This is a genomic window from Streptomyces sp. WG5 (assembly GCF_049974565.1).
Taxonomy (GTDB): Bacteria; Actinomycetota; Actinomycetes; order Streptomycetales; family Streptomycetaceae; genus Streptomyces.
This window is the reverse complement of the sequence record NZ_JBNGGC010000020.1, coordinates 1-57,671: the sequence shown is the minus strand read 5'-3', so window position 1 is coordinate 57,671 and position 57,671 is coordinate 1. Positions and strand designations below refer to the sequence as shown.

Sequence of the window (57,671 nt, the reverse complement as noted above, 5' to 3'; positions counted from 1 at the left end):
CCCGGCACGGCGGGCGGCGGCGATCAGCGTGTTGCCGGCGTTGCTGGTGTAGCCGTTCTTGATGCCGACCAGCCCCGGGTACGGCTTCACGCCGTCTTCCCCGGTGAGCAGCCGGTTGGTGTTCACGATCCCGTACGAGTCCCCGCTCCGGCCGGGGAACATCGCGTCGACCTTGGCGCAGTACCGCGCGAAGTCCGGGTTGCGCAGCCCCGCCCGGCCGAAGACCGCCAGGTCGTACGCCGACGACACCTGCCCCGGCGCGTCGTAGCCGTCGGGTGAGCGGACGTAAGTGTCGTGGGCGCCGAGGGCACGGGCCTCGGCCTGCATCCTGGCCGCCGTGGCGCTCCAGCCGCCGGTGAGCGAGGCCAGGACGTGGACGGCGTCGTTGCCGGAGTTGAGGAAGACCCCGTTCCACAGGTCGGAGACACGGTACGTGCGGCCCTCGACGACACCGACCAGGCTGCTGCCGGGGCCGATGCCGGACAGCTCGTCCGCGCTCACCTCGTGGCGGATGCCGCCCGGCAGGACCGGCAGAACCGTGAGGGCGAACAGCGTCTTGAGGGTGCTGGCCGGCGGCAGCCTGCGATGCGCGTCGTGCGCCGCCAGCACGTCGCCGCTGCCCGCGTCGGCCACCACCCAGGACAGCGCGGAGACATCGGGGACCTCGGGAGCCCCGCGCCGGGGCCGGACCTGCGTGCCGGAGCGGTACAGCAGTGACGGCTGCGGCGCCGCAGCCGCCCGTGGCCCCCCGGGCGGACCGGGGGCCGGCAACTCGGCTCGGGCCGCCGCGGCGGGCATGAGCGTGAGCAGTCCCGCGGCACAGAGCACGCAGGTGGATCGAGCCGCCCGGGACGGGAATCCGATAGTCATACCGCAAACGTAGGAACGGACCCCCGGACCGCCACGCTGCCCGGGCCGAGTCGCGTGGGCAAGCACCCGGATGCCGCAGGGGAGGCCGGCCCGGGGCGCCGTCGCCCGACGGGGCCGTCAGTCCGCGGGCAGCGTCGGCTGGACGCGCCGCAGGAACGTGGCGTTGTCCGGGGTCTGGCGCATCCGCTCCAGCAGCGTCTCCAGGCCGGACTGCCCGTCGCGGGTCCCCAGGGCACGCCGCAGCCCGCGTACGGCTGTCGACTCGGCGGCGGACAGCAGGAGTTCCTCGCGTCGCGTGCCGGAGCCGGTCATGTCCACGGCCGGGAAGACCCGGCGGGAGGCGAGCTCTCGGCTCAGCCGGAGTTCCATGTTGCCGGTGCTCTTGAGTTCCTCGAAGTAGAAGTCGTCGGCACGCGAGCCGGTCTCCACCAGGGCGGTGGCGAGGATGGTGAGGGAGCCGCCCTCCTCCGCCTTCCTGGCGGCACCGAAGAACCGCTTGGGGCCGAGCAGCGCCCCGGCGTCGACGCCGCCGCTGAGGGTACGGCCGCCGGAGGAGGCGGCGGTGTTGTGCGCCCTGCACAGCCGAGTGAGGGAGTCGAGGAGGATGACGACGTCCTCACCGGCCTCGACCAGCCGTTTGGCCCGCTCGATCACGAGCTCGGCGAGCGCGATGTGCTGCTTGGCGCTCTGGTCGAAGGTCGAGGAGTACACCTCGCCCCGCACGGACCGGCGCATGTCGGTGACCTCCTCGGGCCGCTCGTCGAGCAGCACCACCATCAGGCGGGAGTCGGGGTGGTTGCCGGCGACCGCGGCGGCGAGCTGCTGGAGGAGGACGGTCTTGCCGGTCTTCGGCGGGGCCACGATCAGGCCGCGCTGGCCCTTGCCGACCGGGGCGATCAGATCGGCGACCCGCCCGGTCAGGCCGGCCGCCGGGTGCTCCAGGCGCAGCCGCTCGTGCGGGTGCAGTGGTGTCAGGTCACGGAAGTGCCGTCGGGCGCCCTGCCCGTCGGGTGCGCGGCCGTTGACGCGGACGACGTCGGTCGGGGTGCGCCGGTCGCCGAGTACGGCCTCGACCAGGTCGCCCTTGCGCAGGGCGTGGCGGCGGATCAGCGCGGGGGAGAGGGCGAGGTCGGACGATTCGGGCCGGAGGCTCCGGCCCCGCAGGTGCCCCTTCCCGCTCGCGTCGATGTCGAGGACACCGTGCGCGATCGCGGCCGGGGCCTGCTGTACAGGGGGGTGTTCGAGTGTGGTGGTCATGGGGTGCGGTCCTTTCGAGGACACGGGGCATGGGGCATGCGGAAGGAAGGGGGAGAAGCCGTGCGAGGGGTCGGACGACGCGCCTGCGGACGGCGGGAACAGCACCTCGACGCAACGGGAGAAGAACCCTGCTCGAGCGGTTGTGCTGAGAAGCGGACGCGCCGGTCGCAACTGGACGGGCGGGTCGGCGGACCGAAGGGGAACTGGCACCGGCGCCCCGAAAGGGCGTACACAGGTACTGAGCGCACCGTACCACGGCGAGTGGTGGAACGGCTACGGCGGCGGGACGGTCGTGCGTCCACCTTGCTCGACACGTCCGGCGCGGCGGCTGTTCCCTGCTCCGTCCTCCGGATGCGCCCGGCCGGACTCGTCGAGGTGCGGGACGTCGCCCCCGTGGACCTGGCGACCGCCCCACCCGCGCCGCGAAGACCGGCGCGTGGTCGCTGACGTCCGCCTCGCGACCGATGGCGCGGGCGCGTGCTCACGGCGCGGGGAGAGCGGCGCGCCCCCGCCGGGCCCACCGGACAGCCTCTAGGCTGACCGGATGTTCAGCCCCGAAGGCCCCACCCTGCGCGAACTCGCCGTCCAGGCCCTGTCGTCGGTCGAGCGCGGCTACGACCTGCTCGCCCCGAAGTTCGACCACACCCCGTACCGCACGCCGGACCGGGTGCTCGACGCCGTGGCCTCGGCGCTGGCGCCGGCGGGGCCGTTCGACGCCGGGCTCGACCTGTGCTGCGGCACCGGCGCGGGCGTGGACGTGCTGACCCGGGTGTGCCGGGGGAGCGTGACCGGGGTCGACTTCAGCGCGGGCATGCTGGAGGTCGCCCGGGGGCGCACCGTGCCGGAGGACCCGGCGGTCTCCTGGGTGCGCGCGGACGCCCGCGCGCTGCCGTTCGGTCCCGCGTTCGACCTCGTGGTCAGCTTCGGGGCGTTCGGGCACTTCCTCCCTCGTGAGCTGCCGGGCCTGTTCACCCAGGTGCGTTCCGTGCTGCGGCCGGGCGGCTGTTTCGCCTTCCCCGTCGCCGCGCCGGCCCGCCCCGGCTCCCGGGGGTACTGGGCGCTGCTCGGCTTCGACGCGGCGATGCGGGTGCGCAACGCGCTGTGGCGGCCGCCGTTCGTCATGTACTACCGGACCTTCCGGCTCGGGGACGTGGGCCGGGAACTGGCCCGTGCCGGTTTCCGGACGGACCTGCGCGCCCTGCCCGAGTTCGGGCGCCGGCCCGACGGCAGCCCGCGCGCCCGGCTGGTCCTGGCCCGTCGGCTGCCGTGAGGGTGTGCGCGGGCCGGGTCAGCCGGCCGCCGGCAGCGTGAACTCGTAGACCAGCGCGTCCTGTCGGGCGTCCACGAGGAGGTCCGTGATCTCCAGCGGCCGCGCGTACTGGTCGTGCACCCGCCGGACGACCCGCACCGACGGTGTGTCCGCGAGCCGGGTGATCGTGTCACGGTGGTGGAGGGTCAGGCCCGCTCTGCGCATCCAGTCGTAGGTCCGCCGCAGTTGCGCCGAGGCGGCGCCGTCGGCGCGGTCGCGGTACCGGGCCAGCTCCTCGACCTCGGCGAGCGCCACGGTGGAGAACGAGGTCACGGCCGTCCGCCGGGCGCTTCCGTCGGCGGTCGCGGAAGTGTAGCGGTGCACCAGGGTCGGCCGGTCCGGCGCCAGCCCGAGCGCCGCGGCGTGCTCCGGCGGCGGAGGCTCCCAGGCGACGGTGGCCCGGTCGCCGGTGCACCCTTCCGCGGCCCGGGCGCCGACCGGGAAGGTGAGGGACGCCGGGCTCTGGGCCGCCGGCCTGGGCAGGGTCGTGTGGCTGCCCCGACGGTCGGTGGTGAGCAGGCCGTCCCGGCGCAGCATCTCCAGGGCCTGCCGTACTGTCTCCCGGCTCACCCCGAAACGCGCGGCCAGCCGGCGTTCGCCCGGCAGCCGTTCGCCGGGTGGGACGGCCCCGTCGCGCAGCTCCCCGAGCAGCTGCGCGGCCACCCGCCAGTACAGGGGCTGTCCGTCGGTGAGGGGGTGGTCGTGCGGGGTGGTGCGGACCATGCCGCGCCCTCCTGTTGGTGACGTGTGGTAGCCGCGCGGGCTCGGTGCGCCACCAGAACTACCATTGGTCTAAACCAGCAGGGAAGGGCGGTCCGCCGGTTCGGCCGAAACCTCACGCGCCCGTCGACTGCCCGTCACCGCGCCACAAGGCGCCGTACAGGGCGTCGACGGCATCGCGAGAAGGGGGAGCGGGACCGCGAGAAGGGCGCGGGACCGCCGGAGGGCCGACCCCGTCCGGCTCAGACGTACGAGCTCAGCCAGCGCAGCTTGGCGGCCTGCTGGAAGGGTCCGCCGCCCTCGTGGTCGTTGAAGTCGTACACCTCGATCGCCTTGTCGTCGTGCGCCCAGGCGTTGAACGCCGCGAAGACGGTCGACGGCGGGCAGGTCTGGTCCTCCAGGGCTGCCGAGAACAGGGCGGGCGCCCGGCCGCGCGCCGCGAAGTGCACGCCGTCGAAGTAGGACAGCGTGCGCAGCGCGTCCTCGGTGCGGCCGCGGTGCGTCTTGAGGTAGAGGCCGATCTCCCGGTAGGGCTGCCGGTCGGTGAGCCTGGTCGCGCGCGGGAAGTCGCAGAGGAACGGCACGTCCGGCGCGACGGCCGCCAGGTCGGGCACCAGGCCGCCGACGGCGATCGCGATGCCGCCGCCCTGGCTCCCGCCGAGGGCGACGGTGCGCGCGGGGTCGGTCAGCGGGTGCGAGCGGGCCGCCTCGACCGCGCGCACGGCATCGGTGAAGACGCGGCGGTAGTAGTAGTTCTCGGGGGCGTCCAGGCCGCGGGTCATGAAGCCCGGGTACGCGGGCGTGCCGCCCACGGGGTCCGCGGTTCCGCCACCGCCGCCCCAGGCGCTGCCCTGGCCGCGGGTGTCCATCACGAAGTGCGCCCGGCCGGCGGATGCCCACAGCAGGTGCTCGTGCGGCAGTCCGCGCCCGCCGCCGTACCCGACGAACTCCACGACCAGCGGCAACGGTTCCTCCGCCGCGGCCGGCAGGATCAGCCACCCCTTCACCGGATGGCCGCCGAACCCGGCGAACGTCACGTCGTGCACCCGCACCGTGGACAGTCCCGTGTCGACCGGTTCGAAGCGGGCGTCCAGATCGTGTCCGCGGGCCTCCTCCAGCGTCTTGTTCCAGAACGTGTCGAAGTCCTCGGGCTCGGCCGACGCGCTGCGGTACGCGCGGAGTTCGTCGAGCGGAAGGTCGAACAGGGCCATCGAGAACCGCCTTTGCGGGGGTCAGTGCCGGACCGTACGGATGATCACACCGTACGTGAGTGATCGGAGGTCTCGCCAGATCCCCACGGGGAACACTGGAGGCCGGCACGGTCGATGTCGGTGTTCGATCCGTCGAACCGCCAGGTCAAAGGAGCGGTCCGCCGTCGGTGGGTGGGCGGGGGAGCGGCGGTCCTGCGGAAGACCGGGCCAGTGGTCGGGTCACCGGTGCCGCCGTCGGGCCCGCCGCTGCGTCCACTGCGGCTCGGTGGGGGACCGGTCCCGGTCCCCTCGGTCATCCGCCGCCGCAGCGGATCGCTCCGCAGCCGCGCACCGGGGTTCGTATGCCGACCTCTTCGCGGTCATCGCGACCGGAGGGCCCGGACGGCCGTGCGGCGGCGGGGACCGCCGTGTCCCCGTGTCGCGCCTCGCGTGCGGGTGTTCGCCCGGGTCCGCTACCCGGTGCGGCGGTCCTCGCTCGCCGAGTCGCCCCTCCCGGAAACGCCGGACGAGTGTTCCGCGCCGCGGACGGGCGCCCGGTGACGCCTCGGGGAGACGGGTCAGGGGATGGCGTGTCGGCGCGGCCGCGGGCGCGCCGACGCCGGTCGCGCCGCCCACGCGGGCCGAGCCGCGGGACGGCGCGGCCCGGCGTGTCTCGGGGCGCGGGTCAGCCGAAGCGTTCGATGCGGATCCGGTGCACCGGCTGGCCGGCCGCCACCAGCAGTCGCGAGGCGTGCTCCGCGAAGGAGTTGGAGCCGCACACGTAGGCCTCCCAGCCGTCGGCGGGTGGCTCGGACAGGAGCGGTGCCAGGTGTCCGGCCGTCATCCGGCCCACGGGCGTACCGGCCGGCGCGTCGCGGGTGAACACGGGCGTCGTCTCCGCACCGAACTCGCGGGCGTAGATCAGCTCCTCGGGGCTGCGGGCCGACACCAGCAGTCGCAGCGGCACCGTCAGTCCCCGCGCCCGGTGGTGCCGCACCATGGACATCAGCGGGACGACACCGGAGCCGGCACCCAGCAGCAGGGCGGGCCGGTCGCCGGGCCAGGCGAAGAAGCCGCTCAGCGGGCCGCGCACCTCGACCCGGTCGCCGGGCCGGGCCACCGTGTGGAACCAGCCGGACACCTCTCCGTCCGCGACGTGGTCGAGGGTCAGCTCGATGTGCCCGGAGTCGTCCGGCGCGGACGCCAGCGAGTAGTGGCGCTGGGCCGCGTAGCCGTCCTCGGCGGACAGCCGCAGCATCAGGTGCTGGCCGGGCAGATGGCCCGCCCACCCGGGCACCGCGAGCCGGAAGGTGGACGCGCGGGGCGTCTCGCGGCGGATCTCCGTGAGCGTGGCCGTCTGCCACGTCCCGGCCACCCGGCCGTTCACCTCGATGCGCCCGGGCACGGCGAACCCTGTCGGGGGAGTGAAGGCACCTGCCGTGTGCGTCGCTGTCTCAGTCACCGGAGTACCGCTGCTCCTCCCAGGGGTTGCCGCGCGCGTGGTAGCCGTTCTGCTCCCAGAAGCCCGGCTCGTCGTGGTCGAGGAGCTCCAGGCCCGCGATCCACTTCACGCTCTTCCAGAAATAGAGGTGCGGCACCACCAGCCGCGCCGGGCCGCCGTGCTCGGCGGCGAGCGGCTGCCCGTCGTACTCCCACACGATCCAGGCGCGTCCGCCGGTCAGGTCGGCGAGCGGCAGGTTGGCGGTGTAGCCGGTGTGCGCGTAGGCGACGGCGTGGGTGGCGGACGGCAGCGGGCGGGCCGCGTCCAGGAAGGCGTCCAGGGACACGCCCCCGAACCGCACCCCGAACTTCGACCAGCCGGTCACGCAGTGGATGTCGCCCGCGTACGCCGATGCGGGCAGCCGGTGTGCTCCGGTCCAGTCCCAGGTACGGGGCTCGCTCACCAGCCCGCCCACGCGGAAGGTCCAGTCGGCGGGCGACAGGTCGGGCGTGACCTCGGCGGACAGCACGGGCCAGTCGTCGCCGGCGTCGTACTGGCCGGGCGGCAGCCCCGGCCGCGCGGCGCGCGGGCGTCCGGTGAAGCCTCGGGTGATGTTCATGCGGTGGGGCCTTTCGGGCCGTCGCGGGAAAAGCCCGCGGCCGGCGTGGTCAGTGCGTACGCGGTCAACCGTACGTGCCCCGGGAGCGGTCCTCAGCCCCGGTCCTCGTCGGGTGCGGCTCCCCGCCACGCGTTGTACCGCTCCAGATACGCGGCGAAGCGGAGCAGGTCGTCCTCGGGCCAGTCGGCGAGCCGCTCCCGGAAGGCCGTCCGGCGGCTCTCGGTGACCTGGGCCAGGATGCGCCGCCCGGCCTCCGTCAGGTGCAGGACCTGGACGCGGTGGTCGTCCGGGGCGACGCGCCGCTCGACGAGGTCGGTGCGCTCCAGGGCGGACACCTGGCGGCTGACGGTGGACTTGTCCAGGGCGTAGTGGGCGGCCAGGTCGGTGGCCCGGCAGCCGTCCCGCTCCTCCAGGTGGCCGAGCAGCGTGTACGACACCAGGGACAGCTCCGGGTGCATGCGGCCCGCCGAGGCGCGGGCGCGGCGGGCGAAGGCCGTCATCTCCCGCTGGATGGTCTCCACGGCCGCGTCCGCCGGGCGGTCGCCGGGCGTGACGGTCGTCTCATCGGGTGTCTCCGCTGTCGTCACAGCTCCTCCTCCACTTCGCTAGTTGTACAGTACAACTTGAAGAGGGAGTTGTATAAGCCAACTATTCGCTCCCGTCGAACCGGACAATTGGAGGATGTGAGCGATGAGGTCGCCCGCCCTGCGCCACGTGCTCACGCACCTGATCACCCCGCTGCTGATGTGCGTCGGCATGGGGCTCGCCTACATGGGGGCCTTCGTCACCCCCGAGCCGAACCATCTGCCGGTAGCCGTCGTCGGCTCCGGGCCCGACGCCAAGGTGCTCGCCCAGTCCGTCAAGGACAAGGCCGGCGACGACCTCGACGTGCGGACCGTCGCGACCCGCGCCGACGCCGTCGACCTGCTGAAGGCGCGCGACATCACCGGCGCCTACGTACCGGGTGGCACGGCACCCGAGGTCGTGGTGGCCACGGCCGCCTCCGACATGGGCGCCATGGCCGCGGAGAAGGTCTTCACACCCCTCGCCGAGCAGCGGGGCGTTCCGTTGAAGGTGACCGACGTGGCCACCCCGGTCGACGACGACCCCACCGGCCAGGGCCTGTTCTTCCTGCTGATCGCGGTCAGTATCGGTTCCTACGCCTCCGTGGCCGCCCTCGGTGCCGCCGGTGCCGCCCTGCCGATGCGTGTCCGGGCCCTGCTCACCCTCGGCGTCTCCGTCGTCGTCAGCGGTGTCGGCGCCCTGCTCGCCGGGCCGGTGTTCCACCTCGCCCACCACGACCTCGCCGGTGTGTGGGGGATGGCCTGGCTCTACGCCGCGGGCATCCTGTTCATCGGGGTCGGACTGCACACCTTCCTCAAGCGCTGGACCACGCTCGCCATGATGGTGCTGTTCGTGATGCTCAACTTCACCAGCTCCGGCGGGCTGTTCCGGCCCGAGCTGCAGAACGGCTTCTTCGGCACCCTGCACGCCTTCTGGAACGGCGCCGGGTTCGTCGAGGGCGCCCGCAGCCTGCTGTACTTCGACGGCGACGGACTGGGCCGCAGCGTCTGGACGCTGGCCGCCTGGCTGCTGCTCGGCCTCCTGGTGACGGCCCTCGCCGCCCTCCGGGAGCGGGGCACCACGGCACCCGCGCCGGCCACCGCCCCGAAGCACGCGAGGCCGGACGGACGGAAGACCGTGTCCGCGGCCGAGGAGGAAGCGGAGGAAGAGGCCGCGGAGCGAGCGGAGGAAGAGGCCGAGGAGGCCGTCGGCGTCTGATCGTTGGGGTAGTGTGACCGTCGGCCGCGGACAGTCCCGGCCGACGGACGCCTGGGAGGTGAGACCCATTACCGCTGTGTCGGCCCGGGTGCTCTCACCTCACGGCAGTGCGGTCCCCGCCAACGGGTGACCGTGAGAGCGCCCTTCGGTTCTCGAAAGGCTCTCGGCTTCCATGCCCTCCCTGTTCTCCGCGTCCCCCTTTCCTGTCCCCTTCTCCGCCTCGTTCCCGGCCCGTGACTCCGTCGTGGCAGCGCTCCGCGCCGCCGGCTGCGTCTTCGCGGAGGACGAGGCGGAGTTGCTTCTCGCCGCGGCCCGCACCACCGAGGAGCTGACCGCCCTGGTGGACCGCCGCGTCGCCGGCCTGCCCCTCGAACTCGTCCTCGGCTGGGCCGAGTTCCGCGGCCTGCGCGTCGCCGTCGAACCCGGCGTCTTCGTCCCCCGCCGCCGTACCGAGTTCCTGGTGACCGAGGCCCTCGCCCACGCGCCGGACGCGGCCGTCGTCGTGGACCTGTGCTGCGGCTCCGGCGCCGTCGCCGCCGCACTGGCCGCCGCTCTGGACGGGCCCGAGGTGCACGCCGCCGACGTCGATCCGGCCGCGGTGCGCTGCGCCCGGGGGAACCTCGCCGCCGCCGGCGGCAGGGTGTACGCGGGTGACCTGTTCGACGCGCTGCCCGACACGGTGCGCGGCCGGGTGGACATACTCGCCGCCAACGTGCCGTACGTCCCCACCGGCGAGGTCTGCCTGCTGCCCGCCGAGGCCCGTGACCACGAGCCGCTGGTCGCCCTCGACGGCGGCGCCGACGGCCTCGACGTGCTGCGCAGGGTCGCCGCCGAGGCGCCCCGCTGGCTGGCACCCGGCGGCTGCCTGCTGGTCGAGACGAGCGAGCGGCAGGCACCGGTGGCCGTCGACACCTTCACCCGCGCAGGTCTGACCACCCGCCTGGCGGTCTCCGAGGAGCTGTACGCCCATGTGGTGATCGGCGTCAGGGAATGACGGTGCCTTCCCGCCCGAATGTGTCCGGCGTCAGGGAGTGACGGTGCCTTCCCGCCCGAATGTGTCCGGCGTCAGGGAGTGACGGTGCCTTCCCGCCCGAACGTGTCCGGTGTCAGGGAGTGACGGCTCCCTCCCGCCCGAACGTGTCCGGCGGCGTGGCCCGGGCGATCAGCAGGGCCACGTCGTCGGAGTTCCCCGGCTCGTGCAGGGTGCGCAGGAGCAGGTCGCAGACCTCCTCGAGAGGGCGGTCCGGGCCCTCCAGCGTGGCGAGGAGCGCGTCCAGCCTCTCGTCCAGCGGATGCCGGCGCGTCTCGACGAGACCGTCCGTGTAGAACACCAGCCGGTCACCCGGCTCCAGGTCGACGGCGGTGGTCGCGAAGGCGACGCCGCCCACCCCGAGCGGCACCCCGGTGGGCAGGTCCAGCAGTTCCGGCGGGCGGCCGGCGCGCAGACGGACCGGCGGCAGGTGCCCGGCGTTGGCGATCAGGCACTGCCGCCGGTGCGGGTCGTGGACCGCGTAGAGGCACGTGGCGATGGCCTGGTCCAGGCCGGCCGTGGTCCGGTCGAGGTGTCCGAGCAGGAACGCCGGATCGAGGTCGAGGGCGGCCAGGGTGTTCGTCGCGGTGCGCAGCCGTCCCATGGAGGCCGCCGCCGCGATGCCGCTGCCCATCACGTCGCCCACCACGAGCGCGGTCTTGCAGCCCGCCAGCTCGATCACGTCGAACCAGTCGCCGCCGACCTCGCTGGTCGCCTCGGCCGGCTGGTAGCGGGAGGCGACCTCCAGCCCGCCCGTCACCGACGGATGGCTCGGCAGCAGGCTGCGCTGGAGGGTGAGGGCGGCGTCGCGGGCGTTCTGGTACCAGCGGGCGTTGTCGATCTGTACTGCCGCGCGGACGGCCAGCTCCCGGGCCAGCAGCAGATCGTCCTCGTCGAACGGCAGCGGGTTGCCGACCCGTTTGAGGTCCAGGGCGCCGAGCACCTCGCCCCGCGCGATCAGCGGCACGGCCAGACAGGAGTGCGCGCCCGCCCGGCGCAGCAACTCGGCCGCCTCCGGTGAACGGGCGATCCGCGGCAGGTCCTCCTCCGTCACCCGCTCCACCGTCACCGGCCGGCCGGTGCGCACGCATTCGGTGACCAGCCGGTCCGGCCCGTACCGGGCGACCTCGCCGGGTGGATCGGCCGCCCGCAGTGCCTGAGCGCAGTCCTCCGCCTGGACGGCCAGGGTCCGGAGCATCGCCGGCTCGGTGGGGCCCAGGCTGCTGCGCCGGCCCTTCACCACGGCCTCCAGCAGATCCACCGCCGCGATGTCGGCGAGGTCCGGCACGGCCACGTCGGCCAGCTCGTGCGCGGTACGGTCCAGCTCCAGGGTGGTGCCGATCCGTGCGGAGGCGTCCGCCACAGCGGCCAGCCGGCGCCGGGCGGCCTCCGCCTCGACGCCCGCCCGGTACTGCTCGGTGACGTCCACGACCGAGACGGCGACGCCCAGCACGGCGCCGACGGCGTCCTCCAGCCGGTACAGCGAGACCGACCACGCGTGGTCCTCGTCCGGGTCGGCGGGGGTGCGTCCGGTCGCGGACCGGTCGATGACCGGCTTCCCGGTCTCCAGTACCCGGCGCGCCGCCGCTTCCAGATGCTCGGCGTCCACCTCCGGCAGTACCTCGCGGACCGTCCGGCCGAGGTGGTCCTCGGCGGGGATGCCGTTGATCCGTTCCAGGGACGGGTTGACCGAGACGTAGCGCAGTTCGGTGTCGAGGACGGCCAGCCCGATCGGGGACTGCCGGATCACCCGGGTGGACAGCGCCACGTCGCGCTCCAGCCGGCGCACGGTCGACCGGTCGACCGCGAGTCCCAGCGCGTAGACGTCCCCCCGGTCGTCCAGGAGACGCATGTTGCGGAACTCCACCAGCAGGGTGCCGCCGTCCTTGCGGCGGATGGGGAACGCCCCGGCCCAGCTCCGGCCGGTCTTCATGACGTCGGCGAACAGCTTGACCACCAGGTCGAGATGCCGTTCGTGGACCATGATGCGGGCGGCGTACTGTCCCAGCGCCTCCTGCGCGGAGTATCCGAACAGCTCCTCGGCCTGCGGGCTCCACAGGACGATCCGGCCCTCGGTGTCCAGGACGACCGAGGCCACGTTCAGCACGTCGAGCAGCCCGCTGGGGCGCACCGGACCGCGCGGCGACGCGTCGCCCCCGAACCCGGCAGACCCGGCTGCACTCATCCCACGCCCCGCCTTCGCCGTTCCACGCGGCACGCCCTTGGGACGCCGATTCCCCTGTCCTGCCGCGTTCCACCGTGCACAGGGCCGTTCGTCCGAGGCCTCTGCCGTCTCCTTCCAGCATCACCCGGTACGGCGGTGACCGCCGCACGGACACGGCGGGGCTGGTCTGTACATGACTGTCTCGTCGCGTCAGACCGTGCGCCGGAATGCTCACCGCCTCCCACCTGGGAGCCCGCCCATGCCCTCGCGCGCCTGGCAACGTGGCCACGGCCACGGCCGGACCGTGCCGGTAGTGCTCCGCCGCAGGTGGTGCTTTTCTGGTGGTACGGGCCACGAGAGGAGCGATCACGATGGACGCTGAGCGACTGCATCCGGAATCCGTCTCGGTGGAGCTGAGCGGGTGCAGCAAGGAGGACGCCCGCACCGTGTTCGACGCCCTGTGCCAGTGTTTCTCGTCCGACCGGCGCCCGGACGAGGTCCCCCGCGACTACGACGAGGTACGCCCCACGGTGTGGCTCGGCACCTTCGACGTGGCCGAAGCCAGGGGGGAGTGCTCCCCCACCCGGCTCGCGGCGTCCGTGGAGGCCGACGTGCAGGGTGGCTACTGGGCGATCGAGCGGTTCCGCACCACGCTGGACTCCCTGTTCACCGTGCACGACCTGAGCACGGCCTCCGGGGACCAGGAGCGGGAGCTGCACGTACGGCTGGAGAGCCGCTGACCTGGGCCCGACGGTGTGGTGGTGTGGTGTGCGCCGCCTTCTTGTGCAACTAGTTGCATAAGGGGGCGGCGGTCCTCTACAACAGAGGCATCACACCGCGCACGGAGGGCCCGATGAGCCGCTACCCCCACCTGCTGAGCCCGCTCGACCTGGGCTTCACCACGCTCCCCAACCGGGTCCTGATGGGCTCCATGCACGTCGGCCTGGAAGAGGCCGAGCGCGGCTTCGAGCGCATGGCTGCCTTCTACGCCGCCCGGGCCCGCGGGGGAGTGGGCCTCATCGTCACCGGCGGCATCGCCCCGAACGACGAGGGCCGGCCGTACGAGGGCGGGGCCAGGCTCACCACCGCGGCGGAGGCGGACCAGCACCGGGTCGTCACGGAGGCCGTGCACCGCGAAGGCGGCCGGATCGCCCTGCAGATCCTGCACTTCGGCCGCTACGCCTACCACGCGGACCTGGTCGCCCCGAGCCCCCTCCAGGCCCCGATCAGCCCCCACGTGCCCCGCGAGCTGACCGACGCGGACGTCGAGCGCACCATCGACGACTACGTCCGCACCGCCCGACTCGCCCGCGAGGCCGGGTACGACGGCGTCGAGATCATGGGCTCCGAGGGCTACCTCATCAACGAGTTCATCGCCGCCCGCACCAACCACCGCACCGACCGCTGGGGCGGCTCGTACGAGAACCGCATGCGCCTGCCCGTCGAGATCGTCCGCCGGGTGCGCGAGGCGGTCGGCGAGGGCTTCATCGTCGTCTACCGCCTGTCCATGCTCGACCTGGTCCCCGGCGGCTCCACCCTCGACGAGGTGATCACCCTCGCCAAGGCCGTCGAGGCCGCCGGAGCCACCATCATCAACGCCGGCATCGGCTGGCACGAGGCCCGCATCCCCACCATCGCCACCTCCGTACCGCGCGGCGCCTACACCTGGGTGACCAAGCGCCTGATGGGCGAGGTGACGGTGCCGCTGGTCACCACCAACCGCATCAACACCCCCGAGGTGGCCGAGCGGTTGCTCGCCCAGGGCACGGCCGACATGGTGTCGATGGCCCGCCCGATGCTCGCCGACCCCGACTTCGTCGCCAAGGCCGCGGCCGGCCGCCCCGAGGCGATCAACACCTGCATCGGCTGCAACCAGGCCTGCCTCGACCACACCTTCAGCGGGAAGATCACCTCCTGCCTGGTCAACCCGCGCGCCTGCCACGAGACCGAGCTGGTCCTCACCCCGACCCGGCGGCGCAAGCGCGTCGCGGTCGTCGGCGCCGGACCCGCGGGGCTGGCCTGCGCGGTGAGCGCCGCCGAGCGCGGCCACGAGGTCACCCTGTACGACGCCGCGAGCGAGACCGGCGGCCAGCTCAACGTCGCCCGCAAGGTCCCCGGCAAACAGGAGTTCGACGAGACGCTGCGCTACTTCCGTACCCAACTGGCGGCGCACGGCGTCGACGTACGCCTGAACACCCGCGTCGCAGCCGACGACCTCACCGGCCACGACGAGGTCGTCGTCGCCACCGGCGTCACCCCGCGCACCCCGGACATCCCCGGTGTCGACCACCCGAGCGTCGTCGGCTACCTCGACGTGCTCCGCGACGGCGCCCCCGTCGGAGACCGCGTCGCGATCCTCGGCGCCGGCGGCATCGGCTTCGACGTCGCCGAGTACCTCACCGACGGCGGCGACAAGGCACACGAGGACCCGGAGACGTATTTCCGTCTCTGGGGCGTCGACATGGACTACCGCGCCCCCGGAGGTCTCGCCGCGCCCGAGCGGCCCGCGCCGCCGCGCACCGTCCACCTGCTCCAGCGCAAGACCACCAAGGTCGGCGCCGGCCTCGGCAGGACCACCGGCTGGATCCACCGCACCGAGCTCAAGCACCGCGGCGTCACCATGCTCCCGGGAGCGCGTTACGACCGGATCGACGACGCCGGTCTCCACGTCACCATCGGCGACGAGTCCACGGTTCTGGAGGTCGACACGGTCGTCCTGTGCACGGGCCAGGAACCGAGCCGCGGTCTGTACGACGACCTGGTCGCCGCCGGGCGCAGCGCGCACCTCATCGGCGGCGCCGACGTGGCCGCCGAGCTGGACGCCAAGCGCGCCATCAAGCAGGGCACCGAGCTGGCGGCGGCGCTCTAGAGGGTGCGGCGGCGCTGCAGGTGCAGGGGACGCGCGGGCCGGGAGGCTCGGGGGCTGTCCCTAGGATGAGCGCATGTCACTGCCGCACGCGATCCTCACCGCCCTGGTCGAAAAGCCGTCGTCCGGGCTGGAGCTGACCCGCCGGTTCGACAGGTCGATCGGCTACTTCTGGTCGGCGACACACCAGCAGATCTATCGTGAACTGGGAAAACTGGAGGCGGCGGGCCTGATCCGCGCGCTTCCCGGAGAGCAGCCGGCCCGCGGGCAGAAGAAGTCCTACGAGGTTCTGCCGGCGGGTCGGGACGAACTGGCCCGCTGGGCCGCCGCAGCACAGGATCCCAAGCCCTTGCGGGACACGATGCTGCTCAGGCTGCGTGCCGCCGCGGTGGTCGGCACCACCGGTATCGAGGCGGACCTGCGACGCCATCTGGAGCTCCACGAGCGGCAGTTGAGCGAGTACGTGGAGATCGAGAAGCGGGACTTCCCGCCCGGGAGGGACAGCGCCGAGGACCGGCTCCGGCACCTGGTGCTGCGCGCCGGCATCGACCTGGAGACCTTCTGGACCCAGTGGCTCAGGCACGCCCTGGCGGAGTTCGCCGAGCTGCCGGGTGACGAGCCGTGACTGAGTGGGGAAGTGCCGTGACTGAGTGCCGGCTCCCGCACCCGCCTCCTTGGCCGCCGCCTCCGGCGAGGCGTCGGACTCGGCGGACAGTGCCGACGGAGCACTCAAACACCCGAGCCGGCCTGACGGCGCCGGAGCGGTCCGGTCAGAACCGGTACGGCTTGCGGCGGCGGCGCAGGAACCACGCCGCGGCGATGACGCCCGTGCCGGCCAGCGCGCCGCCCGCCACGAGGGTGGTCGTGCCGTAGTCCTCGACGGCTCCGCCGAGGCCGCCCGTGACACCGCGTGGTGACGCGGAGGGAGAGGGGGACGGGGAGCGGCTGGGCGAAGGCGAGGGCGCCGCGGAGACGATGACGGTCTGGGTGCCGGCGGTGCTGTTGTTGGAGCACATGACGATGACCGTGTAGGTGCCCGGGCCGATGCCGGACCAGCTGGCGGACTGCCCCGAGCTCGTTCCGGACAGCGCCACCTGGCGCCCCTGGGCGAAGTCCCCCTGGCTGCCGGTGATCAGCGACGCGGTGCCCCAGCTGCCGCCCAGCTGGGCGCACGCGGTGGTCGTGACCGACACCGTGGTCCCGGTGGTGCTCACGGAGATTCCCGGGCCCGCGTGCGCCGGCCCGGAAGCCAGGACGACGGGCAGCGCGGCAGCCGCTGCCACGGTCAGGCCGGAGCGGAGAAGTGGCGATGAGATGCGCATGTGGACTGCCCTCCGGCAGCACGGTCGGCGGTACATCCCTTGCGCCGCCGAGATCGGGAACGGCCCGTGCTGTCCCAGGGGCAGCCAACAGGGCGGCGGCCGCGCCCGCATGCCGAGCGCGACCGCCCAGGTGACACGCCGACCGGCCCCGCGCGCCACTGCCGGGACGTCACCCGCCGTCGCCCGTGGTCACCTTCCGCTCGTCCGAGAGGCCGCCCCAGGTGCCGTCGGACAGCCGGGCCCGGACCCGCACCCGGTGCGTGACACCGGCCTGGCTCCCCGCGTAGAAGCTGTACTCGGCCCTCTCGCGCGGCGCGTCGCCGCCGTAGACGAGTGAGGTCGCCGGACGGCCGTCCAGGTGGATCTGGTACTCGGTGATCACGCCGTCCGTGCGCGGCGGGACCCAGGTGAGGTCGATGTAGTACGCCCCGTCGGCGTGGTGGGAGGCCGCGCGCAGGGCGGTGGGCGCGGTGGCGCCCCCGTCGTCGGTGCCCGGGGTGGTGAGCCGGACGGTGGTGCTCGCGGGGGACACGTTGCCCGCGGCGTCCCGCGCCCGGACCGTGAAGGAGTAGCGGGTACCCGCGCGCAGCCCGGTGAGGACGGCCGCCGTCTGCCCGCCGCCGACACTGTGGACCTTGGTGCCGCCCTGGTGGACGTCGTACGACACCACACCGCGGTCGTCGGTCGCGGCGGACCAGGTGAGCCGGACCGACCGGCTGCCCGTCGCCCGGCCGTGGGCGCCCCGCGGGCGGGTCGGGGCCGCGTCGTCGGAGACTGCCGCGGGGGTCGTCGCCCGCACCTCCCGGCTGCGGGGGCCGAGCCGCCCGTCCGCGTCGCGTGCCCGCACGGTGAAGGCGTAGGCCTTCGAGGGGTGCAGCCGGGTGACGTCCACCATGCGCTCGGAAGCCGGCACCCGCTTCACCAACGTGCCGTCGCGATAGACCTCGTACGTCTTGACACCGCCGGCCGCGTTCCACATCACGTGCACGGTCGTGGCGCTGCCCGCCTCCGCGGTCACACCCGTCGGCGCCCCGGGCAGCCCGCCCCCGTCGCTGCCGTCGTCCCCCACGCCCCAGCCGCAGGACGTGATCAGGGCGAGTGCTCCGCAGGCCAGGACGCAGCGGCGCACGACGGAGGCGAAGGAGGGAACGGCGGGGGCGGGAACGTGTCGCACGGCGCTGCCTCCGGGTGGCTCGGATGTGACGGCAATGGTCCGGACCAATATGACGCTCGTGACGCGACCACATCAAGGGGGCGGTCGTTGGTGACCACCCGGGAGCGTTACGTATGCTGACTCTGCTCGCGGCCGAATCCCCGGAGGCGCCGGGGAGTTCGGGCCGGTGGCGCGGACCGCTGTCGTCGCTGAAGCCGCGCCGGCGTGGGCGGCCGGGCGGGCCGGAGCCGGTACAGGCCCGGCCTGCCCGCCCCCGGTCGCGTGACCGGACGCGCACCGCACACCGCGCCCGACGCCATCCGGGCGTGCATCGTCTGGCCCACAAACTGGTGGCCGCGGGAGCGATTCGGGGACAGATGAGGCCGAGTGACCGCCCATGTCCCCCAGGAGAGGCCACAACGTGCGTGTCCAGTCGCTGACACTGGTCGCGGCCAGCGCCGCCCTGCTCGCCCCCACGACCTTCCCCGGCGCCTCGCCCCAGCCCCGCTCCGGCTCCCAGGCCCAGCTGCGGCCCGACCCCCAGCCCCAGCCCGACCCGGTCCGGGCGGGCAGGTCCGGTCACCGGACGGGACCGGTTCCGCGGCCCCAGGCCGGGCCCGTACCGCCGTCCCGGACCGGGCCCGGCACCGAGGCCGGGGCCCCGCGGCGGGAGAGCGGGCGTGAGCGGCCCGTCCGCGCCGAAGAGCTGCTGGCCAAGGTGCGGGGCTGCGACCCCGTCTCGCACGGGCGCTACCGCACCGACGCCGGAGCGTCGGCGGACATCCCGGTCTGCGGTACGGACGACGCCGTGTACTGGAAGGCCGACCTGGACGTCGACTGCGACGGCCGGCCCGGCGACCGCTGCAACAGCGGCACCGACCCGCACTTCACCCCCGCCACCGCCTACACCGGATCGGACGGCCGCCCACTGGACGCCGAACGCCTGCCCTATGTGGTCGTGCCCCAGCCCAGCGGCATCTGGGACCACCGCGAGCACGACGTCCACGGCGGATCGGTCGCGGCCGTCGTCCACGGGGACCGGGTGCGGTACGCGGTCGTCGGTGACATCGGCCCTCGCGACCTCATCGGCGAGGCCTCCTACGCCGCCGCGCAGTCGCTCGGCATCCCGGCCGACCCGCACGGCGGCGGTGTCGCATCCGGCGTGACGTACATCGTCTTCAAGGACAGTGAGGTGGAGCCCATCGAGGACGGGGCCGCCGCCGAGGAGACGGGGGAGCGGCTGGCGCGGGAGTTCGTGGGCGACTGAACCACCGCCGCGCGGTGCGCGGCGAGTGCCCCCGGGCAGCCGCTGCTGACAGTGGAACACAAGGCCGCGCCCGGCGCCGAGGTGGTCGCCGGAGCGGCCGGCGGGCGCGAGGTGCTCGAACCGGCACGCGGACACCCAGTGGAGGACGCCACAGGTACGTCGCCGGCCGCTGCGGGAGGAGACGGCCGGCGGCTCCGCCCCACCGCGCGGATGAGGTAAGGTTGACCTGCGCGATCGCACGGAACGTGGGACGCGCACCGGGACGTGGCGCAGCTTGGTAGCGCACTTGACTGGGGGTCAAGGGGTCGCAGGTTCAAATCCTGTCGTCCCGACTGGAGACAGTCGCGGGTCAGGGACGGTTTCGGAGGCATCCGAAACCGTCCCTTGGTCATTCTTGGGGCCAGTCGGGGGCCGGCGTCCTCGACCGAGGTCAGCGGCTCACGACGATCGGGCTCGGCAGCGAGCGCGGTGAGCGCAGCACGCTCAGGTGGGCGGAGAGTGCCGCCCCGGGAGGCCGACCGGCGCCCCGCCGGGGCATGCTTCTTTCAGATGTCTGTACCAATGCCGTGTTCTGACGGGAGCCCGCGGGGTCAGCTGGGTCAGTTGGGCCGGCTGGGCGTCCCCCGGTCGGCACCACGCAGGACGGCCTGCGCCGAGGACAGGCGTTCCGTCTCGTCACGGTCGCCGTCGGCGCCGCTCGCGACGTCGTCCGCCCAGCCGAGCAGCTGGTGGAGGTGAGGGTCGGTCGCGTCCGCGACGATGCGAGGCTCACCCACGACGACTTCGCCGCCCGTTCCGTCGACAGCGATGAGCGTGCCCTCGGGCAGGGTGCGCCCACCCGCCCGGACGCAGCCGTCGGCGGCGTCGACGGTGAGGCCCGTGGCCCCCACGACGGCGGGCTTTCCCATGGCCCGCGCCACCACGGCCGCGTGGCTGGTCGGCCCGCCGCGTGCGGTGACGACCCCGGTCGCAGCCGCCAGGCCGTGCATGTCGAGCGGGGAGGTCTCCGGGCGCAGCAGGACGACCGGTCCGCCCGCCGCCAGCCGCGCCGCGCTGTCGGCGGTGGTCGCCACCCGGCCGACGGCGACTCCCGGAGAGGCTCCGAGCCCCCGGGTGAAGACGTCCCGGGGGTCGATCGCCGTGATCCGCGGCGTCCGCACCTGGGCGAGGTGCTGCGGGGAGACGCGCAACAGCGCCTCGTCACGCCCGATCGCCCCCGCCTCGGCGAGGTCGACCGCGACCCGTACCGCGGCACGCCCGACGAATCGCCCGGGACGCACCTGGAGGATCCACAACTCGCCCGCCTCGAAGGTGAACTCGACATAGCACGCGTCGCGGTAGTGCGCCTCCAGCTGGTCCAGGGCGGACAACAGGCGGGCCCATACGGAGGGTTCCCGGTCGGCCAGCTCGTGCAGGGCTCCGGTCACCGAGCTGCCGGAGACGACGTCCTCGCCCTGGCGGCCGAACAGCACCTCACCGAACGGGACTTGCTCACCCGTATTGGGGTCACGGCTGAAGGCGACACCCGTACCGCTGTGCTCGTCGCGGTTGCCGAACACCATCGCCTGGACGGTCACGGCCGTGCCGAGGTCGCCGGGGATGTCGTGCAGGGCGCGGTAGGTCTTGGCGCGCGGAGTGTCCCAGGACGAGAACACCGCCTCGACGGCGAGCTCCAACTGCCGGGCCGCGTCCTCGGGAACGGGCTCGCCACTGTGCTCGCGGATGAGCCGCTCGACCTCGCGGATCGCCGCCTCGAAGGCGCTCGGGTCGCCGTTGCGCCCGGCGATCGCCCGGTCCACGCTCGCCAGGCTCTCCTGGCCCACGCCGACGACCTGGGAGGCGAAGCTGGTCAGGAACCGCAGCCGCGAGTCCAGCGCGAAACGCGGGTCGCCCATCTCCTCGGCCAGCGCGGCCGTCGCCCCGGAGGTGAGCCCGAGGTTGAGGACGGTGCTCATCATGCCGGGCATCGACACCTTGCCGCCGGAGCGGACCGACACCGCCAGCGGACGCTCGAAGCCGCCGAGCTCGCGGTGCGTGGCGGCCTCCAACTCGGCTACGGCGGCCGCGAGCTCAGTGACGAGGCCGTCGGGCAGCCGCCCGGTACGGAGGTAGGCACGGCAAGCCTCCGTACCGATGACGAACCCCGGTGGCACGGGCAGCCCCAGACGTCGGAGCACGACGAGCCCGTGCGCTTTGCCGCCGAGGACATCCACGGTCTCCTCGACTTCCGCCGAGAGCGGGTGAATAAAGGTCATCGCGTTGTCATCTCTGCGTCGCCTCTGCTGCTTCGGCTGCGGGGGAGAGGGGGGGTGCCACGGACGGCGGCCGGTGGGTTCAGTGGCGTGGGAGGCCGAGCGTGGCCAGCAGGTCCTCGTGCAGCTGGAACCACACGGTGTGGTAAGAGGCGGTGCTGTCCGTCACGTACTCCAGCGCGCCGGACCTCGCACGGGCGAGCGCGTCCGCGAGCCGGACCGGATAGCGCCCAAACCGGAGCAGGGCCGCGGACAGCTCCGCGCACAGGGGCTCGGCACGCTGGTGGAACTCCGTGAACCGGTCGAGGACACGGGCGTCGTAGGAGGAGTCGCTGTGGTCGTTCATCGTCATGGCGCCGTTGACGGTGCGGGTCTGCCATGCCGTGCAGAGGTCGAGGAGTTCGGGGTTGAGGACGAGGAACCGGTCGAAGGCAGCGGTCAGAGCCGGTCGTACACCGGCCGTCTCCACCTCTTCGGCGATCCGCTCGGCGTCCGCGGCACGGCCTGCGTCCGTGAGACCCCAGCCGCCGAAGTCGCCCGCGGTACGCGTGACGAGTCCGGCGACGGCGAGGTCGATCAGTTCCGACTCGACGTCGGACTCGGGCAGTCCTGTCGCCCCGGCCACTGCGGACAGGCCCGAGAAGCCGATGCAGCGAAGGGCGTGGAGCACCAGCAGATCGGTGCTGGTGGCGTGGGACGAAACGGGTTGGGTCATGGTGCGGCCCCATCGGGTGTGGTGTGGGAAACGTCTGCGGTGGTGAGGTCGTGGGTGGCCGCGGCATGCGCGGCCCCTGGTCCTTGGGCTCGGGTGACGATCGTGTCGTGCCGTACGCGGACCGCGTACTCGGTGGAGTCGTCGGCGTCCGGTACGCCGACGGCCGACGCCAGCAGGCCGCGCTCGTCGAGGACGAGGCGCAGGCGCGGCCGGCTGTCGGGGTCGAACGCGCGCCACAGGCAGCGGGCGAAGTCGCCGATCCTCAGTTGGACGAGGCGTCCGATCTCGGCGGGGTCGGACGTGGTGACGGCCACGGTCACCAGATCACCGGCCCGCGCGCTGCGGACGGCCTCTTCCGCGGCTTCGAGACGGTGGGTGCCCAGGACCGTGATCACGCCGCCCTCGGTGAAGCCGACCATGCGCCGGCTGAGCAGGTCCCGCAGCTCACGCGGCGGCTCCCAGCGGTCCCGGCAGGCCCGCGCGGGCGGGACGTAGGGCAGGTGCGGGGGGTTCCAGGTGTCGGCGAGGGCGAGCCCGCCCAGATGTGCGCAGGCCTGTGCGATGTCGAAGGGGTCACCGAATCCGAGGGCCGGATCCGCCGAGGCGCCCGGACCGTCCAGCAGCCGCAGGACCAGCTGAGCCCGCCGTACCTGTCGCGCGGGCGGCGTGCCGGTACCGGCACGAGACTCCAGTGACTCCAGCGCGAGCGCCAGCAACAGCGCCTCCAGGCGGGTCACTTGGCCGAACGCGGCACGGATCGGTTCCTCGTCGAGCACCTCGGTCAGTGAGCCCAGGTGCGCCCGGCCGGCGGACGGGCTTCGGTCGGCCAGCGGCAGCCGTTCGAGCCAGACGCGGGCGAAGGCCCCCAGGGCCTCGGCGGTGGAGGTCCGGGCACGCGCCCGCCCGCCCGCCTGGCGCGCGGCCGAGGGACGGATCCCGCCGACGGCGCCGTGCTCCGCGGCGGCGCGCTCCACCATGTCGATCAGCACGGCCAGATAGAGGGCGCGTTTGCTCGGGAAGTTCGAGTACACCGCGCCACGCGTCAGTTCGGCCCGCTCGGCGATGCGGTCCACCTTCGCCGTGACGTATCCCCGCTCGGTGAACTCGGCCCTCGCCGCGGTCAGCACGGCGGCGCGGGTGCGTTCCTGCTGTTGAGCCCGTGTCAACCGGACCATCCGCAACCCCTTCCGTTCGTACGTCAACGACGTGCGTGCCGTCAGTTCAGCTGTTCGAGCGAGCGTCTCCGCTCACGACTCAAGATACACCGAACATCCCGATGGTGAGACCATCCGAGTGCCGGACGGTGCGGCGCGGGGCGACGGGCGAAGTCGACAGAGCGACCCCCGGGGTCGGCCGGAAAATCGGATGTTTAATTCTCGGCAACTGGTTTCCGCGGCTCCCGGAGCGCCCTCCCGCCGAATGGTTCTGGATGAATTCTTGCCCGATTTATCGCGGGTTGGGATGCTCGGGCGATGGGTGAACGAGCATCTTATGAATGCCTCAGCCGCGACGAGATCGAGGACATTGCCCGCTGCGCCGTCCTGGGCGCGTACAGACCGCACCCCCGTTACGCTTTCGGGTTTTCGTTCATGGCGGTCGCGCCCGGAATTGCGCTGCTGGTGTGCGCAATGTCATTCCGGCTGGCGCGCCGGCGTTTGCTGCGCCGCCTCCAACGGTCCCACGGCGGCGTCCGGTTCGACTGGCCGGATCTGCTCGCCGAGGTGCGCCGCCGAGATCGGAACACCACCTTCCGTACGTGATGACCGTATGTTTCGCCGTCCCGGACCATCGGGGGCGATGCATCCGTTTCACTCCCCGTCGCCGCCGCTCCATCCGTGCGGTATCAGGCTTCCGAGGCGTCCGCGCCGGTTCAAACCATCAGTTGGCGAGGGGCCTGCCGAATGCTCTGTACAGACTCTTCGTCTTGACAGGCATCGGCCGAAAGCGATCAAATTTGCGCAGCGTCACGGTGCTCCCTGATCGAAGGGTGAACAAGGAATCCGATGGACGGGGATATTCTGCAACGGGGGGGCGATGTTCGTATGCGATGGCTGTGCGGACTGCGATTTATTTCTACCGTCACGAGATGACCTCAGTCTTCTTCCTGTGTGGGCGATTATCGCGGCGAAATGACGCCGAAACGGCCTGAGGGAAAGTGAAGCGGTGCGCCTTCACGGCGCCCGGGCCCGTCGCCGAACCGTGAACGCTCTATCGACTTATCGCCTCCGCCCGCTCGGCACGACGCGCCGCTGAGCCACACCGGAAGCACCTGTCACAGCAGAAGCGGCCCTACCAGGCTGCCCATTTCCACCGACGCACGATCGCCTTCCGGCCCCCAACCACGCACCCCGAGGTGATTAATCAATGATCGGTAGGTTAAAAGCCCATGCCGTTCGGACGGCGGAGGTGACCGGTGTTGACGTCCAGGGACGGGGCGGCGGGAGGGGCACGGCTTCGGTCGCCGGGGGCGCGCCGCCACCGGCCGGCGAGAGCGTGCCCGTCGAAGCCCTGCAGACGTCGGGCGGTCCCCGCACCGGCGGGGAGGACGCGGAGCACGTCCAACTGCTGGCGGCGCTGCACACACCGCTCCCGCCCATAGTGGTGCACCGGCCCACGATGCGCGTCATCGACGGCGCGCACCGACTGCGCGCCGCACTCCTGCGCGGCGACGACCACATCATGGTCCGCTACTTCGACGGCGCGGAGGCGGACGCCTTCGTCCTTGCGGTCCAGCTCAACAGCGAGCACGGACTGCCGCTTTCGCTCTCCGACCGCAAGGCCGCCGCGGCCCGGATCGTCGCCTCGCACCCCCAGTGGTCCGACCGCAGGATCGCCGAGGTCGTGGGGCTGGCCGCGAACACGGTGGGGGCCGTACGGCAGCGTTCGACTGCGCAAAATGAGCAGCCGAACGCCAGCATCGGCCGGGACGGACGGGTGCGCCCCCGCAACGGAGCCGAGGGACGGCTGCGCGCGGGGGAGTTGATGAGAGCCAACCCGGAGGCCTCGCTGCGCGAGATAGCCAGGCTCGCGGGGATCTCCGCGGCCACCGCCAGCGATGTCCGGGCCCGTCTCAACCGGGGGGAGCCGCTGGTCACGCCGCAACAACGGCAGGCCGTGGCACGGGAGAGCCCTTCGGGAGCGATGGTCCGGCGCTCCTTCCGGCCCGACGGCCCGGCCAGCGACGTCCTGTTGGTGAGCCTCAGCAAAGACCCCTCTTTGCGGCTCACCATGGCCGGCAAGATCCTGCTGCGCGCGCTGCGGGTCTGCTCGGTGGACGCGGACGGATGGGCCCGCATCGTGGAGGCGGTGCCGCCCCACCGCCAGGAGGTGGTGGCCCGCCTCGCCCGGGAGTGCGCCACCGCGTGGCAGTGCCTCGCGGACCGGCTGTCGGAACGGACGGCCGAGACCTCGACCGAGGCGGGGTGAACCGGTTCCCCGGGCCGCTGTCCGCGAACCGGACGGCGAGTGGGGAGCGGCGCCGGGACACGGCCGCGCGGTGCGGCCGTGTCCCGGCGTGCGTACGGGTCGTGCGTACGGCTCGTAGGTAGTCGCCGCGCTCAGGACGCGTCGAGGAACGCGCGGACGTCGCGGGCGAACTCCGGCGCACCCAGGACGTTGTGACCACGGCGGGGGTACCGCACCAGCCGGGCGCCCGGTATCCCCGCCGCGGTCTCGTCGAACATCTCCCGCGGCCACAAGTGGTCGCGGCCACCGCACACCACCAGGGTGGGCGCACCGACCTCGGCCAGCCGGTCTCGCACATCGAAGCCGTCCTCGGCCAGCAGCGTCGCCCTCATGTCCGAGGGATCGCGTGGCGGCGGATTCAGGCGTCCCGCCAGCCACAGCGGCACCATCAGCAGACGTTGCAGCACCGGGTTGCGGGTGAGGGCGGGGGCCGCTCGATGCATGCCGGAGCGGCCCCGTTCGGCCGCCGCGATCAGATCCCGGTGAAAGCGCCGGCCGACCGGCCCCAGGGCGTACGCGGCGGAGGCCAGGACCAGCCGGTCGACCACGTCGGGGTGGTCGACCGCCAGTTGCAGGGCGATCGAGCCGCCGGTCCCGTGTCCGAGCACGGGCACGGGGCCGGGGAACCGCGCGCGCAGTGCCTCGGCGTGTTCGGCGGCCAGCTCACCGATCGTCGTGCCGACCGGCATGCCGGGGCGACGGTTGGTCCAGAAGACCTCGTACCCGGCGGCGACGAACGGCGCCACCAGCCGGGCCGCTCGGCGCCGCTGCGCACCGGGCGGCGGCACCGTATGCGTCATCGTGAATCCGGACAGGCACACCAGCGGCTTTCCGGAACCGAAGGCGAGATGGGGCAGGCCTGTGCTGAATGTGCCCTGCTCGGTCGCGATATCCATGGGTCACCTCTCGTACTCGTCGTACTCGATCAGGCTTTGCGAGCGTTCGTGGTCACATCTCGTGTGCGCGGCTACTCTGACGTCCGGACCGGGGCCACCAAATATCGCACGGAACAGGCGAGTCGGTCGCCGGGCCGGTTCCTGAAGAAGAGGCGAGGGGTCATATTGTCCGCCGTACTGCGTCCACAACACCTGGGTCCGTTACCGGAATTCATGACCGGTGCCGACGCCGTGCCGGTAAAGCGAATACGAACGCCGCCCGGTGACGAGATGTGGTTGGTGAGCGACTACGCCCTGGGACGCCGGGTGCTGTCCGACCGGCGGTTCAGCAGGGCCGCCGCGGTGGCACCGGGCGCCCCACGGCTGAACTCGGCGGCCCCGTCCCCCACATCGATGATGAGCCTGGACGGCACCGATCACGCCCGGCTGCGCAGGATCGTCGCGGCCGCCTTCACCACGGGCAAGATGACCGGTATGGCCCCGCTGGTGCGGCGGACGGCAACCGGTCTGCTGGCCGGCATGAGCCACCTCGACAGCCCCGCCGACCTGGTGTCCTCCTTCGCCGAACCACTGCCGGTGGCCGTATTGGGCACCCTGCTCGGAGTGCCCGTCGAGGACCGGGAGATCTTCGGCTCCTGGGTGGAGGTGCTCTTCGACATCACCGCCAGCAGCGATCTGGACAAGAGCCGGCAGCGGCTCCAGCTGGTCGACTACATGTCCACCCTGATCGACCGCAAGCGACTGCGGGACGACGACGACCTCCTCACCGACCTCATCCGGGCCCACGACGGCGACGCCCTCTCCCAGGCGGAACTCGTCAGTCTCGGCCTCGCGCTGCTCACCGCCGGCTACGAGACGACGGTCGGGCAGATCGGCCTCGCCGCACTTGCCGTGCTCCAGCAGGACATTCCCCGGGAATTCGTCAAGGACGATGCGCGGGCGGACGCACTGGTCGAAGAATTACTCCGTCTCACCCCGTCGACGGCGATCAGTTTCCCGCGAGTGGCTCTCGAGGACATCGAACTCGGTGATATCCGGGTGCGGGCGGGAGAAGCGGTGGTCGTCTCCTTGCTGCACGGAAATCGCGACGACAAGGTATTCACCGAACCGGAACTCCTGCGGGACGACAGGCCCTCGGCCCACCTGACCTTCGGACACGGCATACACCGCTGTCTCGGAGCGCCCCTGGCGCGGCTCCAGGTGCGGACGGCGCTCCTTGAACTGTTCGAGTTCTTTCCCGGACTGCGGCTGGCCGAGGCCGGGCCCGCGGCACCCGCCGTCGTGTGGAAGGACGGACTGATCACCCGGGGCCTCAGCTCCTTGCGGGTGACGTGGTGAGCCGTCGGCGGCACCCGTAGGACACGGAGCCTCGAGAACCGACAGAAAACAGAAGTACCGGCAGGAACCAGTGGGATCAGAAGGGGCAGGGGACCGACAGTGGCTGCACACGTGGCGGACGGCATGGCGGAGCCGGAGACGGCGCAGGACGAGCCGATCGCGATCATCGGCATGGCGTGCCGCTTCCCCGAGGCCCCCGCGCCGGGCGACTACTGGCACCTGCTGCACGACGGCCGCTCGGCCATCAGCCGCTCGTCCGAGACCGGCAGGTACGAGGGGACGCTGCCCGACCGGGACCGGTTCGACGCCGGCTTCTTCGGCATCTCGCCGCGTGAGGCGAACGCCATGGACCCGCAGCAGCGGCTGGCGCTGGAACTGAGCTGGGAGGCCCTCGAGTCGGCGGGACTGCTCCCCGGCGAGCTGCCCGGCGGCGACACCGGCATCTTCCTCGGTGTCTCGGCCAACGACTACGCCGGTGTCGTCCGGCGCGAAGGCGCGGCGCCGCTCTCGCACCACGCCATGGCGGGGACCCACCGCAGCGTCATCGCCAACCGCGTCTCGTACGCACTCGACCTGCGCGGTCCGAGCCTCACCGTCGACGCGGGCCAGGCCTCGTCCCTGGTGGCCGTGCACCTGGCCTGCGCCAGTCTGCGGGGCGACGAGTCGTCCCTGGCCCTGGCCGGCGGTGTGCAGCTGAACCTGACCGAGGACGGCGCGGAACTGGCGCAGGCCTTCGGCGGGCTGTCCCCGGACGGCAGCAGCCGTGCCTTCGACGCGCGCGCCAACGGGTTCGTACGGGGCGAGGGCGCCGGCCTCGTCGTGCTCAAGCCGCTGGCCCGGGCGCTGGCCGACGGCGACCGCGTGCACGCGGTGATCAGGGGCAGCGCCGTCAACCACGGCGGCAGCGGCGCGGGACTGACCGTGCCCAGCGCGGCGGCGCAGGCCGACGCCCTGCGCGCGGCCCACCGCCAGGCCCGGATCACCCCCGAAGACGTGCAGTACGTCGAACTTCACGGCACCGGCACGAAGGTGGGCGACCCGATCGAGGCGGACGCCCTCGGCACGGTGTTCGGCGCACGACGAAACGGCCGCGATCCGCTCCGGGTGGGCTCGGTCAAGACCAACATCGGCCATCTGGAGGCGGCGGCGGGCATCGCCGGCCTGCTCAAGGTCACCCTGGCGCTGGCCCACGGCGTCATCCCCGCGAGCCTCAACTTCGAGTCGGCCAACCCCGAGATCGACCTCGACGCGCTCGGCCTGCGCGTGCAGACGCGGGCCGAGCAGTGGCCTGCGCACGAGGGAACGGAGCGGGTGGCCGGGGTCTCCTCCTTCAGCATGGGAGGCACCAACTGCCACGTCGTCCTGTCGGCGGTGCCCGATGTGTCCGCCGCTCCGACCGCTCCGGACCGGCCGGCCGGTGACACCGTCGCGCAGCTCCCGGCGTCCATGCCGTGGGTGCTCTCGGGACGCAGCGCACAGGCCCTGCGGGACCAGGCCCGGAAGCTGCGGGACCACGTGACGGCGAACCCCGCCGACCGGATCGAGGACCTCGGCTACTCACTGGCCACCACCCGAACCGCCTTCGCCCACCGGGCGGTTGTCGTCGCGGCGGCCCGTGAGGACTTCGTGGCGGCTCTCGAGGCCCTGACCCTCGGCAGGGCGACGGACGCGGTCACCACCGGCAGTGTCACGGAGCCGAGGGAGCCGCTGACCCTCGTGTTCCCGGATACGGCCGACGCGTGCCTTGACGCCGGGCGTGCACTGCTGCCCCGCTCGGCCGAGTTCGAGGCGGCCCTCGCCGCGTACGACGAGGTGTTCGCGCCCCACGGCACGCGGTCCGTCACCGAGGTACTGCGCGGCACTGAGGCCGCCACCCCCGGAACGGATGCCTCCACGGCGTGCGTGTTCGCGGTCACGCTCGCACTCGCGGCGCTCTGGCGTGCGTACGGGGTCCGGCCGGACGCGGTGAGTGTCCCGGCGGGTCCGGGCACGGTGGCCGCAGCGGTCGTCCAGGGCCTGCTGACGCCGGAGGAGGGCGCTCGCCTCGTCGCCGCGGGCGAAGTGGCCCCCGAGTGCGCCGGTTTCGCCGCCCCTGCCGCCGCCGACGCCCTGTGGCTGGACGCCACGGGACGGCTCGGCGTGCGTACGCCGGAAACGGGATCCTGGAGCACGCCGAACGGTTCGCCGTCCGAGCCGGACCTCGTCGCGGCCCTCGGGCAGTTGTACGTGCGGGGCGTGCGGGTCGACTGGAGCCCCGTTTTCGCCGGCACCCGGCCCACGGTCGTCGACCTGCCCTCGTACGCCTTCCAGCGGGAGTCGTACTGGTGGCCCGAGGCCGGCACGGAAGCGGTCGGCGGCCCGGTGTCCGGGCCCACGCCCCGCTCGGGGATCTCTGCCGAGGAGACCGTCTTCTCGGTGGTCCGCGAGGTGCTGGGCGGCGGCGCGTTCGACGGCGGAGCGGCGTTCAGGGACGCGGGCTTCGATTCGTTGATGCTGGCCGAACTGCGGGACCGGCTGTCCGAGGTGACCGGCCTGGACATTCCGTCGACAGCGGTGTTCGACCACCCCACCCCACTGGCCCTCGGTGATTTCCTGGCCACTCTTCAGGAGGGCTCCACCGACACCGCTCCCGTGCGGACCGTCGAAAAGACGTCACGCGAATCCACCTCCGGTGATCCTGTGGTGATTGTGGGGATGGCTTGTCGTTTTCCTGGTGGGGTGGTTTCGCCGGAGGGTTTGTGGGATGTGGTGGTGTCGGGTGGGGATGTGGTGTCTGGTTTTCCGGTGGATCGGGGGTGGGGTGCTGGGGTGTTGTCGGGTGAGGTGTGCGGGGTGCGGGAGGGGGGTTTTGTCGAGGGTGTGGGTTTGTTCGATGCGGGGTTTTTTGGTGTGTCGCCTCGGGAGGCGGCGGGGATGGATCCTGCGCAGCGGTTGTTGTTGGAGGTGTCGTGGGAGGTGTTGGAGCGGGCTGGGGTGGCGCCGGGTTCGTTGCGTGGGCGTGGTGGGGTGGGGGTTTTTGTCGGGGGGATGGGGTATGAGTACGGGCCGCGTTTGTGGGAGGGGGGTGGGGGGTCGGCTGGTTATTTGCTGACGGGTTCTGCCGGGGGGATGTTGTCGGGTCGTTTGGCGTATGTGTTGGGGGTGGAGGGTCCTGCGTTGACGGTGGATACGGCGTGTTCGTCGTCGTTGGTTGCTCTGCATTTGGCTGTGGGTTCTTTGCGGTCGGGTGAGTGTGATGTGGCGTTGGTGGGTGGGGCGACGGTGATGGGGACGCCGGGTGCTTTTGTGGAGTTTTCTCGGCAGGGTGGGTTGTCGGGGGACGGGCGGTGTCGTTCGTTTTCTTCGGATGCTTCGGGGACGGGGTGGTCCGAGGGTGTGGGGATGTTGTTGGTGGAGCGGTTGTCGGTGGCGCGGCGGTTGGGGCATCGGGTGTTGGCGGTGGTGGCGGGGAGTGGGGTGAATTCGGATGGTGCGTCGAATGGGTTGACGGCGCCGTCGGGTGTGGCGCAGCAGCGGGTGATTCGTCGGGCGTTGGCGGATGCGGGGGTGTCGGCGTCGGAGGTGGATGTGGTGGAGGGGCATGGGACGGGGACGGTGTTGGGGGATCCGGTGGAGGCGGGGGCGTTGGTGAGTGTGTTCGGTGGGGGGCGGCCGGTGGGGCGGCCGTTGTGGTTGGGGTCGTTGAAGTCGAATATCGGGCATGCGCAGGCGGCTGCGGGTGTGGGTGGTGTGATCAAGATGGTGGAGGCGTTGCGGCATGGGGTGTTGCCGCGGACGTTGCATGTGGCGGAGCCGGTGGGTGGGGTGGAGTGGGGTTCGGTGCGGTTGTTGACGCGGGAGGTCGCGTGGGAGGCGGTGGAGGGCAGGCCGCGGCGGGCGGGGGTGTCCTCGTTCGGGATCTCGGGGACCAACGCGCACGTCATCCTCGAAGAACCCCCTGAGTTCAGCGACTCCGGGACGGGGACCGGGGGAGTGGACGGGACGGCCGGGCACCCGGCGTCGATCCTCCGGGACCCGCAGGCCGCCTCCGGCCTCCCGGGCGCCCGGTCCGACGGCGCCGGCGCCGACCGGAGCGGCCCTGCCGATGAGGCCACCGGGCCCGTGGCGCTGCCGCTGGTGCTGTCCGCGAAGACGCCGACGGCCCTGCGCGCGCAGGCCCGCCGCCTCCGTGACTTCCTCTCCGGCGGCGCTGAGCACCGGCCCGCGCACGACGGCCCGGTCGACCCGTCCGCCGTCGCGTACACCGCCGCCTGCATCCAGTCCGGGTTCGACCACCGCGCCGCCGTGCTGCCCGGCGCGGACGGCGACTACCGAGGGGCACTGGACGCTCTGGCCGCCGGGCTGTCCGACCCCCTGCTCTCGACCGGCAGCGTGAGCGGGCGCGCCCGGGCCGTGTTCGCCTTCGGTGCCGGTGCGGCCGGTGGTGGAGGACCGGACTTCACAGCCGCGGCACGGGAGTTGCTGGCCGCGTCCCCCGCGTTCGCCGAGCACGTACACGAGTGCGCCGCCGCCCTGGCGGTCCATCTCGGCCGTCATGTGGGGGAGCTGACCCCCGCCGACCCCCCGGAGGCCGTGGCGTTCGTGGTGGGCGCCGCCCTCGCGCGGCTGTGGGAGCAGTGCGGTGTGCGGCCCGACGCGGCACTCGGGCAAGGGGTGGGAGAGATCGTCGCGGCCCACGTCACCGGGGCGCTGACGCTGGACGAGGCGGCACGCCTCTGCGCGGCCGGCATGCGCAAGGGCTCCGACGAGGAACTGCGCGCGGTCATGGCCGGAGTGACCCCGCGCCGTACGACGACCGACTTCTGCTCGTCGCGAACCGGCATGCCGCTCGACGTCGAACGGGAGCTGACCGCCGAGTACTGGCTGCGCGCCGTACGGGAACCCGCCGACCTCGACGCGGCGCTGCGCCACCTGGCGGACCGCGGCCGTCGCACCCTCGTAGCGATGCCGGCCGCCTCTGCGCTCGGGGCGACACCGCACAGCCGGGGCACCGGTCACCCGGACGCGGCCGACCACACGGACGCGCCCGGCCATCCGCGCGTACCCGGCCGGGCCGAGGCAGCCGACCACCCGAACGCAACCGGCCACCCGTGGCCACTGGACGCGCTCCGCCCCGGCGGCGACGGCACCGGCGGGCTCCTGCCGGCGCTGGCCGCCGCCTACGCCCGCGGCCTGCCGGTGGACTGGCAGGCCGTCATCCCCAGGCGGCCCCTGGCCGTCCTGCCGACCTACCCGTTCGAGAGGCGGCGGTACTGGCTGAACGCCGACGCGCCGCGCCCGCCGCACAGCGGGGAGCACGCGCTGCTCGACACCGCCGTCACCCTCGCGGACCGCGACGCGCGGGCGCTCACCGGCACCCTGTCCACCCTCACGCACCCCTGGCTGGCCGACCACAGGATCGACGGGCACACCGTGCTGCCGGGAACGGCCCTGGTCGAGCTGGCCGCGCACATCGCCGCGCTCGACGGCGCCGCGACGGTCACCGAACTGACCCAGGAGGCACCGGTCCGCCTCCCCGACGACGGCAGGACGGTCGAGGTCCAGTTCGTCGTCGGCGCGGTCGGCGAGACAGGGGAACGGCCCTTCACCGTGTACGCGCGTCCCGGCCGTGCCCAGGAGTCGGCGCGGGCCGCCGAGGAGAGCCGGGCCGCCGACTGGACCCGCCACGCCACCGGGATCCTCGCGGCGCGCGCTCCCCGGACACCGGCGGACTTCGACCAGGCGGCCTGGCCGCCGCAAGGCGCGGAACCCGTGGAACTGAGCGGCATGTACGAGGAGCTGGCCGAGGCCGGATACGCGTACGGCCCCACCTTCCGTGGCCTCGAGGCCGCCTGGCGGCTGGGCGAGGACCTGTGCCTCGACGTACGACTGCCCGTCGGAACCGACACGTCCGGGTACGGCCTGCACCCGGCGCTGCTGGACGCGGCGCTGCACGCGACCGTACGGCAGGGCGCGGCCGACGGACGCGTACGGCTGCCCTTCTCGTGGAGCGGCGTGCGGGTGTACGGCGGTGGCGCGACGGAGCTGCGCGTACGGGTGTCACCTGTCGGTCCGGACGCGGTGGCGCTGCGGATCACGGACCGGCACGGCACGCCGATGGCCGCCGTGGACGCGCTGGTGCTGCGGGCCGCTTCGGACGGTCCCGCGGACGATGGACTCTTTCACGTGACGTGGCGCCCGCTGGCCGACGACACCCTGCCGGAACCGGCCTCCGACGCCGACGCGTGCTGGGTGCTCGGGTCCGCCCCGGGTTCGGGCCTCACCGCCGTTCTCGACATGGCGGACGCGGGCGCGCGTCTCGACGCCGGCGCCCCGCCGCCCGCCGCCGTGCTGGTGCCCTGCCTGCCGTCGGCCGCCGGGGGCGGGGAGGCCCGCGTGTCCGACGGCGTGCGCCGCGCGGCCCGCGCGACGCTGGCGCTGCTCCAGAGCTGGCTGGACGACGGCCGACTCGCCGACACCCGGCTGGTGTTCGTGACCCGGGGGGCGGTGCGCACGGGCGCGGGACCCGACGAGGCACCGGTGGATCTGGCCCACGCACCCCTGTGGGGGCTGGTCCGCACCGCCCGATCGGAGCATCCGGACCGCTTCGTCCTCCTCGACGTCGACGGGGACCTCGACGAGACCCGTCTGACGCGCGAGGTGCTGACCGCCGTGGCGGCCGGCGAAGCACCCGAACTCGCCCTGCGCGACGGCGCGCTGCTCGTACCCGGGCTGTCGCCCGTACCCCGGCCGACGCCCGTGCCCCGGCCGACCGGGGCACCGGGCCCCGTCGAGGTCGCCGCCCCGCCGGCGCGTCCGCACGGCACCGTCCTGGTGACCGGGGGCACAGGTGCGCTCGGCGCGCGCATCGCCCGGCACCTGGTGGCCCGCCACGGCGTACGGCACCTGCTGCTGACCAGCCGCAGCGGCACCCGTGCCGCGGGAGCGGACGACCTGGCACGGGAGCTGCGGGGCATGGGCGCCCAGGTGCGGATCGCCGCCTGTGACTGCGCCGACCGGGAGGCGCTCGCCGCGGTGCTCGAAGCCGTCCCCGCCGACCACCCGCTGACCGGCATCGTCCACGCCGCGGGCGTCGTCCAGGACGCGACCATCCGCGCGCTGACGTCCGAGCAACTCGACGCCGTGCTCGGTCCGAAGGCCGAGGCCGCCTGGAACCTGCACGAGCTGACCCGCTCCGCCCCGCTCGCCTTCTTCGACCTCTTCTCCTCCGCCACCGGCACGCTCGGCGCCGCCGGACAGGGGAACTACACCCTGGCCAACACCTTCCTCGACGCCCTGGCCCAGCACCGCGCCGACCTCGGGCTCCCGGCGCGCTCGCTGGCGTGGGGCCTGTGGGACCTTCCGGACGGGATGGCGGGACGGCTGACGGCGCACGACGTCGAACGCCTCGGACGCCGCACCGGGCTGCGGCCGCTCGACGCGGCCCGCGGTCTGCGCATGTACGACGCCGCCCGCGCCATCGACCCGCCGGCCGTGGTGGCGGCGGCTCTCGACCCGGAGTCCGTGCGGGCGTTCGTCCCGGCCGCGGCTCCCGCCGCCGCCTCTACCACCCCCACCGCCGCCGCTGACCGGGCGGGAACCCCGTGGGCACGACGGCTGGCCGAGCTGCCGGAGGGCGAACGGACGCAGGAGAGCCGTCGCCTCGTCATGTCGATCGCGGGCGAGGTGCTGGGCGGGAGCGGCTTCGACGGCGGGCTCGCGTTCCGGGACGCCGGGTTCGATTCGCTGCTGGCGGTGGAACTGCGCAACCGGCTCTGTGAAGTGACGGGACTGAGGCTGCCGCCGACCGTGGTGTTCGACCACCCGACACCGCTCGCCCTGGGAACGTTCCTGGGCTCATTGCTCGCGGATCCGCCTTCCGAGGCCCCGGCGGCCGGAAAAACGGTTCCGGCTCTTTCGCCGGCGCGCCCGGCAACCGGGGATTCGGCGTCCTCCGGTGATCCTGTGGTGATTGTGGGGATGGCTTGTCGTTTTCCTGGTGGGGTGGTTTCGCCGGAGGGTTTGTGGGATGTGGTGGTGTCGGGTGGGGATGTGGTGTCTGGTTTTCCGGTGGATCGGGGGTGGGGTGCTGGGGTGTTGTCGGGTGAGGTGTGCGGGGTGCGGGAGGGGGGTTTTGTCGAGGGTGTGGGTTTGTTCGATGCGGGGTTTTTTGGTGTGTCGCCTCGGGAGGCGGCGGGGATGGATCCTGCGCAGCGGTTGTTGTTGGAGGTGTCGTGGGAGGTGTTGGAGCGGGCTGGGGTGGCGCCGGGTTCGTTGCGTGGGCGTGGTGGGGTGGGGGTTTTTGTCGGGGGGATGGGGTATGAGTACGGGCCGCGTTTGTGGGAGGGGGGTGGGGGGTCGGCTGGTTATTTGCTGACGGGTTCTGCCGGGGGGATGTTGTCGGGTCGTTTGGCGTATGTGTTGGGGGTGGAGGGTCCTGCGTTGACGGTGGATACGGCGTGTTCGTCGTCGTTGGTTGCTCTGCATTTGGCTGTGGGTTCTTTGCGGTCGGGTGAGTGTGATGTGGCGTTGGTGGGTGGGGCGACGGTGATGGGGACGCCGGGTGCTTTTGTGGAGTTTTCTCGGCAGGGTGGGTTGTCGGGGGACGGGCGGTGTCGTTCGTTTTCTTCGGATGCTTCGGGGACGGGGTGGTCCGAGGGTGTGGGGATGTTGTTGGTGGAGCGGTTGTCGGTGGCGCGGCGGTTGGGGCATCGGGTGTTGGCGGTGGTGGCGGGGAGTGGGGTGAATTCGGATGGTGCGTCGAATGGGTTGACGGCGCCGTCGGGTGTGGCGCAGCAGCGGGTGATTCGTCGGGCGTTGGCGGATGCGGGGGTGTCGGCGTCGGAGGTGGATGTGGTGGAGGGGCATGGGACGGGGACGGTGTTGGGGGATCCGGTGGAGGCGGGGGCGTTGGTGAGTGTGTTCGGTGGGGGGCGGCCGGTGGGGCGGCCGTTGTGGTTGGGGTCGTTGAAGTCGAATATCGGGCATGCGCAGGCGGCTGCGGGTGTGGGTGGTGTGATCAAGATGGTGGAGGCGTTGCGGCATGGGGTGTTGCCGCGGACGTTGCATGTGGCGGAGCCGGTGGGTGGGGTGGAGTGGGGTTCGGTGCGGTTGTTGACGCGGGAGGTCGCGTGGGAGGCGGTGGAGGGCAGGCCGCGGCGGGCGGGGGTGTCCTCGTTCGGGATCTCGGGGACCAACGCGCACGTCATCCTCGAAGAACCCCCTGCCGATACGTCGGCTCCCGCGGGCAGGGACGTACGGAACGCCCCCGCGGGCCCGGACGTACGTGACCCCTCCTCAGCCGGCCACCGAGGTGGCGCGCTGCCGCTGGTGCTGTCCGCGAAGACACCGACGGCCCTGCGCACCCAGGCCCGCCGCCTCCATGACCTGCTGAGCGGGCCGTCCGGGTCGCAGCACCTGCCGGAGGACGCCCCGACCGCCCACGATCTCGCGGCGGTCACCTACACCACCGCCCGGGTCCAGTCCGGCTTCGGCCACCGCGCGGCGATCGTCCACGAGGACGTAACCGCTCTCCTCGACGGGCTCGCCGCCCTGGCCGAGGACCGCCCGGCAGCCCCTCTGACACGAGGCGTGGCAGGCCCCGCGGACGGACGCCGGGTCCTCATGTTCGCCGGTCAGGGCACCCAGCGGCCCGGTATGGGCAAGCAGCTGCACCAGCGGTTCCCGGCGTACGCGGAGGCCTTCGACGAGGCGTGTGCCGCCTTCGATCCGCACCTGGAACGGCCGCTGGCCTCCGTCGTCCTCGCGGAGCACGCGACCCCCGAGGCGGCGGCACTGCACCGGACCGCCTTCACCCAGCCCGCGCTCTTCGCCACCGAGTACGCACTGTCCGAGCTGCTGCGGTCCTGGGGCGTGCGGCCGGACATCGTGCTGGGACACTCCGTCGGTGAACTGGTAGCCGCGCATGTCGCGGGCGTCCTTTCCCTGGCGGACGCCGCCGAACTCGTCGCGGCGCGAGGCCGGCTGATGCAGTCGCTGCCGTCGGGCGGCGCGATGGTCGCGGTACGGGCGGGCCTCGCGGACGTCGAACCGCTGCTCGCCGGCCTGGAAGACAAGGTGGGAATCGCCGCCGTCAACGGCAGCCGGGCGGTTGTGGTCTCCGGCGCGAGCGACGCGGTGTCGACCGTGGTCACCCAGGTGAAGGCCGCCGGGCACCGGGCCACGGCACTCACGGTCAGCCACGCCTTCCACTCACCCCTCATGACGCCGATCCTCGCCGAGTTCCGGGAGATCGCGGCGAGGCTGACGTACCGGCGGCCGGTCCTGCCGCTCGTCTCGAACGTGACCGGCCGCATGGCGAAAGCGGCGGAGCTCATGTCGCCCGACTACTGGGCGGACCACATACGGCGCCCGGTCCGCTTCGCCGACGGGATCGCCACCGCCCGTGCGGAAGGCGGGCGGCACTTCGTGGACATCGGCCCCGACGGCACGCTGTCGTCCATGGCGTCGGCGATCCTCACCGGCCTCGCCGAGGACCCCGAGCGGGACGAGGCGCACGGCCCTGCCGTCGTGGTGCCGCTGCTGCGCGGTGCCCGCGACGAGGCGCGGACGGCGGCGGACGGGCTCGCGGCCGGTTTCACCTCCGGCCTCGACGTGGACTGGCCGGCCGTGGCCGCCGCCTGGGGCGGCGAACTGACCACCCTGCCGACCTACCCCTTCGAACGCCGGCGGTACTGGCTCAACCCGACGGAGCCGGCGGGAGCGGGCGCTCCGCGCGCCACGGACCACCCCGTGCTGGACCGGCCGCTGGACCTGCCGGACAGCCGTGAACTGGTGTGGTCCGGGCGGCTGGACCCGGCCGAACTCCCCTGGCTGGCCGATCATTCGGTGGCCGGCCAGGCCCTGGTGCCGGGCGCCGTGCTCGCCGAACTGGCCTGCCGGGTGGCGCGCGAGGCGGGGTGCGCCCGAGTGGAGGAACTGGTCCTCGCCAGCCCCCTCGTCGTGCCCGACCGGGCGGCGCTCGAACTCCGCGTGGTGGCACGTGCCGCGGACGGCTCCGGACGTCGGCCCTTCACCGTCCACGCGCGCACGTCCGCCGACCCCGACCCCGAATGGCGGCCCACGGCCACCGGCGTGCTGGCCGGCGCCCCGGACGGCTCCGCCGCCCCGGTCCCGCCGGTGACCTGGCCGCCGTCCGACGCCGAACCCCTGCCGCTGCACCAGGAGGGCGACTACGCCCGCCTCGCCGCCCGAGGCCTCGCGTACGGGCCGGCCTTCCGGGGACTGCGCGGCCTGTGGCGCACGGCCGACGGCATCTGCGCCGAACTCGCACCGCCGGTGCCCATCGCCGCGCAGACCACGCTCTTCGGCCTGCACCCCGCTCTGCTGGACGCCGCCCTGCACCCGATCGAACTCTTCGGCCTCGCGGGCGGGACCTCCGCGTCCGGCGTCCGCGCCCCCGGTGTCCGTGTCCCCTTCACCTGGCGCGACATGACCCACCACGCACGCCCGAGCACCCCTCGCGTGAGGGTTCGGCTGACGGCCGTGCGCCGGGACGAGGTCGCGTTGGAGCTGTCCGACACGGACGGCAACCCGGTCCTGTCGGTCGGAGGCCTGTCCCTGCGCTCACCGTCGACGGCGGACGACAGCCGGCTGCGACGCCTGAGCTGGACGACGGCCCACCGACGCCCCGGGGACGAAACCGGGGAACGGGCCGACGGCTCCGAGCGGCCCGGCCGGCTCGCGCTGATCCTTCCCGGCGGCGCCACCATCCGTGAGCCTCACGACGCCTTGCCCACCCTGGACGCCGAGCGCTGTGCCGACGTCGCCGAACTGGTCCGACGCGCACCCGGAGGAGTACCCGGCACGGTGGTGATCCCCTGCCCGGCGGGCACGATGGACGAGGTCCGCGAGGTGACCACCAGGGTGCTGGCCGTCGTACAGGAGGTACTGGCCGAACCGGCGCTCGCCCGGTGCGGTATCGCCCTGGTGACGAGCGGAGCGGTCGGCACCGCTGACGACGACCCGGCGACGGACGCCGCGGCCGCCGCCGTATGGGGGCTCGGCCGGTGTGCGCAGCAGGAGGAGCCGGGACGGATCCAGCTGGTGGACGTCGACGCGGGCGAGGTGTCGGCGGAGTCGCTCGCCCGGGCCCTCCGGTCCGGCCTCCCCCAGGTCGCCCTCAGGAAGGGCGAGTGGCTCACCCCGGAGCTGACCCCCACCACCGGCAGGCTGCTCGACGCGCCGTCCGGTGACGGAAGCTGGCGGCTGGACTTCGTCGGACGCGGGACCCCCGACGACCTGGCCCTCGTGGAGTGGCCGGACGCCGACGCGCCCCTCGGCGAGGGACGGGTGCGCGTGGCGCTGCACGCGGCCGGGGTCAACTTCCGCGATGTGCTGCTCACGCTGGGCGTCGTCGAGCCGGGGGCCGGCGTGCCCGAGGGCGAGGGGCGGCAGAGCGTGGAGGGCGCGGGCGTGGTCGTCGAGGTCGGCCCCGGAGCGGGCCGACTGCGTCCGGGGGACCGGGTGATGGGCCTCTTCGACGGGATCGGACCGGTCTCGGTCACCGACGAGCGGCTGCTCGCCCCCGTCCCGGCGCACTGGTCGTTCGCCGAGGCGGCCGCCGTGCCGGTGGCGTTCCTCACCGCGTACTACGGCCTCGTCGAGCTCGGCCGGCTCCGGGGCGGAGAACGCGTGCTCATCCACACGGCGACCGGCGCGGTCGGCTTCGCGGCCCGCCAACTCGCCCTGCACGCGGGGGCGGAGGTCTTCGCCACCGCGAGCCCGGCGAAGTGGCCCGTACTGCGGGACGCGGGCATCGGCTCCGACCGCATCGCCTCTTCCCGCGACGACGCCTTCGAGGCGTCCTTCCGTACCGCGTCCGACGGGGCGGGCATGGACGTGGTGCTCAACTCGCTCGCCGGGCCGCTCACCGACGCGTCCCTGCGGCTCCTCTCGCCGGGCGGCCGGTTCCTGGAGATGGGCAAGACGGACCCCCGCGACCCCGAGGAGGTGGCCGCCGCGTACGACGGCGCCGCGTACACCGTCTTCGACATCCGGCAGGCGGGGCCCGAGGGCATTCAGCGGATGCTGGCCGGCCTCCTGCCGCTCTTCGAGGACGGCACGCTGACGCCTCCACCGCTCACCCTGCGCCACGTGCGCGACGCACCGGCCGCTTACCGGTACGTCGCCGAAGCACGGCACGTGGGCAAAGTGGTCCTCACCGTCCGGGACTTCGACACCGACCGCGCGGTGCTGATCACCGGCGGTCTCGGAACCCTGGGCGCGCTCGTCGCCCGACATCTCGTGACGCGGCACGGGGTACGGGACCTCGTACTGATCGGCCGACGCGGCGAGGCGACCCCCGGCAGCGCCGAACTGGCCGAAGAGCTGCGCGGATCGGGGGCCCGCGTCACCGTCGCCGCGTGCGACGCGGGCGACCGGGAAGCCCTGGCGGCGCTCCTGGGCGAGCTGTCCGGGCGCGGCATCCGCATCGGATCGGTGGTGCACGCGGCGGGCATGACGCGGGACGCGGCGATCGGCTCGCTGACCTCGGACGCGATGGCCCAAGTACTCCGGGCCAAGGCGGTCGCCGCCCTGAACCTGCACGAACTGACCGCGTCCCTCGGCCTCTCGTCCTTCGTCCTGTTCTCCTCGGTGGCCGGAGTGACCGGCTCGGCCGGACAGGGCAACTACGCCGCGGCCAACGCCTTCCTGGACGCGCTGGCCGAGCACCGCCGCGCCCGGTCACTGCCCGCGCTGTCCATCGCCTGGGGGCTGTGGGAGCCGGCGAGCGGCATCACCGGGCGGCTGCGCGCCGAGGACCACGACCGGCTCGCCCGTCACGGCATCCGCGCGCTGTCCGCGGACCGGGGGCTGGCCCTCTTCGACGAGGCCGTCGCCACCGCGGCACCGGTCGCGGTCGCGGCCCGCCTCACCACGCCCCCGCCCGCCGCCCGGCCGGACACCGCCGCGCCGGCGAACGGGAGCACCACCGCGGCGACGAACGGGAGCACCACCGCGGCGACGAACGGCGCTGGGCCCGCCGGGCCGCCCGAGGCCGTCCGCCGCAGGTCGCTGCTCGAACTGGTGCGGGCGGAAGCCGCCTCGGTACTCGGACACGACTCACCGGAGGCCGTCGCGCCCGAAGCGCTCTTCCCCCAGCTCGGCTTCGACTCGCTCGGAGCGATCGAACTGCGCAACCGCATCGTCGCCGCGACCGGCGTCCCGCTGCTGTCCACCCTCATCTACGATTTCCCGTCCCCGAAGGCATTGGCGGGCCATCTGCGGGAGCAATACCCGGACTGGCCCGACGGCGACCGCCCCCCTCACGGAAAGGGAAGCGCGAACGGAATCGGGGAGCGCAAGGGAACGGAAAATGACGGGGGTGCGGGAATCGACGACGGAAAGGGAATCGGCGACATGCGGAGGTCGGGCCATGAGCACTGACGCGGGCGGCTGGACGATGTCCTTCAATCCGGGCCGGGACGCACGGTTCCGCCTGGTCTGCTTTCCGCACGCGGGCGGCTCCGCCGGCTCCTTCTTCCCGCTGGCGCGCGCCGCGCCGCCCGGCCTGGAGGTGGTCGGCGTCCAGTACCCGGGACGTCAGTGGCGCCGTACGGAACCTGCCGTCACCGACATCCGCGGCCTGGCACGCGGGGCGGCGGACGCGCTGCTGGCCGAGCGGGATCTGCCGACGGCCGTCCTCGGCCACAGCATGGGCGCGCTGGTCGCCTTCGAGACAGTACGGCTGGTGCAGCGGGAGCGGCCGGGAGCCGTCGGGCACCTCTTCGCCTCCGGCAGTCGCGCGCCGTCCCGCCCGCGCGAGGAGGATCAGCGGGCGCGGTGGACCGACGAGCGGATCATCGCCGAACTGGGCGTCCTGGGCGGCACCGGCGACCGGCTGATCTCCGACAGGGAGGCGCTGCGGCAGGCGCTGCCGGCGCTGCGCGACGACTACCGCGCGCTGGCCGCCTACCGGCCCGCTCCCGGCGCGCGCGTCACGGTGCCGCTCACCGTGCTCGTGGGGCGCGAGGACCCGAAAGCGGGGCCGGAGCACGCCGTGGACTGGCAGCCGCACACCGGCGCGGACTTCGCCTTCAGGGTCTTTCCCGGCGGTCACTTCTTTCTCGATGAGAACGCCGCGGAACTGCTGGACCTCGTGCAGTGCAGCCTTGTTATGCCACAGCACCCGTGAGAGTCTTTCGGGCGCCGTCCAAAAGAAAAGAACGAAGAGAATCGGAGAGGCGATGTCGAATCCGTTCGAGGACGAAAACGCCGTGTACGTCGTACTGATCAACGACGAACTTCAGTATTCGCTGTGGCCGGTGATCGTCGACATTCCCGACGGCTGGCACACGGTGTTCGGTGAGGCCCCGCGGACCGAGTGCCTGGACTACATAGACCAGCACTGGACGGACATGCGTCCCAAGAGCCTGGTGGACGCGATGAGCGCGGCGGCCGGTGCCCGGGACCGCACCGAATGACCGCCCCGTCCGGCCCGGACCGTCTGCCCGCGGCCCGGCCGCGGGTCCGGACGGATCTGGACGGCCTGCCGTTCTTCCGGGGAAGGGCCGCCGAACCCGGAATGATCGGCCTGGACTGCAACGAATCGCCGTTCGCGCCGCCCGCCGCCGTGCAGGCCGCGCTGTCCGGCGCGGTCCAGGGGGTGAACCGCTATCCCGACAACTCGTCCGCCGACCTCACCGCCCGGCTTGCCGAGCGCCACGGAGTGCCGCCCGCCACCCTCTGCCTGGGGCCGGGGTCGGTGGGTCTGTGCGCGCAGTTGATCCAGATCACCTGTGCGGCGGGCGACGAAGTGATCGTCCCCTGGCGCTCGTTCGAGGTCTATCCGGCCATCGCCGGGACGGCGGGCGCGGTGGTGCGCCGGGTCCCGCTGACCGCGGGGCACGCCCTTGACCTGCCGGCGATGGCCACGGCGATCTCCGACCGCACACGGCTGGTCTTCGTGTGCTCGCCCAACAACCCGACCGGGACATCCGTGTCACGGTCGGTCGTGGAGCGCTTCCTCGCCGAGGTGCCGCCGGACGTCCTGGTGGTCCTGGACGAGGCGTACGCGGAGTTCACCGAGCAGGAGGCCGACCCGCTCGACGGGTTCGGCCTGGTGCGTGACCTGTTGCGGCAGGGGCGTACCAACGTGGTCGCGCTACGTACCTTCTCCAAAGCCTACGGGCTGGCCGGGCTGCGGATCGGCTACTGCCTGTCCGCCCCGCCGGTGGCCGAACTGCTGGGCCGGGTCGCGGTCCCGTACGCGGTCGGCACCCTCGCCCAGCGGGCCGCGGTTGCCGCGCTGGACTGCGAGCGGGAAGTGCGGGAACGCTGCCGGCACCTCACCGAGGAGCGGGAGCGGGTCCGGGCCGCTCTGCTCGGCGCGGGCTGGGACGTGCCGGTCAGCGGCGCGAACTTCCTGTGGCTGCCCGCCGGTCCGGCCGCGGAGGCCTTCGCCGCGCACTGCCGCGAGCAGCGGATCCTGGTCAAGGCCTTCCCCGGAGAGGGGGTACGGGTGACGGTCGGCACGGCCACCGAGAACGACGCCTTCCTGGCCGCGGCGGCACGGTTCACCCCCATCGAGGCCGGCGGCGCCGTCCGGTCGGCGCCACTCGGCTGAGGAGGCGCGCTGCGGACCCGAGAGCCGAAGCCTCCGGCCCCCACGCGATACGTGTCCTCCGTTCAGGTGACATCACCCGCTGGTTTTCAACTTCTGGTTGACAACCTCTGGTTGAAGTTGCCAGGCTCCTTCCATGACCGATCATGCGGAGGGGCCGGACGCCCTGGACCGTGCCGAAGATCCCGACCATGCCCGTGCCCGCCGGGAGCACGTGGCGCTGCGGCACGTGGTCGAGCGCCTGGCCGACGCCGAGCGGTCGGGGCCGACCGACCCGCCGGCTCGTCTCACCGCTCAGGAGGCCGTCCGTCTCATCGCCTCCCGGGCCGCCGGCGGGCGTTCCGCCGACGCGCCCGAGATGGACAGGACCGACATCATGGCGGCCCTGACGTTGCTCCCGCGCGCCCGCGCCGACTTGGACGTACTGGAGGCGAGCCTGCTGTTCGTCGCCAGGGACATCGGCCTGACCTGGCAGGACATCGCCTACGGCCTCGGCCTCCGGTCCCCCCAGGCGGCGCAGAAACGGGCCGGACGCGGCACCCAGAGCCCGGGTCCGACCCCACCGTCACGGCCCCAGACCCCAGCCGCAAGCGACCCCAAGGGTGAATGTGAGCACTGAACTCGCGGTCGAGACCGTCGGCATGGTGAAGTCCTTCGGGACCACCAAGGCCGTCGACGGCCTCGACCTGTCCGTCCCGGCCGGCGCCGTCTACGGAGTCCTCGGACCCAACGGCGCGGGCAAGACCACGACCCTGCGCATCCTGGCGACACTGCTCGCCCCCGACGCGGGCGTCGCCCGGGTCTTCGGTCACGACGTCGTCCGCGAAGCACACCGCGTACGGGAACGAGTCAGCCTCACCGGCCAGTTCGCCAGCGTCGACAACGACCTCACGGGCATGGAGAACCTGCTGCTGCTCGCCCGGCTGCACGGATACCGCTCCACGGCCGCCCGGGAGCGCGCACGCGACCTGGTGGAGGCATTCGACCTGGTCGAAGCCGCCGACCGCCCGGCCCGCGGCTACTCCGGCGGTATGCGCCGCCGTCTGGACGTGGCCGCCGGGCTCATCGTCCGGCCTCAGCTGATGTTCCTCGACGAGCCGACCACGGGACTCGACCCCCGCAGCCGCAACGAGGTCTGGGCCATCATCCGGGCGACCGTCGAGCGAGGCACGACCGTCCTGCTCACCACCCAGTACCTGGAGGAGGCCGACCAGCTCGCGCAGCGCGTCGCGGTCATCGACCACGGCAAGCTGGTCGCCGAGGGGACCCCGGGCGAGCTGAAGTCCTCGGTGGGCCGCGGCTCACTGCGCGTCGAACTGACGGACCCCGACGACCTGCCGGAGGCGAGCCGCATCCTCGTCGGTGCCCTGGGTGTGCCCGCCGAGACCACCGGCCCGGCCCAACTCACCGCGCGGGGCACCGATCCCCGGAGCGTGGCGCGCGCCCTGGGCGAACTCACCCGCACCATCGAGGTCGACGACTTCGCCATGGACCGCCCGAGCCTGGACGAGGTGTTCCTCGCGCTGACCGGGCGGCCCCCCACCTCCGAGGTGCCCGCCGCCCGCAAGCCGGGCCGCAAGTCCGGCCGCAAGCCCGCCACGAACGAGGAGAGCCGATGACGACCGCCGCGCGCCCGATGGAGGCGGAGGAGAGGCTGGTCCGGGTCCTCGGCGAGGACACCCGCCCCCAGCAGCGCCCCGGGGCGCTGTCCACGTCGCTCACGATGGGCTGGCGGGCGCTGGTGAAGATCAAGCGCTCGCCGGGACAGCTGTTCAACGCGACCATCACCCCGGTGATGTTCACGCTGATCTTCACCTACCTCTTCGGCGGCGCGATCTCCGGCAGCAGCCGCGAGTACCTGCAGTTCCTGCTGCCCGGCATCCTCGTGCAGGGCGTGCTGTTCATCTCCACGCAGACCGGTGTGGCCCTCACCACCGACCTCCAACAGGGCATCTTCGACCGCTTCAAGTCGATGCCGATCTGGCGGCCGTCCCCGCTGACCGGCGCCCTGATCGGCGACGTGGTGCGCTATCTGATCTCGTCGGCCGTCGTGGTCGCCGTCGGGCTCGCACTGGGCTTCCGGCCCGACGGCGGACTGCTCGGCGTCATCGGCGGCGTGCTCCTCGCTGTCCTCTTCGGCTTCTGCGTCTCATGGATCTGGACGTTCCTCGGCCTGGTGCTGCGCACCCCGCAGGGTGTCTCCGCGCTCGGCATGCTGCTGCTGTCGCTCCTGACCTTCGCCAGCAACATCTTCGCCGAGCCGGCCACCATGCCCGGCTGGCTGGAGGCGTTCGTCGACATCAACCCCATCGGGTACGTGGTCACCGCGAGCCGCTCCCTCATGAACGGGGACGGCACGGCCGACCTCACTCCCGCCCTCGTCTCCTGCGCGGTGCTGCTGATCGTGTTCGTGCCGCTCAGTCTGCTGCGCTACAACAAGAGCGAATAAAGGAGCGGGCTGTGATCCAGCCCGTCAAAACGGCGTTCCCCTCGTAATTTTTGAACGTTTGCCGCCGGTGGAGACCGTGGATAGCATCGTCCCCACCGCACCGGAAATCGTCCGAATTTTATTGGGGGAGCGCCGTGCTCAACAGTGAGAATTCCCGGGTCGACGTCCCCGAGATCGCGATGGTCGACCCCGAGGTACTCAGCGATCCGATTTCCGCCTATGGGAGGGCGAGGGAACAGACCCCCATAGTGCGCCTCATGGCGCCGGGATTCGGATCGATATGGGCGGTCACCCGCCACAGCGACGCCAAGGCCATGCTGAGCGACCCGCGCCTCGCCATGACCGCCGACAGCTGGAACCAGCGGATCCCGGACGACGTACGTCCCTACATGCTGACCATGTCCCACATGGACGGCGTCGACCACGGCCGGCTGCGCAAGCTCGCCGTACGGGCCTTCACCGCCCGTCGCGCCGCCGCCCGCCGCGACATGATCCGGCAGAGCGCCGACCGGCTGCTCGACACCCTGCCCGGCCTCGCCGAAGAGGGCACCGTCGACCTCCTGAAACACTTCGCACAGCCGCTGCCCACCTTCGTGGTCGGCGACGTCATGGGCATCCCCGAGGCGGACCGGTCCCTGTGGCGCGCCTACGTCGCCCGGATCAGCTCTGGAGGCCAGACGTACGACGAGGCCCTGCGCGATGCCATCGAGGGCGCCAAGCGGGTCATCGAACTGCGGCGTGAACAGCCCGGCGACGACCTGGTCTCCGACCTTCTGCGGGCCCAGGCCGAGGACGCGGACCGGATCAGCGACACCGAGCTGGTCACCATGGTGTGGCATACCGTCTTCGCAGGCCAGGACAATCTCGCGAACTTCATCGCCAACTCCGTGGTGGCCCTCCTCTCGCATCCGGAACAGCTCGCCGCCCTGCGTGCCGACCCGTCCCTGATGCCCCGGGCCGTGGAGGAGCTGATGCGGTGGCGGCCCCCCCTGCTGCTGACCGCCATCCGCTACGTCCTGGAGGACTTCGAGCTGTGCGGCGCGCAGGTGCGCGCCGGGGACTCCGTGGTGGCGGTGATCGCCTCCGCCAACCGCGACCCCCGCGTCTTCGACGACCCCGACACGCTCGACATCACCCGGCCCGCCGGCGCCGCGGTCCAGTTCGGCTTCGGCCACGGAGCGCACTACTGCATCGGCGCCTCGCTGGCCGCCGTCGAGGCGGAGGTGGCGATCGAGGCCCTGCTGAGCCGCTTCCCCGACCTCGCGCTCGCCGTCCCGCCCGACGAGGTGCCGCGGCTGCCCAACCCCGGCAGCTGGCACCTCACCGCGCTCCCGGTCACCCTCTGAGCCCTCCGCCTCCGAGTCCTGCGCGGAAATCGGGCTAGTGAAATCACTCGATGAAGCATGTGGCCCATGACGCATTACCCGGGTGTTCGAGTGCTTTGTTGACGGCAGTCGGGCCGGACCATAGATTGACGACTGCCCGAATTTCCCGCCTCCCGATAAGCAATTGATTGCAGCGCTCCCGAGATGTTCGAGAGTGCGGGAGGTGCCGTGGAAAAGCGGACCATGCGGGGAGGTGAACCGATATGCGTTACCTGCACTGAAAGCAGAGATGAGAACGTACGGCCGTAGCCCGGCATGGTCAGACCTGCCGGGCTACGGCACCGTTGACGGGGGTTGCGCATGGCAGGGCCCGCAGACACCGACACAGCAGAACTCGACATTCCAGGCCTGATCGCACGCGCCGATGAATTCATCCGGCTGTACAGCTCGGAGAACGCCGTCGACCGCCCGCCGGCCGACCGCATGGCCGAGATCCGCCGCGAGATCCGCCAGAGCGGCACCTATGTGCACACCGCCGGCGAACTGGCCTTCGGCGCCAAGATCGCCTGGCGCAACAGCAGGCGCTGCATAGGCCGCCTGTACTGGCCCGGCCTCGTCGTACGCGACCTGCGACACCTGCGGACGGCCGAGGACATCCACCGCGAGTGCGTCGCACACCTGCGGCTGGCCTTCAACGGCGGCCGGATCCGCCCCACGATCAGTGTCTTCGCGGCCGACGGACCCGACGGCACGGGACCGCGGATCCACAACCCCCAGCTCATCCGCTACGCCGGCTACCGCGGCCCCGGTGGCCGCGTCACCGGCGACCCCGCGTCCGCCGACCTCACCGACCGCGTCCGCGCCCTCGGCTGGCCAGGCGGCCCGGGCACCCGCTTCGACGTCCTGCCGCTCCTCGTCGAGGAGCCGGGCAGAGCGGCCCGGCTCTTCGACCTCCCGCCCGACGCCGTGCGGGAGGTCCCGCTGCGCCACCCCGACCACGACTGGTTCGCCGACCTCGGCCTGCGCTGGCACGCGCTGCCCGTCATCTCCGACATGGTGCTGGAGATCGGCGGCGTACGGTACGGCGCCGCCCCCTTCAACGGCTGGTACATGGGCACGGAGATCGGCGCCCGCAACCTCGTCGACACCCAGCGCTACGACCTGCTGCCCGAGATCGCCGACCGGCTGGGCCTGGACCGCACCAGTGACAGGACCCTGTGGAAGGACCGGGCGCTGGTCGAGCTGAACGTGGCGGTGCTCTGGTCGTTCGAGCGGGACGGCATCACCATCACCGACCACCACACCGAGTCGGAGCGGTTCCTGCGCCACCTGAGCCGCGAGGAGAAGGCCGGCCGCACCGTGCCCGCCGACTGGTCCTGGATCGTGCCCCCGCTCTCGGGCGGAGTGACCCCCGTCTTCCACCGCTACTACGACGACCAGGAGTCGTCGCCCGCGTTCCTGCAAGCACCGGCCCCCGGCCGCTGCCCGGCCACCGGACACGCTCCGACGACCGCCGGCGAGGCCCACGGACCGGACCCACAGCCGCCCGTCAGCGTCGGCGCCGACACCGGAGACAGCCGTGACCGTATCGCCCGCCCCTGAGGCCACCGACCCCCTGTTCAGCCCCCTCGACCCCGCGGTGCTCGCCGACCCCTACCCGGTCTACCGGCGGCTGCGCGAAGCCCAGCCGGTCTACTGGCACTCGGGCATCGACTCCTGGCTGATGACCCGGCACGCCGACTGCACGGCGATCCTGCGTGACTCCGCCCGGTTCAGCACCGACTTCCGGAAGATCGGCATCCCGACCCCGCCGACCCTGCTCAGCCTGCAGACCCTGGACCCGCCCGACCAGACCCCGCTGCGCCACCTCGCCCTCGACGCGGTCCGCGCGCAGGACCTCGACGCGCTGCGCGAGGAACTCGACGCGTTCGCCGACCGGTTGCTCGACGAACTGGCAGGCCGGCCGTCCTTCGACTTCATCCACGACTACGCGGACGTGTTCACCCTGCGGGCCATCACCCGGTTCATCGGCGTCGAACCACCCGAGACCGACGAGGCGTTCGCCCGCTTCAACGACGACCTCGACCACAGCATGGACGCGCAGCTCGACCCCGACGCGGAGGAACCCGGACTGCGCGCCCGCGCCCACTTCAACGACCTGGTCCGCACCTGGCTCGCCGACCCCGGCCCGCACGGTGTCCTGCCCGAGGTGGTGCGCCGCCTGCCCGGTTCCGGCGTCGACGCCGACGACGTACTGGTCAATTCCGTACGCGCCTTCTTCCACGCCGGGTTCGAGGTGCCCAGCCGCTTCCTCGGCAACGCCCTGGCGGCCCTGCTGGACACGCCCGGCGCGTGGGAGTCCCTGGTACGCGGTGACGTCGGCCTCGACACCGCCGTCGAGGAACTGATCCGGTACGTCGGACCGGTGCAGGCACTGGCCCGCGCCTGCACCGAGGACACCGAGCTGGGCGGGGTCACCGTCCAGAGCGGCCAGGTGGTGACCGCGCTGATCGGCGCGGCCAACCGCGACCCCGCGCAGTTCCCCGACCCGGACACGCTGAGGCTGGACCGCAAGCCCAACAACCACCTGGGCTTCGGCCGAGGCGCGCATTCCTGTCTCGGCCTCAACCTCGCCCGGATCGAGGCACATGTGACGCTCGGGGCCCTGCTGCGGCACCCCGGTGTCCACGCGGCGGGCGAACCGGTGGTGCGGCCGAACGGCACGCTGCGCGGCCTCTCCCGGCTACCGCTCGCACTCGGCTGACCCGAAGGAGTGTCGGCGGCGATGGAGATGGTGAGCGGGAGCAGCGGGGCGGAGACCGGGTCGGCCCCCTCGGCCAGGGCCGCGGGCGTGGCACGCCTGGCCCGACTGGCGTCCGGCCTCGGCCTCGGTGACCGAAGCGGCGTGTGCGTGGAGGCCTTCGGCGCGATGACGGGCTCCTGGGGCACGGCCACGGCCGCGCAACTGGCCGAGTCCGACGTGTCGTCCGACGGGTCGCCGATGGAGTTCGCGATCGGCCTCGACGACGACCCCGCGCTGCAGTTCGCGGTGGAGGCCCTGCGCCCCGGGGACTGCCCGGTGGACCGGGTCGACTCCGCCCGCGCCACGATGGCCGGCCTGGTCCGCCGGTACGGAACGGACGAGCGGCGGTGGGCGCAGGTCGCCGACCTGTATCTGCCCGAGAAGCCGGCCACCGAGCACGTCGCGATGTTCGGCGCAGAGGTGCGACGGCAGGGGGACGCCCAGTTCAAGGTCTGGTTCTACCCGGCCGTCGGCGGGCCCGAGCGGGCCGCGGAGCTGTGCGAACGGGGTCTTGCCGCCGTCGGGCTCGGAGCGGCCTGGCCCGCGGTGACCGCGCACATGGCACGGGGCGAGCGTCTTGACCGGCCGGTGATGTTCTCGCTCGACCTCTCGGCGGACCCCGAGGCGCGGGTCAAGCTGTACTTCCGGCACTACGCCACCGATGCCGACGGCCTGGCCGAACTCATGGCGCCGTACCCGGGTTTCGCGGCCGCACCCGTGCGGCGGTTCTGCGGGACGATGCTGCCCGAGGCGGTCGCCGACCTCTCCGCTCAACCCCCGGTCACCTGCCTGTCGTTCACCGGGGCGCGGCCCGCCGCGGTCGGCGGTGCGACCGTCTACCTCCCCATGTGGACCTATGCCCCGGACGACGAGGCGGTGCGCCGCCGGATGAAGGCGGCGCTGGCCGCCTGCGACCGGTCCTCCGGCCCCTACGAACGGGCGCTGCGCGAGGTGGCGTCCCGCCCGCCCGCCGCGGGCCGCGGCATCCACAATTACGTGGCCTGGCGGCCGGGTCCCGGCCGCCCCCGGCTCAAGGCGTACTTCTCGCCCGAACTGCGGCACACGGACCCGAGGGCGCGGTACGCCCTCGACGGGCAGGAATGACCGCCGAAAGGGCTGCCGCCCGTCGCTGACAGCGTGCCATAATCAGTCCTCGTGTATGAGCCTGTGGTCGACGCGTGGAAGCGATATTCGGGACTTGTGGACAGGCCAGGCACTCCCTGGCGTGTTCCGTCGGGGGTGCTGGCGGAAATCCATACCCGTTTCGGACAGCTTGACATGCTGATGGAATCCGTCGTGACGGTTCTGGATCCGTCGTGGACATCGACGGACGAACGGCAGACCGCCGCCGACGAACGTCAGGAATTCCTTCGGCAATGGGACTGGGCGTCGGTGTACACCGACGCCTTCTACTTCTTCGGCTGGCGTACCGTCGACCTGCTCAACGGCACCGTCGGCGGCCCTCTGCCATGCCTCGAACCGGTCCGGCCGGCCGGTCTCCTCGCCGTCCGAGACGTCCTCCACGAGCACCCGGAGAGCCAGGGCGCCTACTACCGGCACGGCCTCGAGCTCCGCGACGAGGCCCTGGAGAAGATCAGCCGCGCCGCGGACGTGCTCGCGGCGGGCGGCGACGGCACGGAGCCGGACGGTACGGAGCCTGGCGGGCGGTGAAGGCACGGGCGGGCGGGTGGTGAGCCCGCCCGCCCGGCACCTGGACCGAACCGTCACTTCAGCATCTCCACGACCGGTGCGAAGGCCTCCAGCCACGGTTCCAGGACCACGATGTAGCTGAGGCCGAACCGCTCCCGGTACTCCGTCAGCCGATCGGCGATCTCCCGCTGCGACCCGATCAGCCAGGCCGGCGTCGCGAGCAGCTGCTCGGGGGTGAAGTGGGCCAGCGGATGCCGCGCCCACTCCTCGGCGGTGCCCCGCGGATCGTCCGTGACGATCACCTGCTGCACCAGCAGGTTCAGTTCCACCTCCGCGACCCGGGCGCCCAACTGCTCACGGACCAGGGCCACCCGCTCGCCCAGCTCTTCCGGGCTCGCCAGCTGCGGGAACTCCCCGCGCCCCGCGAAGATGCCGGTGAAGCCGATGATGTCGGCGTGCTCGGCGGCCAGCCGCAGCACCCGGTCGCCGTTACCGGCCACCAGCAGCGGCGGGCCGCCGGGCCGCACCGGCCGCGGTGTGTGATCGGGGTTCACCATCAGCCCGCGCAACTCCTTGACAGTGCGCTCCAGTTGGCTGACGCGCTCACCGGCGGACGGGAACGGCACCCCGTCGGAGCCGGTACCCTGCCGGATGGAGCCGGCCGCCAGCCCGACCTCCAGGCGGCCGTCGGTCAGCAGGTCGGCCGTGGCGGCCTCCCGGGCCAGCAGCACCGGGTTGTGGAACGCTGCGTTGAGGACGAAGGTGGTCACCCGGATCCGCTCGGTGGCCTCGGCCGCCGCCACCAGGGCGGGGAACGGGGCGGGCGCGCCCAGGTGGTCCGGCACGCCCAGCACATCGAATCCCAGGTCCTCGACCTTGCGGGACTTTTCTGCCCATTCACGCCGCGGCGCGGGCGTGACGAGATTGACGCCGAAACGGAACGGCCGATTCTCGGGAAGAGTCATGATGCGACGTTAGCAGCGGAGCCGGAATCCGAGAACGCACGCGCTTTTGCGGCCGCGGCCGGTATTCCGGCGGCGGCTGTTCAAATTCCGCAATCTTGACACCGGTGAGGCCCGTGATCGAGTCTCGGGACGAATGTCACGTGCCTTGTTTCCTTCGTCGTGCGGGGAGAAGGAGTTTTTCGTGCGCCCAGAGCAAGCAAACGCCAGAACCACCGTGGGGAATTCGACACCTGCCCCGCCCTATTCCGAGGACGACGGAGAAGCACTCCAGGACTGGTTCCGCGCCATGCGGGACCAGCATCCCGTCCACCAGGACCCGGCGACCGGCGCCTGGATGGTGCTCCGGTACGCCGACGTCGTCACCGCCAGCCTGGACCACGCCACGTACTCCTCCGAACTGTGGCGGGCCTACCCGGCCGAGTGGGGCAAGGGAGACGCCTGGGGCCAGGGCCGACTCACCGAGATGGACCCGCCGAGGCACCGGCTGCTGCGGGCACTGATCGGCAAGGCGTTCAACCAGCGGACGGTCGCCGGCCTCGCCCCGGAGATCGAGGCCACCGTGGAACGCCTGCTGGACGCCGTGGACGGCGACCCCGAGATCGACGTGGCCCGCGACCTGGCCGACCCCCTGCCGGTCATGGTCATCGCCGAACTGATCGGGCTCCCCTTCGAGGACCGGGAGTTGCTGCGGGGCTGGGCGGACCGGCTGCTCTCCTTCGAGGCGGGCGACCTGGCCGGCGAGGAACTCGTCAAGGCGATCGACGCGGCGGGCGCCGAACTCCTCGCCTACCTGCGCGAGCACTACCGGCTACGGCGCGGAGCCCCCAAGGACGACCTCTTCAGCCGGCTCGCGCAGGCCGAGGTGGACGGCGAACGGCTCACCGAGGAGGAGGTGGTCAACATCGGCAAACTGCTGCTCGTCGGCGGGCACGTCACCACCGCCTGCTCACTCGCCAGCCTCGTCTTCGAGCTGCTGCGCCACCCCGACGCGCTGACTGCCGTACGACAGGACGCGGGCCTGATACCGGCCGCCGTCGAGGAGTCGGTCCGCTACCGCCCCGCGGTGCCCAACAGCCTGCGCCTGACCACACGTGACACCGAACTCGGCGGAGTCGCCATCCCCGCCGGGCAGTTCGTGTCGCTCTCCGCACTGTCGGCCAACCACGACGAGCGGCAGTTCGAGGACCCCGAGCGCTTCGACATCCACCGGCAGCACAACCAGCACGTCGGCTTCGGACAAGGCGTCCACTACTGCCTGGGCGCGCCCCTGGCCCGCACCGAGATCCGGATCGCGCTGACGGCGCTGCTGCGGCGGTACCCCGTCCTGGAGAGGACCGACGGCCCCCTCCAGTACTACCGGAACCCGAGCATCGCCGGTCTCAGGTCCTTCCCCGTAGCCGTCGCACGAGGCTGACGGCTACCGCCGCCGCGGGCTCTCCCGCATCCCCGCCCGCCGCCACCTCCACAGCCACCACAACTCCGCCGCGTCGTGAACCACTCGGACCCCAGGGGCAGAAGAATTCATCATGCGATACGTTGACGAGCCGAACACGAGCGGACGGTCCACGGACGGCAGCGGGCACCGGGGGGCGGCACCCGACCCCACCACGCTGCCGGCCATCTTCGGGACCCGCGCGGCGCTGACCCCGCGGGCCCTGGCCGTCAGCGCGGGCACGACCACCTGGACGTACTCCGAACTCGACGCCCGCGCCAACCGCATCGCCTGGTGGCTCATCGGCCAGGGCCTGGGACCCGACGACCGGGTCGCCGTCGCCCTGCCGCGCGGCGCCGAACACATCGCCGCTCTCCTCGGCATCATGAAGGCCGGTGCCGCCTACCTCCCGCTGGACCCCGAGCAGCCCACCGAACGCCTCGCCCGCCTCCTGCGGGACAGCGGACCCAAAGCCGTCCTGCTCCACACCGACCTCGCCCGCCGCCTGCCGCCCGGTGGCACCCGGCCGCTCCCGCTCGACGCCCCCGCCACCGGCGCAGCGCTCGCCGCCTGCCCCGCCACCGCGCCCCACGACGGCGACCGGACCCGCCCGCTGCTCCCGAGGGACCTCGCCTACGTCATCCACACCTCGGGCTCCACCGGCACCCCGAAACCGGTCGGCGTCCCGCACACGGGCTTCGCCGCCCTCGTCGCCACGGCGGCCCGGCACCAGACCACCGACACCGGTTCCCGCGTGCTCCAACTGGCGCCCCCCACCTTCGACGTGGCGATCTGGGAGCTGCTCACCACCTTCGCCGGAGGCGGCACCCTCGTCGTCCCCGAACACGGCCGTCTGCTCGGCGAGGAACTCGCCGACGTGCTGGCCGACGAACAGATCACCCACGTCACCCTGCCGGTCCCGGTGCTCGCCACCCTCCCCGTCGGCACCGAGTCCACGCTGCCCGACCTGCGCCGGGTGCACATCGGCGGCGAGAGCTGCCCGCCCGACCTCGTGCGCCGGTGGTCCGCCGACCACGAGCTGGTCAACGGCTACGGCACCACCGAGTGCTCGGTCGCCACCACCCTGACCGAACCGCTCACCGCCCTCGACGGCGGCCCCGTACAGGTCCCGATCGGGACACCGGTGGCGGAGGTCCAGGTGTTCGTCCTGGACGACGCGCTGGCCCCGGTGCCCGTCGGCACGGCAGGGGAGCTGTACGTGACCGGCCCCGGCCTCGCACGCGGATACGTGGAGCTGCCGGGTCTCACGGCGGAACGGTTCGTCGCGTGCCCGTTCGACGCGCCGGGCGCTCGGATGTACCGCACCGGCGACGTCGTCCGGTGGAACGCGGACGGTCAACTGGAGTTCCTGCACCGCGTGGACGACCAGGTGAAGATCCGCGGGTTCCGGGTGGAGCCGGGCGAGGCGGAGGAGGCGCTGCGGCGGCACCCCGCGGTGGCACAGGCCGTCGTGCTGCCCCTCACGCACACCACGGGCGATACGCGGCTCGTCGCCTACGCCGTCCCCGCCCCCGACGCCGAGGTGACCCCCGCGTCGCTGCGGGCCGACCTTCAGGAGGTGCTCCCCGACCACCTCGTGCCGTCCGCCACCGTCCTGCTGGACACACTGCCGCTGACACCGAACGGAAAGATCGACCGCACCGCGCTCCCCGCCCCCGACTACGACGGCACCGGCGTGTCCCGCGCACCCCGCACAGAGACCGAAGCCGTGCTGTGCGGCCTGTTCGGGGACATTCTGGGGGTGGCGTCGGTCGGGGTGGACGACAGCTTCTTCGACCTGGGTGGTCACTCGCTGCTGGCGACGCGTCTGGTGAGCAGGATCCGCCGTGTCATGGGCGTCGAACTGCCGCTGAGGGCGCTGTTCGAGGCGCCGACCGTGGCGGGGCTGGTACGCCGTCTGGACGCGGGGCAGGTGCGTCCGGCGTTGGAGGCGCGTCCGCGTCCGGAGTCGCTGCCGTTGTCGTACGCCCAGCAGCGGCTGTGGTTCCTGCACAAACTCGAAGGTCCGTCGGCGACCTACAACATGCCCCTCGCCCTGCGCCTCACCGGCGACGTCGACCACGACGCGCTGGAGGCCGCCCTCAACGATCTGGTCGTGCGGCACGAGCCGCTGCGCACCGTCTTCTCCGAAACGGCCGACCGGCCCGTCCAGCGCGTCCTGCCCGCGGAGCGGGCACACCTGGCGCTGCGCACCGTCACCGTCGGGCAGGACCGCCTCGAAGCGGAGATCCGCGCCGCGGCCCGTCACCCCTTCGATCTCGCGGCCGACATCCCGGCCAAGGCGTGGCTCTTCCGGACCGAAGACGCCCCGAACGCCGCCGTCCTGCTTCTCGTGCTCCACCACATCGCGGGGGACGGGTGGTCGGCGGGCCCCCTGGCACGTGATCTGGTGGCGGCCTACGCGGCCCGCTCGGGCGGCGAGGCCCCGGCCTGGCCGGCACTGCCGGTGCAGTACGGGGACTACACCGTGTGGCAGCACGAGGCGCTGGGGGACGTGGACGATCCGGACAGCGAGATGGCCCGCCAGTTCGCCTACTGGGCACATCAGTTGGAGGCAGCGCCGGAGGAGGTGACGGTGCCGGGGGACCGGCCGCGCCCCGCCTCGGCGTCGTACGAAGGCGGAGTGGTGTCCCTGGAGCTCGGCGCCGACCTGCATGCCGGGCTGCGGGACCTGGCCCGGTCGGCGGACGTGACACCGTTCATGGTGTTGCAGGCCGCGCTGGCGGCGTTGCTGTCGCGGCTGGGCGCGGGATCGGACATCGTCGTCGGTTCGCCGGTCGCGGGGCGGATGGACGAGGGGCTGGAC

The 57,671-nt window shown here is 72.7% G+C and carries 39 protein-coding genes and 1 tRNA gene (1 of these 40 running past the window's edge); 25 read left to right on the top strand and 15 right to left on the bottom strand.

Annotated features, from left to right (window positions below; translation table 11 throughout):
* Together ACP4IX_RS22030 and rho are read right to left on the bottom strand one after the other, a co-directional pair.
* Nucleotides 1–870, bottom strand: the 5' portion of a protein-coding gene (locus tag ACP4IX_RS22030) for a D-alanyl-D-alanine carboxypeptidase family protein (protein WP_426556447.1). 312 nt of this gene lie to the left of the window's left edge; the window shows 870 of its 1,182 coding nt (coding positions 1–870); the start codon lies at nucleotides 868–870; its stop codon lies off the left edge, out of view.
* 117 nt (nucleotides 871–987) lie between these two features.
* A complete protein-coding gene (gene rho / locus ACP4IX_RS22025; protein ID WP_426556446.1) occupies nucleotides 988–2,127 on the bottom strand; it encodes a transcription termination factor Rho in 1,140 nt (379 codons plus the stop codon).
* A 544-nt stretch (nucleotides 2,128–2,671) separates the two neighbouring features.
* On the opposite strand from rho, the gene ACP4IX_RS22020 reads away from it, so the two are divergent.
* The gene (locus tag ACP4IX_RS22020; RefSeq protein WP_426521953.1) at nucleotides 2,672–3,397 is read left to right on the top strand and encodes a methyltransferase domain-containing protein; all 726 of its coding nucleotides are present in this window, start codon (nucleotides 2,672–2,674) and stop codon (nucleotides 3,395–3,397) included.
* 18 nt (nucleotides 3,398–3,415) lie between these two features.
* On the opposite strand, the gene ACP4IX_RS22015 is transcribed toward ACP4IX_RS22020, so the two are convergent.
* The 5 genes from ACP4IX_RS22015 to ACP4IX_RS21995 all read right to left on the bottom strand — a co-directional run bounded on the left by ACP4IX_RS22015 (nucleotide 3,416) and on the right by ACP4IX_RS21995 (nucleotide 7,993).
* Nucleotides 3,416–4,159 carry a GntR family transcriptional regulator gene (locus tag ACP4IX_RS22015; protein ID WP_426521954.1) on the bottom strand — a complete coding sequence of 248 codons (744 nt, stop codon included), beginning with the start codon at nucleotides 4,157–4,159 and terminating at the stop codon, nucleotides 3,416–3,418.
* A 239-nt stretch (nucleotides 4,160–4,398) separates the two neighbouring features.
* Nucleotides 4,399–5,367 (bottom strand): acetylxylan esterase, encoded by a 969-nt coding sequence (locus ACP4IX_RS22010; protein ID WP_426521955.1) that lies wholly within the window; start codon nucleotides 5,365–5,367, stop codon nucleotides 4,399–4,401.
* 664 nt (nucleotides 5,368–6,031) lie between these two features.
* A complete protein-coding gene (locus ACP4IX_RS22005) occupies nucleotides 6,032–6,808 on the bottom strand; it encodes a ferredoxin reductase (RefSeq protein ID WP_426521956.1) in 777 nt (258 codons plus the stop codon).
* Complete coding sequence (locus ACP4IX_RS22000) at nucleotides 6,801–7,406, bottom strand: sulfite oxidase-like oxidoreductase (protein WP_426521957.1); 606 nt, start codon at nucleotides 7,404–7,406, stop codon at nucleotides 6,801–6,803. The genes ACP4IX_RS22005 and ACP4IX_RS22000 overlap by 8 nt, the downstream gene beginning before the upstream one ends.
* Before the next feature lie 92 nt (nucleotides 7,407–7,498).
* Nucleotides 7,499–7,993, bottom strand: a complete 495-nt coding sequence (locus ACP4IX_RS21995) for a MarR family winged helix-turn-helix transcriptional regulator (RefSeq protein ID WP_426521958.1) — start codon at nucleotides 7,991–7,993, stop codon at nucleotides 7,499–7,501.
* A gap of 103 nt (nucleotides 7,994–8,096) precedes the next feature.
* Between ACP4IX_RS21995 and ACP4IX_RS21990 the strand changes: the two genes are divergently transcribed.
* Nucleotides 8,097–9,188, top strand: a complete 1,092-nt coding sequence (locus ACP4IX_RS21990) for a hypothetical protein (protein WP_426521959.1) — start codon at nucleotides 8,097–8,099, stop codon at nucleotides 9,186–9,188.
* A gap of 172 nt (nucleotides 9,189–9,360) precedes the next feature.
* The gene (locus tag ACP4IX_RS21985; protein ID WP_426556445.1) at nucleotides 9,361–10,182 is read left to right on the top strand and encodes a putative protein N(5)-glutamine methyltransferase; all 822 of its coding nucleotides are present in this window, start codon (nucleotides 9,361–9,363) and stop codon (nucleotides 10,180–10,182) included.
* Between the two features lie 112 nt (nucleotides 10,183–10,294).
* On the opposite strand, the gene ACP4IX_RS21980 is transcribed toward ACP4IX_RS21985, so the two are convergent.
* Nucleotides 10,295–12,403 (bottom strand): SpoIIE family protein phosphatase, encoded by a 2,109-nt coding sequence (locus tag ACP4IX_RS21980; RefSeq protein WP_426556444.1) that lies wholly within the window; start codon nucleotides 12,401–12,403, stop codon nucleotides 10,295–10,297.
* A gap of 350 nt (nucleotides 12,404–12,753) precedes the next feature.
* Between ACP4IX_RS21980 and ACP4IX_RS21975 the strand changes: the two genes are divergently transcribed.
* The 3 genes from ACP4IX_RS21975 to ACP4IX_RS21965 all read left to right on the top strand — a co-directional run bounded on the left by ACP4IX_RS21975 (nucleotide 12,754) and on the right by ACP4IX_RS21965 (nucleotide 15,873).
* Nucleotides 12,754–13,122 carry a hypothetical protein gene (locus tag ACP4IX_RS21975; RefSeq protein WP_426521962.1) on the top strand — a complete coding sequence of 123 codons (369 nt, stop codon included), beginning with the start codon at nucleotides 12,754–12,756 and terminating at the stop codon, nucleotides 13,120–13,122.
* 113 nt (nucleotides 13,123–13,235) lie between these two features.
* Complete coding sequence (locus tag ACP4IX_RS21970) at nucleotides 13,236–15,251, top strand: FAD-dependent oxidoreductase (protein ID WP_426556443.1); 2,016 nt, start codon at nucleotides 13,236–13,238, stop codon at nucleotides 15,249–15,251.
* Nucleotides 15,252–15,324: 73 nt separating this feature from the next.
* The gene (locus ACP4IX_RS21965) at nucleotides 15,325–15,873 is read left to right on the top strand and encodes a PadR family transcriptional regulator (protein ID WP_426521964.1); all 549 of its coding nucleotides are present in this window, start codon (nucleotides 15,325–15,327) and stop codon (nucleotides 15,871–15,873) included.
* 145 nt (nucleotides 15,874–16,018) lie between these two features.
* Here the strand turns inward: ACP4IX_RS21965 and ACP4IX_RS21960 are convergent, their stop codons facing one another.
* Together ACP4IX_RS21960 and ACP4IX_RS21955 are read right to left on the bottom strand one after the other, a co-directional pair.
* Nucleotides 16,019–16,570 carry a hypothetical protein gene (locus ACP4IX_RS21960; RefSeq protein ID WP_426521965.1) on the bottom strand — a complete coding sequence of 184 codons (552 nt, stop codon included), beginning with the start codon at nucleotides 16,568–16,570 and terminating at the stop codon, nucleotides 16,019–16,021.
* 169 nt (nucleotides 16,571–16,739) lie between these two features.
* Nucleotides 16,740–17,744: a fibronectin type III domain-containing protein gene (locus ACP4IX_RS21955; RefSeq protein WP_426521966.1), complete on the bottom strand. Its 1,005-nt coding sequence runs from the start codon at nucleotides 17,742–17,744 to the stop codon at nucleotides 16,740–16,742.
* A gap of 400 nt (nucleotides 17,745–18,144) precedes the next feature.
* Here ACP4IX_RS21955 and ACP4IX_RS21950 point away from each other — a divergent pair, with 400 nt between their 5' ends.
* Nucleotides 18,145–18,990: a glycoside hydrolase family 75 protein gene (locus tag ACP4IX_RS21950; protein WP_426556442.1), complete on the top strand. Its 846-nt coding sequence runs from the start codon at nucleotides 18,145–18,147 to the stop codon at nucleotides 18,988–18,990.
* A 258-nt stretch (nucleotides 18,991–19,248) separates the two neighbouring features.
* Nucleotides 19,249–19,322: transfer RNA gene (locus tag ACP4IX_RS21945), tRNA-Pro, on the top strand.
* A 267-nt stretch (nucleotides 19,323–19,589) separates the two neighbouring features.
* Here ACP4IX_RS21945 and ACP4IX_RS21940 read toward each other — a convergent pair.
* The 3 genes from ACP4IX_RS21940 to ACP4IX_RS21930 form a co-directional block, all read right to left on the bottom strand.
* On the bottom strand, nucleotides 19,590–21,245 hold the full coding sequence (locus ACP4IX_RS21940) for a pyruvate, phosphate dikinase (RefSeq protein WP_426556441.1): 1,656 nt from the start codon (nucleotides 21,243–21,245) through the stop codon (nucleotides 19,590–19,592).
* A 79-nt stretch (nucleotides 21,246–21,324) separates the two neighbouring features.
* Nucleotides 21,325–21,957: a transcriptional regulator gene (locus ACP4IX_RS21935; RefSeq protein WP_426521969.1), complete on the bottom strand. Its 633-nt coding sequence runs from the start codon at nucleotides 21,955–21,957 to the stop codon at nucleotides 21,325–21,327.
* Nucleotides 21,954–23,132 (bottom strand): TetR family transcriptional regulator, encoded by a 1,179-nt coding sequence (locus tag ACP4IX_RS21930; protein WP_426521970.1) that lies wholly within the window; start codon nucleotides 23,130–23,132, stop codon nucleotides 21,954–21,956. The genes ACP4IX_RS21935 and ACP4IX_RS21930 overlap by 4 nt, the downstream gene beginning before the upstream one ends.
* A gap of 297 nt (nucleotides 23,133–23,429) precedes the next feature.
* On the opposite strand from ACP4IX_RS21930, the gene ACP4IX_RS21925 reads away from it, so the two are divergent.
* Together ACP4IX_RS21925 and ACP4IX_RS21920 are read left to right on the top strand one after the other, a co-directional pair.
* Entirely contained in the window at nucleotides 23,430–23,717 is a 288-nt protein-coding gene (locus ACP4IX_RS21925) for a hypothetical protein (RefSeq protein ID WP_426556440.1), read from the top strand.
* 646 nt (nucleotides 23,718–24,363) lie between these two features.
* Nucleotides 24,364–25,383, top strand: a complete 1,020-nt coding sequence (locus ACP4IX_RS21920) for a streptomycin biosynthesis protein (RefSeq protein WP_426556439.1) — start codon at nucleotides 24,364–24,366, stop codon at nucleotides 25,381–25,383.
* A gap of 131 nt (nucleotides 25,384–25,514) precedes the next feature.
* Here ACP4IX_RS21920 and ACP4IX_RS21915 read toward each other — a convergent pair whose 3' ends face one another.
* Nucleotides 25,515–26,318: an alpha/beta fold hydrolase gene (locus ACP4IX_RS21915; protein ID WP_426556438.1), complete on the bottom strand. Its 804-nt coding sequence runs from the start codon at nucleotides 26,316–26,318 to the stop codon at nucleotides 25,515–25,517.
* Nucleotides 26,319–26,588: 270 nt separating this feature from the next.
* On the opposite strand from ACP4IX_RS21915, the gene ACP4IX_RS21910 reads away from it, so the two are divergent.
* From ACP4IX_RS21910 to ACP4IX_RS21850, 13 genes are all read left to right on the top strand, one after another.
* Nucleotides 26,589–27,656 carry a cytochrome P450 gene (locus ACP4IX_RS21910; RefSeq protein WP_426556437.1) on the top strand — a complete coding sequence of 356 codons (1,068 nt, stop codon included), beginning with the start codon at nucleotides 26,589–26,591 and terminating at the stop codon, nucleotides 27,654–27,656.
* A 123-nt stretch (nucleotides 27,657–27,779) separates the two neighbouring features.
* A complete protein-coding gene (locus tag ACP4IX_RS21905; protein ID WP_426556464.1) occupies nucleotides 27,780–42,044 on the top strand; it encodes an SDR family NAD(P)-dependent oxidoreductase in 14,265 nt (4,754 codons plus the stop codon).
* Entirely contained in the window at nucleotides 42,034–42,792 is a 759-nt protein-coding gene (locus ACP4IX_RS21900) for a thioesterase II family protein (protein ID WP_426556436.1), read from the top strand. The genes ACP4IX_RS21905 and ACP4IX_RS21900 overlap by 11 nt, the downstream gene beginning before the upstream one ends.
* A 52-nt stretch (nucleotides 42,793–42,844) precedes the next feature.
* Entirely contained in the window at nucleotides 42,845–43,081 is a 237-nt protein-coding gene (locus ACP4IX_RS21895; RefSeq protein ID WP_426521976.1) for an MbtH family protein, read from the top strand.
* The gene (locus tag ACP4IX_RS21890; RefSeq protein ID WP_426521977.1) at nucleotides 43,078–44,223 is read left to right on the top strand and encodes a histidinol-phosphate transaminase; all 1,146 of its coding nucleotides are present in this window, start codon (nucleotides 43,078–43,080) and stop codon (nucleotides 44,221–44,223) included. The genes ACP4IX_RS21895 and ACP4IX_RS21890 overlap by 4 nt, the downstream gene beginning before the upstream one ends.
* A gap of 133 nt (nucleotides 44,224–44,356) precedes the next feature.
* Nucleotides 44,357–44,839: a DNA-binding protein gene (locus ACP4IX_RS21885; RefSeq protein WP_426521978.1), complete on the top strand. Its 483-nt coding sequence runs from the start codon at nucleotides 44,357–44,359 to the stop codon at nucleotides 44,837–44,839.
* Nucleotides 44,829–45,839, top strand: a complete 1,011-nt coding sequence (locus tag ACP4IX_RS21880) for an ATP-binding cassette domain-containing protein (protein WP_426521979.1) — start codon at nucleotides 44,829–44,831, stop codon at nucleotides 45,837–45,839. Before ACP4IX_RS21885 ends, ACP4IX_RS21880 begins: the two co-directional genes overlap by 11 nt.
* Complete coding sequence (locus ACP4IX_RS21875) at nucleotides 45,836–46,669, top strand: ABC transporter permease (RefSeq protein ID WP_426521980.1); 834 nt, start codon at nucleotides 45,836–45,838, stop codon at nucleotides 46,667–46,669. Before ACP4IX_RS21880 ends, ACP4IX_RS21875 begins: the two co-directional genes overlap by 4 nt.
* Nucleotides 46,670–46,803: 134 nt before the next feature.
* Nucleotides 46,804–48,015, top strand: coding sequence for a cytochrome P450 family protein (locus tag ACP4IX_RS21870; protein WP_426556435.1), 1,212 nt, complete (start codon nucleotides 46,804–46,806; stop codon nucleotides 48,013–48,015).
* A gap of 339 nt (nucleotides 48,016–48,354) precedes the next feature.
* The gene (locus ACP4IX_RS21865) at nucleotides 48,355–49,596 is read left to right on the top strand and encodes a nitric oxide synthase oxygenase (protein WP_426521982.1); all 1,242 of its coding nucleotides are present in this window, start codon (nucleotides 48,355–48,357) and stop codon (nucleotides 49,594–49,596) included.
* On the top strand, nucleotides 49,574–50,758 hold the full coding sequence (locus tag ACP4IX_RS21860) for a cytochrome P450 (RefSeq protein ID WP_426556434.1): 1,185 nt from the start codon (nucleotides 49,574–49,576) through the stop codon (nucleotides 50,756–50,758). Before ACP4IX_RS21865 ends, ACP4IX_RS21860 begins: the two co-directional genes overlap by 23 nt.
* A 21-nt stretch (nucleotides 50,759–50,779) precedes the next feature.
* Nucleotides 50,780–51,901 carry a tryptophan dimethylallyltransferase family protein gene (locus ACP4IX_RS21855; protein ID WP_426556433.1) on the top strand — a complete coding sequence of 374 codons (1,122 nt, stop codon included), beginning with the start codon at nucleotides 50,780–50,782 and terminating at the stop codon, nucleotides 51,899–51,901.
* A 51-nt stretch (nucleotides 51,902–51,952) separates the two neighbouring features.
* Nucleotides 51,953–52,468 (top strand): hypothetical protein, encoded by a 516-nt coding sequence (locus ACP4IX_RS21850; RefSeq protein ID WP_426556432.1) that lies wholly within the window; start codon nucleotides 51,953–51,955, stop codon nucleotides 52,466–52,468.
* 53 nt (nucleotides 52,469–52,521) lie between these two features.
* Here the strand turns inward: ACP4IX_RS21850 and ACP4IX_RS21845 are convergent, their stop codons facing one another.
* A complete protein-coding gene (locus tag ACP4IX_RS21845; RefSeq protein WP_426556431.1) occupies nucleotides 52,522–53,412 on the bottom strand; it encodes a TIGR03621 family F420-dependent LLM class oxidoreductase in 891 nt (296 codons plus the stop codon).
* A gap of 286 nt (nucleotides 53,413–53,698) precedes the next feature.
* Here ACP4IX_RS21845 and ACP4IX_RS21840 point away from each other — a divergent pair, with 286 nt between their 5' ends.
* Both ACP4IX_RS21840 and ACP4IX_RS21835 read left to right on the top strand, forming a co-directional pair.
* The gene (locus ACP4IX_RS21840; protein WP_426521987.1) at nucleotides 53,699–54,826 is read left to right on the top strand and encodes a cytochrome P450; all 1,128 of its coding nucleotides are present in this window, start codon (nucleotides 53,699–53,701) and stop codon (nucleotides 54,824–54,826) included.
* 112 nt (nucleotides 54,827–54,938) lie between these two features.
* Nucleotides 54,939–57,671: amino acid adenylation domain-containing protein (locus ACP4IX_RS21835; RefSeq protein WP_426556430.1), on the top strand; the 2,733-nt coding region annotated here is incomplete at its 3' end.

Bases quoted from the DNA above. Each gene is read 5' to 3' on its own strand.
- ACP4IX_RS21905 (WP_426556464.1), top strand. From the start codon at position 27,780: ATGGCGGAGCCGGAGACGGCGCAGGACGAGCCGATCGCGATCATCGGC.
- ACP4IX_RS21890 (WP_426521977.1), top strand. From the start codon at position 43,078: ATGACCGCCCCGTCCGGCCCGGACCGTCTGCCCGCGGCCCGGCCGCGG.
- ACP4IX_RS21925 (WP_426556440.1), top strand. From the start codon at position 23,430: ATGGGTGAACGAGCATCTTATGAATGCCTCAGCCGCGACGAGATCGAG.
- ACP4IX_RS21970 (WP_426556443.1), top strand. From the start codon at position 13,236: ATGAGCCGCTACCCCCACCTGCTGAGCCCGCTCGACCTGGGCTTCACC.
- ACP4IX_RS21875 (WP_426521980.1), top strand. From the start codon at position 45,836: ATGACGACCGCCGCGCGCCCGATGGAGGCGGAGGAGAGGCTGGTCCGG.
- ACP4IX_RS21910 (WP_426556437.1), top strand. From the start codon at position 26,589: ATGTGGTTGGTGAGCGACTACGCCCTGGGACGCCGGGTGCTGTCCGAC.
- ACP4IX_RS22020 (WP_426521953.1), top strand. From the start codon at position 2,672: ATGTTCAGCCCCGAAGGCCCCACCCTGCGCGAACTCGCCGTCCAGGCC.
- ACP4IX_RS21975 (WP_426521962.1), top strand. From the start codon at position 12,754: ATGGACGCTGAGCGACTGCATCCGGAATCCGTCTCGGTGGAGCTGAGC.
- ACP4IX_RS21940 (WP_426556441.1), bottom strand. From the start codon at position 21,245: ATGACCTTTATTCACCCGCTCTCGGCGGAAGTCGAGGAGACCGTGGAT.
- ACP4IX_RS21990 (WP_426521959.1), top strand. From the start codon at position 8,097: ATGAGGTCGCCCGCCCTGCGCCACGTGCTCACGCACCTGATCACCCCG.
- ACP4IX_RS21845 (WP_426556431.1), bottom strand. From the start codon at position 53,412: ATGACTCTTCCCGAGAATCGGCCGTTCCGTTTCGGCGTCAATCTCGTC.
- ACP4IX_RS21930 (WP_426521970.1), bottom strand. From the start codon at position 23,132: ATGGTCCGGTTGACACGGGCTCAACAGCAGGAACGCACCCGCGCCGCC.
- ACP4IX_RS21840 (WP_426521987.1), top strand. From the start codon at position 53,699: ATGCGGGACCAGCATCCCGTCCACCAGGACCCGGCGACCGGCGCCTGG.
- ACP4IX_RS22010 (WP_426521955.1), bottom strand. From the start codon at position 5,367: ATGGCCCTGTTCGACCTTCCGCTCGACGAACTCCGCGCGTACCGCAGC.
- ACP4IX_RS21960 (WP_426521965.1), bottom strand. From the start codon at position 16,570: ATGCGCATCTCATCGCCACTTCTCCGCTCCGGCCTGACCGTGGCAGCG.
- ACP4IX_RS21985 (WP_426556445.1), top strand. From the start codon at position 9,361: ATGCCCTCCCTGTTCTCCGCGTCCCCCTTTCCTGTCCCCTTCTCCGCC.
- ACP4IX_RS21965 (WP_426521964.1), top strand. From the start codon at position 15,325: ATGTCACTGCCGCACGCGATCCTCACCGCCCTGGTCGAAAAGCCGTCG.
- ACP4IX_RS21935 (WP_426521969.1), bottom strand. From the start codon at position 21,957: ATGACCCAACCCGTTTCGTCCCACGCCACCAGCACCGATCTGCTGGTG.
- ACP4IX_RS21895 (WP_426521976.1), top strand. From the start codon at position 42,845: ATGTCGAATCCGTTCGAGGACGAAAACGCCGTGTACGTCGTACTGATC.
- ACP4IX_RS21885 (WP_426521978.1), top strand. From the start codon at position 44,357: ATGACCGATCATGCGGAGGGGCCGGACGCCCTGGACCGTGCCGAAGAT.
- ACP4IX_RS22015 (WP_426521954.1), bottom strand. From the start codon at position 4,159: ATGGTCCGCACCACCCCGCACGACCACCCCCTCACCGACGGACAGCCC.
- ACP4IX_RS21900 (WP_426556436.1), top strand. From the start codon at position 42,034: ATGAGCACTGACGCGGGCGGCTGGACGATGTCCTTCAATCCGGGCCGG.
- rho (WP_426556446.1), bottom strand. From the start codon at position 2,127: ATGACCACCACACTCGAACACCCCCCTGTACAGCAGGCCCCGGCCGCG.
- ACP4IX_RS21980 (WP_426556444.1), bottom strand. From the start codon at position 12,403: ATGAGTGCAGCCGGGTCTGCCGGGTTCGGGGGCGACGCGTCGCCGCGC.
- ACP4IX_RS21855 (WP_426556433.1), top strand. From the start codon at position 50,780: ATGGAGATGGTGAGCGGGAGCAGCGGGGCGGAGACCGGGTCGGCCCCC.
- ACP4IX_RS21915 (WP_426556438.1), bottom strand. From the start codon at position 26,318: ATGGATATCGCGACCGAGCAGGGCACATTCAGCACAGGCCTGCCCCAT.
- ACP4IX_RS22000 (WP_426521957.1), bottom strand. From the start codon at position 7,406: ATGAACATCACCCGAGGCTTCACCGGACGCCCGCGCGCCGCGCGGCCG.
- ACP4IX_RS21865 (WP_426521982.1), top strand. From the start codon at position 48,355: ATGGCAGGGCCCGCAGACACCGACACAGCAGAACTCGACATTCCAGGC.